The organism is Actinotignum urematis (assembly GCF_051264595.1).
GTDB classification, from domain to species: domain Bacteria; phylum Actinomycetota; class Actinomycetes; order Actinomycetales; family Actinomycetaceae; genus Actinotignum; species Actinotignum timonense_A.
Genome location: NZ_JBOZBG010000011.1, coordinates 1 through 57,671, shown reverse-complemented (window position 1 = coordinate 57,671; position 57,671 = coordinate 1). Strand labels below are relative to the sequence as shown.

The following is a 57,671-nucleotide window of genomic DNA, read 5'->3' as shown; positions in this document are numbered from 1 at the left end:
GCCTCTCAGGGCTAAAACACAGCTCACGCGAAGTGCAGCCGTGCCACATAGCACCTGCCGACATAGTTTGAGGGCGTGGCCGGAGCACTTTTCGTGTCTCCCAGCCACGCCCTCAAGTACAGTTAGCGCGAGCGCTTCAGCGGCTAGCGGGTAGCCGCCTCGTAGAGCTGGCGCAGCGCGGTAGCGACCTCGTGCGGCTTTTCCACCGCGGAGAAGTGGCTGGCACCCTCAAGTTCCACGAACGGTTGGTCCGGGCGTACCTCGTGCAGCTGGGCGAATTCTTCGTGCTTGGCATTCGGATCATCCACCCCGCGCAGCAGCAGGATGGGAACATCCAGCTCCATAACCCCGCGAGTATCCGGGCGGGTCAGCATCATCTGCTGCAACCAGGAGAAAGCCCCGGCATCTACCGTCTTGAAATAGGCGGCAACCTTCTCCTTGAGTTCCGGGCTGGCCGCCGAGCTCAGCATGGTATCCACCCAGCCAGCCAGCACGTCCCAGCTCTGGCCCGAGGCGAGCTTCTCGATGGCCTTTTCTCGCGGGGAGGGCGAGGGTTCCGGCCCCAGAATCGAGCCGTCCAGCAGCGCCAGCCCAGCGATCTGCTGGGGATTGCGCAGCGCATAAGCAGCCGTGACGGTAGCACCCATGGAAATTCCGGCGAGCACGATGGAGTCGTATTCCGCCAAAGTTTCTTCGAGGGCGGTCAGGTAGGAATTGATATGTGGCGTGGTGGCGCCCGCGGCGTCGTCGACCTCAGAACCGGAAGGTGAGTCCCCGAAACCGGGGGCATCAATAGCAATCGTGTGCAGATCCAAAAGCTCAGCGCGCATGCCCTCCCACATCCGGGACGTCATCGGCATAGCGTGGAGCAGAACAAGCGGGGTACCCGCACCTTCGTGAATATGTGTGGCAAGTTTCATACTGCGATTGTAACGCCGTTCCCGGAACTTAACCCGGGTACGGCGGCCCTGGCGTTCCTCGGTGGGCTTCTTTAGTGCTCTTCCTCGAGACCGATCTTGAAATCTTCCAGGGTCATGCGCACACCGTCATCAGTACGCTTGGCATGCTCGTAGGCAGCGATATCCTGAGCCATCTCGAATTCCTCCAAGGCGTGAAGATCGTCCATGGTGACGAGAGCGGCAACAGCTTTACCTTCGTGCGCGATGATGAAGCGCTTTCCATCTCGGGTAGTTTCTTCAAGAATCTGAGAAAGATTTTCGCGTAATTCCCGGGTGCTCACCTGAGTCTCGGTCATGGCCATAAAGCAAATATAAAACTACTTGCGCCGGTCACACAATGGGAATCCGGTTAGGCGCGGCCGCGGTGCTGCCAGCAGCCCGGATGCCAGTGGCGGCGCGCATCCACCCCAGCTTGGGCGCCCCAAATGGTGTCCTCCGTCCACGCCACAATATTGGGTTCACCAATCCGGATAATCCCGCCGCAGCCCGGGCACACGTAGTCCTTCGCGGCGCTGGCGATGCGCCGCACCTTGTAGGTGGCGCCATCGCGGCCGTTCTCATAGCGCAGCCCACCCATCGCCGCGCTGATATTCAGCGGGCGAACGGGACGGGAGTACTTTTTCGACCGGCGCATTCTTCCATGGTAGCCGCTTGGCGCGCGGAGTCCACTAGCACGCCGTGCGACGCCGCGGCCGCCAAGCTACCTATGCACGCGCCGGACTATGCATGCGCACACTGCACTACAGATGCGCACGCCCGCTATGCCACCAGCTTGCCGTCCTGCGCGACCAGCTTCCCAGCGCGGTAGACCCGCCGCGGGCGCAGCTCCTCATCCACCACCAGCAGATCCGCGCGTTTGCCCACTTCGAGCGCCCCGCGATCATCCAAGCCCATCACGCGGGCCGGAGTGGCGCTCGCCATGGTGACGGCGTCGTTCAACTCAACCCCCGCACCGACCACGGTGCGCACAATATCAAGAAGATGCGAGGTACCGCCCGCGAGATTGCCCCCGCGTAGCCGCGCCTGCCCGTCGGTCACGTGCACGCGCAGCCCGCCCAGCTCATAGGTGCCATCCGCCATGCCGGCCGCCGCCATCGCGTCGGTAATGAGCGCGATATTTTCCGGGCCCACGATTTCGACCACGTTGCGCACCAGCTCAGAGCTAATATGAACGCCGTCTCCGATAAGTTCGACGACGCAGCTGCCGCGGCGCGCGGCAGCTAAATACTCGGCCACCGGGCCGGGCGCGCGGTGACGCAATTCGCGCATGGCATTAAACAGGTGGGTGGCCACCGGGATGGCCCCGCCCGCCACCGCCCGTTCCTGAAGCTCACGCGCCGGGCCGGCCTCCGCGTGGGTATGCCCCCAGGTAGGCACCACACCGCGCTCGAGCAGGAGGTCCACCACCTCGCTCGCCCCCGAAAGTTCGGGGGCGAGCGTCATCCCCCAGGCGTGCCCGCGGGCCGCATCGAGGAGCCGGGTGGCGATCTCTACGCTCGGAGCTTCCAGGTAGGCCGGGTTCTGAGCCCCGGCCCGCTCGCTGGAAAGGAAAGGGCCCTCGATAAGGATCGCGGCCAGGGTGCCATCCTCGACCGCGTCGGCCATGAGGCTCGCCCCGGCTTCCATACGCTCCACGCTCAGGGTGGTCAGGGCCGCGGCTACGGAGGTGGTGCCGTGGGCCAGGTGCTCGCCGGCCGCCTGCGCTACCTCCGCGCTATCCTCCGCATCCGGGAAGGAGGCTCCTCCCCCGCCGTGGCAGTGCTCATCGACAAGCCCGGGCAGGATCAACCACCCGTCCGGGAGCTCACCGCCAGGAGCTGCGTCGTCGTTCTTAGTAGTTGTATGTGTTCGCGTTTCGCTGGGCGTTATCCGCGTGAAAACTCCGTTGTCCCACGCGATATCGCATTCGCGCACGCCGCCGGGCAACGCTGCCCGGCCGTATAAGAACCCCATTATCCCGTCCTAAAACAGTCGATCCTCCGGGTGGTCTATGCCACGCATATCGTCGTAGTTCAAGATCATACAGTCAATGCCGCGGTCTTCGGCCAGCACACGGGCCTGCGGTTTGATTTCCTGGGCCGCGAAAATGCCGCGGAGCGGATTGAGGAGGGGGTCGCGGCGCAGCAAATCGAGGTAGCGGGTGAGCTGTTCGACCCCGTCAATTTCCCCGCGGCGTTTAATTTCGACGGCGATATAGCCGCCCTCGCCGTCGCGCACCATGAGGTCCACCGGGCCGATGGCGGTGGGGTACTCGCGGCGCACCAAGCTGGCATGCGGGGCGATACGTTCCACCTGTTCGGCCAGCAGTTTTTGCAGATGCGCTTCCACGCCGTCTTTGACGAGCCCGGGATCTTCCCCGAGATCCTGTTCGTAATCAGAAAAGACCTCGTAAATGCGGATGACCAGGCGGTCGTCGGTTTTCTTGTGCTCCACATTCCAGATAGTGCGCACGCCCGCCTCGCGCTCCGCCGCGCTCGGTTCTTCTTCGGTGAAGAGCGTGGGGCCCATCATCCAGTTGAGGGGCTTATAGGAGCCGGTATCCGCGTGGACTAGCACGGAGCCATCGGCTTTGACCATGAGGAGCCGGGTGGCCGGTTCGAGATGCGCGTCCAGGCGTCCGGAGTAATCCACCGAACAGGTAGCAAAAACAACGCGCATCTAGAACAACACCCAATCTCCCCGGGGCGGGGCCGAATCCGCCCACGCCACCAGCGCGGTATGCGCCTGGCAGCTCATGGCCATATCAATTTCTGTATGAGCATCCCCCACCCGGGCGGCGGCGATATCATCACGCACTTTAACCAGGTTGATGCTCAGGGAACGCCGGTCCAGGCGCAACGCCGGGCGCCAGGATAAGGATGCCACCCGGAACCACTCCAGCGCATCGGTGCGGAAAAACACCACCCCGGTATGCCAGCGATGCTGGCGGCGCACCGCGGCCTGGGAGGAGCCCCACTGGTTGAAGAGGTAGCGGACCCGCGCCAGGAAGTAGATGAGGAGCGCGAGGAGAACCAGCACGACGATCAGTGCTACGCTTTGCCAGCTCATTCGCGCTCTCCGCCTACTGCCCGTTGACCGACTGCTCGCTGACCGAATCGGCCACCACGATGACCTGGTTGGCGGTCACCGTGAGGAAGCCGGAGCCGGACATCGTGAAGCTGCGATCGCGTCCGTCCTCGCAGCCGCGCACCTCGACGTTACCTTCCGTGAGGAGGGCAACGAGCGGGGTGTGGTCCGTGAGGATACCCACCGAGCCTTCGGTGCCGGGCGCGGTCACCGATTCGGCATTCCCGCGCCACGCCAGCTCCCGCTGGGAAACGATCTCAACGTCCAGCATTATTCGCTCCGCAGTTCGTGGTACTTGCGTTCCAGATCCTCGATGCCGCCAATATTGAAGAAGGCCTGCTCGGGGACGTGGTCGTATTCGCCGTCGCAAATACGGCGGAACGCTTCAACGGTTTCCGCAACCGGAACGGTGGAGCCTTCCACGCCGGTGAACTTCACCGCGGTGTACATATTCTGCGAGAGGAACTGCTGGATCCGGCGCGCGCGGGCGACGGTCAGGCGGTCTTCTTCGGAGAGTTCATCCACACCGAGGATGGAGATGATGTCCTGAAGTTCGCGGTTCTTCTGGAGGATCGCCTTGACGCGGGTCGCGACCTCGTAATGCTGCTGGCCCACGATCTGCGGGTCCAGAATACGCGAGGTTGAGGCGAGGGGATCCACGGCCGGGTAAATGCCCATGGAGGCAATATCACGCGAGAGTTCGGTGGTTGCATCCAGATGGGCGAAGGTGGTTGCCGGTGCCGGGTCGGTGTAATCGTCCGCGGGAACGTAAATAGCCTGTAGCGAGGTAATGGAATGCCCGCGCGTGGAGGTAATACGTTCCTGGAGCGCACCCATTTCATCAGCCAGGGTGGGCTGGTAGCCCACCGCGGAAGGCATGCGCCCGAGCAGGGTGGATACTTCCGAACCGGCCTGGGTGAAGCGGAAGATGTTATCGATGAAGAGCAGCACGTCCTGGTTGGCGACATCGCGGAAGTACTCCGCCATCGTCAGGCCGGACAGGGCGATGCGCAGGCGCACCCCCGGCGGCTCGTCCATCTGGCCGAAGACGAGGGCCGTCTTATCAAGCACCCCGGCTTCGTCCATTTCGTGGATGAGGTCGTTACCTTCACGGGTACGTTCGCCCACCCCGGCGAATACGGAAACGCCATCGTGGTCGAGGGCCACGCGCTGGATCATTTCCTGAATGAGCACCGTTTTACCCACGCCCGCGCCGCCGAAGAGGCCGATCTTGCCACCCTGCACGTACGGGGTGAGCAGGTCGATAACCTTGAGGCCGGTCTGGAACATCTGGGTTTCCGGCTCGAGTTCATCGAAGGCGGGAGCCTGGCGGTGAATCGACCAGCGTTCCTTCACGTCGATCTCATCGGGGGAAACGTTGAGCGGTTCGCCCACGACGTTGAAGACGTGCCCGCGGGTAACGTCCCCGACCGGAACGGTGATGGGGGCACCGGTATCGATAACGACGGCGCCGCGCACCAGGCCATCCGTCGGTTTCATCGCGATGGTGCGCACCACGTTATCGCCCAGGTGCTGGGCCACTTCCAGGACCATCTCCTGCTCGATGACGCTTCCGTCACCGGCGGGGAGGGTAGCCGTGGTTTTCAGTGCGTTATTGATATCGGGAAGCGCGTCGGACGGAAATTCGACGTCGACGACGGCGCCAATGACCTGCGTAATCCGGCCGGTTGTGGCCAGGTCCGCGGTCTGCTCCTCTAGTTGTGCAGTCATAGTGTGTTCCTTATCCGTTACGAAGCGCGTTATCCGTTACTTAGGGCATCGGCACCGGAGACGATTTCAGTGATCTCGGTGGTGATCTCAGCCTGGCGCGCGTTATTGGCGAGCCGGGTGTACTTCTCAATAAGTTCAGCAGCGTTATCGGTAGCCGCGTGCATCGCCTGCTGACGCGAGGCGAGTTCGGAAGCCGCCGCCATGAGAAGAATCGAGGAAATACGTTTGCGAACATACATGGGCACAAGCGCTTCGAAAACGTCGTGTGCCGAGGGTTCGAAATCGTAAAGCGGTTCGGTTTCTTCCGTGCCGCCGCCCGAGAATTCCGATCCGGTATCCTCCAAATCGCCTTCCCCGTAGTCAACAATGGCTAGCGGAAGCATATGGCGCACCTGCACCACCTGGCTCACCATCGATTCGAAACGGGTGTAAACCACGTGGACTTCGGCGACGCCGCCTTCGTCCGGCGGAGCGGTGAAAGCCTCGAGGAGGGTGCGCGCGATTTCATCGGATTGCTCCGGATCGGGCTTATCCGAGGTGCCACTCCACTCCCCGGCGATATTCACCCCGCGGAACTTGAAGTACTGCAGGCCGCGCCGCCCGGTCACGTAGAGCACCGGATCCTTACCTTCGGCGCGCAGATTCTCCACGGTGCGTTCCGCTTCGCGCAACACGTTGGCGGAATAAGCTCCCGCCATGCCGCGATCGGAGGTCACCACGAGCACCGCCACCCGATTGGTATCGGTACGCTCGCGCATCAGCGGGTGCTGGGCGTCAAAATCGTGGCGCCCCACCAGCCCGAGCGCGCGGGTTACCGCCCGCGCGTAAGGGTCCAGTTCCTGCGCTTCCCGGCGCGCCGAGCCGATACGCGAGGCCGCAATGAGCTCCATCGCGCGGAACACCTTTTGCAGGGTGCTCGTCGCACGAATTTTGCTCTTGTAAATCCTCTGTTCGCCGGCCATCGATTAACCCTTCGTCGGCCGCGCGAGAGTTTCACGGGCCTGCTCGGCCGGGACATCCTCTTCCCCACCCGCGGGCAGGTTTTCGGCAGTGCGGTAGGACTCCGTGAAGGCACTGACCGTGGCTTCCAGTTCGGCTTCGAGATCCTTATCCATCTCACCGGTCGAGGCAATGGTTTCCAGCACCGAGGAGTTGTGACGCACGTAGTCGAGCATGCGGGCTTCCCAATCGTGTACCTTCTCCACCGGGACATCATCGAGATATCCCTTCGAGCCGGCCCACACCGAGACCACCTGTTCCTCAATGGGGTACGGGGTGTACTGCGGCTGCTTAAGCAGTTCCATGAGGCGCTCACCGCGGGTGAGCTGCTGGCGGGTGGCAGGGTCAAGATCGGAAGCGAACATAGCGAAGGCCGCCTGGGAGCGGTACTGCGCCAGGGTGATCTTCAGGGTACCGGCAACCTTCTTCATGGCCTTGATCTGCGCGTCGCCGCCCACGCGGGACACCGAAATACCCACGTCCACGGCCGGGCGCTGATTGGAGTTGAAGAGGTCAGACTGCAAGAAGATCTGGCCGTCGGTAATGGAAATAACGTTGGTCGGAATATAAGCCGACACGTCGTTCGCCTTGGTTTCCACAATCGGAAGGCCGGTCATAGAACCCCCGCCCAGCTCATCGGAGAGCTTGGCGCAGCGTTCCAGCAGGCGCGAATGCAGGTAGAAAACGTCGCCCGGGTAGGCTTCACGCCCCGGCGGGCGGCGCAGCAGCAGGGACACGGCACGGTAGGCTTCGGCCTGCTTGGACAGGTCGTCAAAGACGATAAGCACGTGCTTGCCTTCGTACATCCAGTGCTGGCCGATGGCCGAACCGGTGTAGGGAGCCAGGTATTTGAAGCCCGCGGGATCGGATGCCGGGGAAGCCACGATGGTGGTGTACTCCAGCGCGCCGTAGCGGGCCAGGGTGCCGCGCACCGAAGCGATGGTGGAACCCTTCTGGCCGATGGCCACGTAAATGCAGCGCACCTGCTTGGAAGGATCCCCGGTTTCCCAGTTCTTGCGCTGGTTGAGGATGGTGTCAATCGCGAGGGCGGTTTTACCTGTCTGGCGGTCTCCAATAATGAGCTGGCGCTGCCCGCGCCCGATCGGGGTCATTGAGTCAATCGCCTTGATACCGGTTTCTAGCGGTTCGTGCACCGACTTACGCATCATTACGCCGGGAGCCTGCAGCTCCAGGGCACGCCGGCCGCTGAGATTTTCAATTTCGCCCAGGCCGTCAATCGGCTTGCCGAGCGGGTCCACCGTGCGGCCGAGGTATCCGTCGCCCACCGGGACGGAGAGCACCTCACCGGTGCGGCGCACTTCCTGGCCTTCTTCAATATTGGAGAAGTCACCGAGAACCACGACGCCGATTTCCCGCTCTTCCAAGTTCATCGCCAGTCCGCGGGTGCCATCCTCGAAAACGAGAAGTTCATTGGCCATCGCACCGGGCAGGCCGGCCACGCGGGCGATGCCGTCCGCCGTCATGGTGACGTGACCAACTTGCTCACTCTCGGACTGCTCCGGCGTGTAGCTACGCACGAAGTTATCGAGCGCTGCCCGAATCTCTTCGGGCTGGATTGTCAGATCAGCCATTCTTTTTCCTTACCTGTTGCTCGCCGGTGCCGCCGGCATGGCCGCGACTTTATCGCGTACATCTTTAATTCTGGACTGCAGCGTCGCGTCAATGACATCCGAACCGTGCTGGATACGCATACCGCCCACCACAGCCGGATCTACCGAGACGTGGATGGAAACTTCGGTTCCGTACATCGCGGTCAGGGCGCGCTGGAGGCGTTCTTCTTGCGTTGCCGTGAGCGGCTGGGCTACCAGCACCGATACTCCGGAAACTTCACCCAACTCAGCTGCCTGGGCCGCGTACTCCATGAGTGACGCGGCCAGGGTCATCTCCCGTACTCGCGCGAGGGCGCGGTGCGCGAGCACCCGGGTTTCCTCCTGGATATTCGGAACCACACGATCAAAGAGCGCGGCGCGTTCCTCCGCGGAGTATTCCTCGCGGGAGAGCGTGATGCGTAGCTCGGGAGTTTCTTTAAGGGTACGCATAAGCTGGTAGAGCTCATCTTCGACGCCGGAGAGCACCCCGGCACCACGCGCCCGCACCAGCACGGCGTGTGCGCCGAGAGTATCCACGGTCGTGACGAGATCAGCGTCCTCCGTCCACGTCCGCCCCGCTACCGCGCGCAGCACCGTAAGAACCGGTGCGCTCACGTGGGCGGCGAAAATGGCACCTGCCAGGCTTTCCCGTGCCGCCCCAGCCCGGGTGGTATCCGCGAGGGCTCCACGCAGGGAGGGAGAGGCATTGATGGCGTCTGCAGCGGCGAAAAGTTCGCGCGCCAAGTCAATTTCCCGGCCGGGATGTTCCTGAAGCAGCGCGTCCCACTCGGCGGTGACCGCGACGGCGGATTGCTTACTCGTGGACCGCATTACGCCCCCGCTCGCACCTGCTCCTCGAGATTATCGAGGAACGAATCGACAACGCCCTGATTTACACTCGGATCGAGGCGAATCTGCTCACCCACGATACGACCGGCCAGCTGCGAAGCCATGGTACCCAGATCCGCGCGGAGAATCCGCGCGGCGGCATCGGTATCAGCCTTAATCTGAACCTGGGCCGCGGCGGAAATGCGCCGCGCTTCTTCACCGGCTTCCCGGCGCGCACGCTCGATAATATCGGAGGCATTGGACTGTGCCTGGGCGCGGATATCCGCGGCTTCGCGCACCGCGGCATCCTTTTCGGACTGGATAGTGGCACGTTCCTGAGCCACTTCCTCGCGGGCACGCTCGGCAGCGAGCAAACCTTCTTCGATTTTCTCCCGCCGCTCATCGAGCATCTTCGTCAACGTAGGCCAGGCGAATTTATACACCGCGATGGCGACGATGAGGAAAGATACCGTGCCCCACAGCAGATCCGGGATGGCCGGAATAATAACACTGTGTTCTTCAGCGAGATACATTGCTTAAGCTCCGAACACGAAGCCCGCGGCGAAGCCGATCAGGCCGAGTGCTTCGGTAAAGGCGATGGACAGGAACATATTGACACGCAGGTAGCCACGGATCTCGGGCTGGCGTGCGGTAGCTTCCTGGTTCTTCGCACCAATGAGGCCGACGCCGATGCCGGGGCCGATGGCCGCGAGACCGTAACCGATGGTCGCGAGAACTGCTGCAGATCCAGTCATGGGATTGTCCTTTTCTTGTTGTTTTAGTGGGCGGAAATAGAAAGTTGGATATACGCGGCGGTGAGCAGGGCGAAGATATACGCCTGCAGGCACGCCACGAAAAGTTCAAAGACGGTGAAGAGGATACCGGCCACCAGAGTAACCGTACCCAGGCCAATGCCGAGGCCCCCGCCCATGGAGAAGTAGAGCGCGTGGGTACCCAGGAAGCAAAGCACGAGCAACATGTGCCCGGAAAGCATATTGGCCAACAGACGAACCGTCAGTGTGACGGGCCGAATGATGAAAGTAGAGAGCAACTCAATGGGCGTCATGATGATGTAAATCGGCCAGGGCACCCCGGGCGGGAAGAGCTGTTCCTTGAAGAAGGTACCCGCCCCGCGTTCTTTCATACCCGCAATAATGAAGGCCACGTACGCCACCACGGCGTAAATGAGCGGCATACCAATAACCGACGTACCCGCGAGCTGCAAGCCCGGGATGACGCCGGTCAGGTTCATAAAGAGAGTACCGAGGAAAATGGTAGCGAGCAGGGGCTGGTACTTCCGTGCCTGCCCTTCAAGAATTTCTTCACCGATCTGCACCCGCGAGAAGTCCAGCAAGGATTCCAACGCGGCCTGCGCGCGGCCCGGAATGAGCTTGGCGCGCTTGGCGTAGATAACGCAGAAAACCAGAAGAACTAAAGCCGCAAGAAGACGAATCACCATCACGCGATTCATCTCAAATGGCGTGCCGGCGAAGAAGATGGGGGCGGGGAAGAATTCCTCAACTCCCGGGGCGTGGAACCCGTCGTTCTCCATCGGCAGGCCGAGCATGCTCAGATTCGCGAACGAACCGACTGCCATGCGCTCACCCTCTCCATCGAATCTTTCCGCGGCGGGAACCCCGCCTGAACGGCACTGCTAACTTATCTTAGCGTGGAAATCACAATTGTCATCACCGCACGGCCTTGAACTTCGCCGCCGTGAACAGTGGTCTACGTTACTCTTGCCGCCTCTGCACAGCTAGGACTTAGCGCCCTGGTCCCGAAAGCGTACGCGCGGCACCGCCCCAGGTGAACCGGACTCACGGTGCGGCTGCGCGCAGATCGGCGCGCAGCACCACCCAGGATTGCAGCGCGAGCACGCAGATAATGAGCCCGGCAAGTGCCAGCGCCGCGGTTCCCACCGGCGCGCTCGTGAGGGCTCGCATTGCCCCGAGTCCCCCGAAGACCACCGCGAGTTTGACCGCGTAGCCGCCCAGGGCCCATCCGGCCCCGCCGGGCAGGTAGCCCGCACTAGCCCAGGTGACCGCCTGGAGTATCAGCGCAATAAGGGTGGCCCAGCCCACGGCGCAGGCGTGCTCGCCCTGGCCGGCAAGCAGGCACCCTGCCACCCCGATTATTCCGACGACGACGCAACCGAGTGTTGCGCTCAGCTGGGCACGGCGCAGCAATCGCCCGGCGCCTCCGCTCGGGGCAGCTCGCCACCCGGATTGGGCTCTCATGATGCCTCCTCCGCTTCCCGCACCGGCTCCACTTCGGAAATGGGCGCATCTCCGGCATTCTCCTCCGGAATGCGCTCCCCGCGCGCTGCCGAGCTGCGCCGTCGCCCGAACATCCCGAAGGTGACCACGCAACCGAGCACCACCCCGGCCGCGCCAATCAGGGCGACGTGCCGGGCGGGTAACACAATAAGCAAAATGCAGGTGAATGAAAAAATGGCCGTCCACAAATAGAGGATGAGCACGGTGCCGGTATGCGAATGCCCCAGGCGCAGCAGGCGGTGGTGAAGGTGACCGGCGTCGGCGTGGAAAGGAGACTGCCCGCGGGCCAGGCGGCGGGTGACGGCCCAGATGAAATCAGAGAGCGGCAGCACCACCACGGCGAGGGCCAGCAGCAGCGGCAGATATGCCGGGAGCGCGTAGCCGAGGGAGGTCGATTGCGGGTCGATCTGCCCGGTGACCTGGATTGCGGAGGCGGCCAGCACCATGCCGAGCATGAGCGCCCCCGAATCACCCATAAAGATACGGGCCGGATGGAAATTATGCGGCAGGATACCCGCGCACATCCCCACCGTGGCCGCCGCGGCCGCGCAGGCCACCGACGTGTAATCTCCCGGGGTGGCATTGCGGGTAAGAATATAGGAATAAATAAAGAAAGCCAGGGATGCAATGCCCACGATCCCGGCGGCCAGCCCGTCCAGGCCGTCCATGAAGTTCACGGCATTCACCGTGATGACCACCATGAGGATGGTAAAGAAAATCGAAAGGCGAGTGGAGCCCACAGTCAGGCCCATAAAGGGCAGCGTGACGAATTGGACGCCCTGCCAGGCCATGACCCCGGCGGCCAGCACCTCGCCGGCCAGTTTCGTCATCCAATCCAGTTCCCAGATATCGTCGATGGCACCCACCAGGCACATGAGCCCGGCGCCCAGCCAGATCGCCCAGGCTTGCGAGGCGGACCCGAGCACCCGATGCAGGTAGGGGATCTGAGAGGCGATAGCGAAAGAAGCCGAAAAGCCCAGGAACATGGCCACTCCGCCCAGCCGCGGGATAGGCACGGTGTGGATATCGCGTTCGCGCACCTGTGTCATGGCACCCACGCGTAGCGCCAGGCGCAGAATCGCGGGGACGAGGAAGTAGGTGATGGCGCAGCTGAGCACCATCATGAGCAAGTAGACGCGCATGCTCTCTCCTTACCTTGACCGCTGCCGTTCAGTCTAGCCGGCCCGGCTCCTGCATCAGTGCGCCGCCGCCGAACCGCTTCAGCCCAAGGGCACCACCGCGGCAATATCCGCATCCGGAATAGCGCCGTGGCGGAGGATATGTGCCCGTTCCCCCGCGAAACTCACGATGGTGGACGGCACCCCGCCCGGTGCGGTGCCTCCGTCCAGGTATACCGCGACTTTCTCTCCCAGCTGCTCGCGAGCCTGCGCGGCGGTGCGGGCCGGGGCGTGCTCGGTGAGATTCGCGGAGGATACGGCCAGCGGACCGGTGCGGCGCAGCAGCTCCAGGGCGAGCGGGTGATCGGGCATGCGCAGCGCCACGGTGCCGTGAGTTTCGCCCAGATCCCAGCCGATGCTGTCATTCGCGGGGAGAATGAGGGTAAGAGCCCCGGGCCAGTACGCCGCCGCGAGCGCGCGGGCGCCGGCCGGGATGCCGGAGGTCAAACGTGCGGCGTCGTCCATCGAGGCAACAAGAACCGGGGAGGGCTTATCGCGCCCGCGCCCCTTCGCGGTGAGGAGCCGGGTCACAGCCGCGCGCGAAAAGGCATCCGCGCCCAGTCCGTAGACGGTATCGGTGGGGAGAACCACGAGCTCGCCGCGCGCGAGGGCGGCTACCGCGGCATCACATGGGTCCATATTCTGCCTCCAAAAAACGTTCCCGCCCGGCCAGGTCCCGGCCGGTTGCCACCCGGGTGAAACCCACGCTACGGGCATAATCGCGCAGGGCCGCGCTCTGCGTCTCCGCGTGTTCGAGAACGAGGATACCCCCGTCCCGCAATAGCTGCGCCGCGCGCGCGACAAAAAGCCTGGGCAGGTCCAGGCCCTCCGCTCCCCCGCCCCACAGGGCGCGCGCCGGATCGGCCCGCACTTCTGCGCTCACGGGCGTATCGGGTGGAATATAGGGAGGATTAGCGACGACGACGCTCGCCGCGTGGTCCAGTTCCGGGAGCGGCTCAGTTACATCGTGGTGCAGGAAAGTGACGGGTGACCCGTAGCGGGCATTATTGGTGGCAGCTAGTTGCAGGGCCCGGAGATCTGTGTCGACGCCGATCACCCGGGCGGCGGGGACTTCAGTCGCAATACTCAGGGCAATGGCTCCGCTGCCGGTGCCCAAATCAAGGACGAGGGGGCCGGCCTGCTGCTCGGCGGCGCAGTTCTGCGCCGCCGCTGCGCCGTCGTTCCCAATGGCGGTAGTGTTCCCGCGGCTCTGCGCGGCCACGCACGCTCGCACGTGCTCGATGGCGCGTTCGGCGACGATCTCAGTTTCCGGGCGCACAATCAGCGCATCGGGCGTGGAAACCAGCTCGAGGTAGCGGAAATACATCCGCCCGGTAATATGCTGCAGCGGCTCGCGCGCGGTGCGACGGGCCAGGTAGCTTGCAAAAAGCTCACGCTGGGCGGGAGGCGGGGTATCGCGCGGATAGGGGCGTTCCCCCGCTGCCGCTTCGGCCAACCAGCGGGCATCGGCGGCCGGCGAATCCACCCCGGCCGCGGTGAGCTGCGCGGTGGCACCTGCCAGCAATTCCGCCCAGGTGGTCATAGCGCTCGGCTACTCTCTACTTTTCTTCCGCGGCTTCCATGCGAGCCGCTTCATCCATAATCCGGGCCGAGTCAATAACGGCATCCAGATCCCCATCGAGGACTGCGTCGAGATTATGGGCCTTGTAGCCAGTGCGATGATCGGAAATACGATTTTCCGGGAAATTATAGGTGCGGATGCGCTCGGAACGGTCCAGGGTACGCACCTGGGAATGACGCAATTCCGCGTTTTCAGCGGCCTGCTGATCCAGCTGGAGCTGGCGCAACCGCGCGCGCAGCACCCGCATCGCAGATTCGCGATTTTGGATCTGCGATTTTTCATCCTGCATGGAAACCACAATCCCGGTGGGAAGGTGGGTGATACGCACCGCCGAATCGGTGGTATTCACAGACTGCCCACCCGGCCCTGAGGACCGGTACACGTCAATGCGCAGGTCATTGGCGGCGATTTCGACTTCACCCGGGTCATCTACCTCCGCGAAAACAAGCACCCCTGCGGTGGAGGTCTGAATGCGCCCCTGGGATTCGGTCACGGGTACGCGCTGCACCCGGTGAACCCCGCCCTCGTACTTGAGGTGGGCCCATACGCCTTCGGAAGGATCCTCGAGCTGCCCGCGGGAACGAATGGCGACCTCGAGGTCCTTGTAGCCACCCAGCTCGGTTTGGTTGGCACCCAGCACTTCCCAAGTCCAGCCCTTGGAGGTGGCGTAACGTTCGTACATGCGGGCCAGATCCCCGGCGAAGAGGGCGGATTCTTCCCCGCCGGCGCCGCCTTTGATTTCCATAATGACATCGCGGGCATCGTCTTCATCGCGGGGGATAAGGACTTCCGTGAGTTCCTGGGAGGCTGCCTCGTAGCGTTCTTCCATTCCGGGAAGTTCGGGGCGGAAGAGTTCAGCATCTTCCCCACCCTGGGAGATAATCTCCCGGGCTTCGGTGAGGTCCTGTTCGGCCTGGAGGAAACGCCGGTACACGCGTACCACCCGCCCGAGTTCGGCGTAGCGCCGCCCGAGTGAACGCAATTTATCCGGGGAGGAGAGAACCTCCGGGCTAGCCATATCCGCTTCGATTTTTTCAAATTCAGCGAGATGGTGCTCGGCAACCTCACGACGTGTATCAGCCATAACGAGGACCTTTCTTCACGCGCACCCCGCGCGTGCCCTACCGCCACGGGACTGTGGCAGCTCTACCGACAATAGTGCAAAAAAAGAAAAGGAGCGCCCTTGCGGTGACGCTCCTTTCCGTGGCGCTTACTTCTTGCGCTTGCCGTAGCGTGCCTCGAAGCGAGCCACACGCCCACCGGTATCCAGGATCTTCTGCTTGCCGGTGTAGAACGGGTGGCAGTTATTGCACACTTCCACGCGCATGTGGTCACCGTTGTAGGTGGAACGGGTGGTGAACTCATTACCGCAGGTGCAGGTCACGGAGACCTCGTGGTAATCGGGATGGATTCCCTGCTTCATTATCTCTCCTTGGTTCGTAGCTGCTCCCGGGTCCGAGCACGGTTCTCCGCATCACGGTGAACCGGGAGCCGACAGAAAATTATGGCACGGGCGGCCCGGCCGAGACAAGGTACCGTGCGCGTATCACATCACTACGTGCTGCGCGCGCTCGGTACCCGACCCCCGGCCGGTTCCTCCCGCCGTGTTTTATTCGGCTTACTCGCCGCGCGATCCTTGCATGGAACGCATAATCGACACGAGGAATTCCGCGTTATTTTCGGTATTCCGCATCCGCTTGAGCACGAAGTCCGCCGCTTCATCCACCCCAAGAGTGCCCAGGGCCCGGCGCAGCTGCCAAATGACCTTGAGTTCTTCGGGCTTGTAAAGCATTTCTTCGCGGCGGGTACCCGAGGCGTTGATATCGATCGCCGGGAAGATACGCCGGTCCGCGAGCTGGCGCGAGAGGCGCAGCTCCATATTGCCGGTGCCCTTGAACTCTTCGAAAATAACTTCGTCCATCTTCGAACCGGTTTCCACCAGCGCGGAGGCGATAATCGTGAGCGAACCGCCATTTTCGATATTGCGCGCCGCACCGAAGAACTTCTTGGGCGGGTAGAGCGCCGCGGCATCCACACCACCGGAGAGGATGCGCCCCGATGCCGGGGCCGCGAGGTTGTAGGCACGCGAAAGGCGAGTGAGGGAATCGAGGAGCACCACCACATCCTGACCGAGTTCCACCAGGCGCTTGGCGCGCTCGATAGCGAGTTCGGAGACGATGGTGTGATCCGAAGCCGGGCGGTCGAAGGTGGAAGCAATCACTTCACCCTTGACGATGCGGCGCATATCCGTCACTTCTTCGGGGCGTTCATCCACGAGGACCACCATGATATGAACCTCGGGATCATTAGCGGCAATCGCCTTGGCGATCTGCTGCATAATCATGGTTTTCCCGGCCTTCGGCGGGGAAACAATGAGGCCGCGCTGGCCCTTGCCAATGGGGGCAACCAAATCGATGGCGCGAGTAGACAGGCCCTTACGTTCGGTTTCCAGGCGCAAAATCTCATCCGGGTAGACCGGGGTGAGCTTATTAAAGTCCGGGCGGCGCGCTGCTTCAGCTGCGGGCAGGGAGTTAATAGTATCCACCTGGACGAGCTGGTTACCGGACCGGTTATTGTTTTGATTATTGTAACGACGGCGCGGATTACGCTTGTTATTGCGGTTATTATGCGAGGAATTATCCTCATCGTGCTGGCGAATAGCACCCACCACGGCATCCCCGCGGCGCAGACCGTACTGGCGCACCAGCGCGGTGGAAATCTGCGCATCATTGGGGCCGGGCAGGTAGCCGCCGGTGCGCAGCACCATCTGGTTACCCTGGGTATCCACAATGCCGGCAACGGGAACGAGGGTATCCTCCGCCTGGCGCTTACCGGCCGGAATCTCCTGGCGTTCCTCACGTTCGGGCTTAGAAGCCGGCGCGGAATCCTCCGCCTCGTGATCCGCGCGATCAGTACGTTCAGCGCGTTCCGAGGTGCGGCGGGAGCGGCGGGCTTCTTCATGTTCCTCACCGCGCCGGTTGCGCTTGCGGCGGCGGCGCTCCGAGGTGGTGTCATGGTGGTCACCGGCGCGGCGTTCCGCGGCATCGCCAATGGCATCCAGGGCCGCGAGGGTGTTTTCGTCACTGAGGGAATCGGAACGGCGGGCAGTCGAGGCAGCTTCCTGCTTCGGTTCGGGCAGATCGATATGCACCGGTTCGCGGTGATCCCGGCGCACTCGGCGCCGCACTTTACGTTCCTCACGTTCATCGCGGCCGGCGGCGGTACTGGGCGCCGCCACGGGTGCGGCATCAGCACTGGCGGCACTTACCGCGTGGGGGCGGGTGGCTGCTTCCGCAGCGGTCGACACCGAGGCGGCTTCATCCGCGCTTTCCTTCTTCGCTGCGGGCTTTGCCGTGGTGGCAGCAGCGGGCTTTTCGCGCGTTTTCTTGATATTGGCGAGGCTATCTTCCTTGCGGGGCCGCCCGCGCCGCGCGGGGCGAACTTCGCGAATGGCCGCGAGCAGGTCCGCCTTCTTAGCTTTCGGGTCAATGTCCAGGCCGAGTTCTTCGGCGAGCGCGCGCAGCTGCGGCACCCGCATCGTTGAGATTGCGCCTGATGTTGGGGTTTCCGTCACGAGGTTCCTTCCTCGGAATTCAGGGGTTGTTAACGCACTTATGACAATTTCAAGTACGTGGGAAATAACCGGTATAAGAACGTCGGTTAGACCTTAGTCTACACCAGATAGGCGCCCCGTGTGGACATTCCAGCGGTATTCACCGTAAATCCACGCCGCTGCATCATAGAAACTGTGTCAGCGTCAAGGCGTGAAAATACTAGCACGGATGGGCCCGCACCGGAAATAACGGCCGGGAACCCGGCCGCGCGCAGTGCCCGCACCGCGTCCGCGGAGGCCGGCATCGCCCCGGCGCGATAGTCCTGGTGGAGGCGATCCTCGGTGGCCTGCCACAGCAAATCGGGGTAGTGCTCCAGGGCAAGGGCGAGCATGGCGGTGCGCGACGCATTAAAAGCGGCATCTGCGTGCGGAACGGTATCCGGCAACGCGGCCCGCGCCTTTTCGGTCAGGAGCTGTTCCCCGGGAATAAGGAGGGTGGTGTCCACCGCGGTGGGGATACGCGCCGCCCGGGCCTGCGTTCCTTCCATCCACGTGACGACGGCGCCCCCGAAAATCGCCGGTGCGGCATTATCGGGGTGCCCTTCAAATTCGGTGGCGAGGGAGAGGAGCACGCCGTCGTCGAATATATCGGGGCGATCTACCAGGCCGCGCACTAACAGTAAGCCGGCCACCACAGCCGCCGCGGAAGAACCGAGGCCGCGCCCCTGCGGAATTGCGTTAACGCAGTGCAGTTCAAAACCGACGCCGGGCAGGGCCGCCGCCTCAAAACCGCGGCGCAGAGCCCGCACGATGAGGTGATCTTCACCGGTGGGAAGAACATCCGCGCCTTCCCCTTCGATACTCACCCGGGTAGCGCCGGTGGTCAGGCGCACGCTCACTTCGTCCCAGAGGTTATGCGCCATGCCCATGCAGTCGAAGCCGGGACCGAGATTGCCGGAGGTTGCCGGGACCCGCACCCGCGCTTCGGAGGTGGCGATACGCATTAGGCCACCTCCACCCGCACGAAGCTCGCGGTGCGTACGGTCGCCAGGCCCGCGGCGGCGGAAAGATCCGCAATGGTTGCTTCCACATCGGCTTGGAGGGCTTCGTGGGTAGTAACCGTGAGGCGGCACAGGTGATCCGCGGTGGGCGATTCTTGGCTCACCCCGCTAATGGAAACATTATGGCGGGCAAAAGTCCCGGTAACCTCGCTGAGAACACCCACGTGATCGGCCACGTCCATGCTCAGCTGGAAGCGCGAGCGCGCCTGGGAGGGGGGCAGAATCGGCAGCTCGCCGTACGCCAGTTCGCGCGGAGCCAGCCCACCGTGCACGCGGTGATGCGCGGCGGCCACCAGATCGGAAAGCACCGCGGTGGCGGTGGGGTTCCCGCCGGCACCCGGCCCGTAGAACATGAGCCGATCCGCGGCTTCGCCCTCCACCACAATGGCGTTATAGGCGCCGTGCACGGTAGCGAGCGGATGCTGGGCGGGAATGAGCGTGGGGCCCACGTACAATTCAATGCCGTCCGCGCGCCGCTTGGCGGAGGCCACCAGCTTGACCACGTAGCCGCCACGCCCGGCCGAGGCAATCATCTCCGGGGTGATATCGCGGATTCCGTGGGTGTGCACATCCGAAAGCTGGACGCGGGTGTGGAAAGCGAGAGAGGCCAGGATGGCGCATTTTGCCGCGGCGTCGTACCCGTCCACATCGGCGCTCGGATCAGCTTCGGCGTAGCCGAGCTCCTGCGCCTTCTTCACCGCGGCATCGAAACTTTCCCCGTTGGTGGTCATTTCGTCAAGGATGTAATTGGTGGTGCCGTTGACGATTCCGAGGATATGGGTGACGCGGTCTCCGGCGAGGGATTCGCGCAGCCCGTAAACCACCGGGACGGCCCCGCCCACCGCGGCTTCGTAATAGAGGTCGACGCCGGCACGCGCCGCGGCGTCGTACAATTCTGGACCGTGTTCGGCCAGCAGCGCCTTATTTCCGGTGACCACCGAGGCGCCGGCGGCAAAAGCGGCCAAAATATATTCGCGCGCCGGTTCAATGCCGCCCATAAGTTCAATAACAATATCCGCCTGGGCGATAATGGCGTGGGCATCGGTGGTGAGCAGCGCGCGGTCAATCGCGGGATCGCGCGGGGCCTCCAGGTTGCGCACCGCGATACCGATAACGCGCAGGCGCGCCCCGGCTCGCAGGTTAAATTCTTCCGCATTGGCTTGCAGCAGGCGGACGACGGCGCTTCCCACCGTTCCCGCCCCCAGCAGGGCAACCTTGACTTCCTTCACGCCTACTCCTTATCTTGACGAACGCGCCGGCCTCTCTGTCCTCGCGTGTCCTAGCCTAGCGAAGGTAGGGCCGGGGCGCGCCACCGGCCCGCCCGCCACGAGCGTATGGGCTTGGTATGCGGCGAAAACTGGGTGTGGCGCCCGCCACGCGGATGGGTACAATATCCCCATGGAAAATGCATCGACCGATGCACGAAGAGAAAGCGAGGTGCGCGATGCCCACTGTGAAAATCAAGGACGTCACCTTCGGCTCCGGGCCGACGAAAATCCTCGTGTCCATTACGCCCGCCAATGGTGACGAGCTGCGGACGCAGGTAGCGAAGCTTCCTGAACAGGACATTGACGTTCTGGAATGGCGAGTGGATTTCCTCGAGGATCTTGCCACCCTCACCGAGGTGGGAACCCTTTTGCGTAAGTCCACGAACCTACCGATTCTGGGCACGTTCCGTTCCGCGGCGGAGGGCGGCCAGAAAGCGATTATGCCCGATGATTACGGACCGTTGGTGATCCGGCTCATCCAATCCGGGCTGGTGGATGCGGTGGATGCGGAGCTGTTCCGCACCGGGGCGTGGACCGAACGCATTATTCAAGAAGCGGCCCGGGCCCAGATTCCGGTGATCGGTTCTTACCATGATTTCCGTTCCACCCCGCCCGAAGATGAGATCGTGAATCGCCTGCGGCTCTTGCAGGTGCACGGGGCGTCTATCGCGAAAATTGCGGTCACTCCCGCGCATCCGGGTGATGTGGTAACGGTGCTCAACGCGACCTATCGGGCCAGCCAGGAGCTGCACGTTCCGCTCATCACCATCGCCATGGGGGCGCTGGGCACCATGAGCCGGATTACTTCCGCTATTTTCGGCTCCGCAGGTACCTGGGGTCAGGCCGGGCAGGCCACCGCGGCCGGGCAGATCGCGGTAGCCGAGCTGCGCCCGGTGGTGGACGCGATTTCGGCGTGGAGCAGCGCCCCGGATACCTGGGAAAAGCCCGCTCAGGTGAGCGAGGCCGTGCTGCCGGAGGATTAGGTGCCGCCCGCGCCGGCGCTCAGCTGTTAGTGCACCGGCGCGCGGGCAGCTCTAGTTTTCGGCTGCGGCGGCCGGGCGATTACTCGGCTGCCGGGCGATTACTCGGCTGCCGGGGAATCGGTTGCCGGGTAGTCCGCGTCTAGCGCGAGGAGGTCCGCCACGGTTTCCCCGCGAATAAGCCAGCGGGCCCGGCCGCCGCTCACCGCAATAACTCCCGGGCTGGGCAGCATATTGTAATGCGAGGCCATGACTCGCCCGTAGGCGCCGGTGGTCGGCGTGACAAGCAGGTCACCGGCGTGAATATCCTCCGGGAGGGCGACGGCGCGCACCACAATATCGCCCGATTCGCAATGCTTACCGACAACTCGGCAGACGCGCACACCTCCGGGATTCCCCTGGGTGGCCGCCGCACCGGCAGCGGGATCCGCCGCGCTTGCCGCGGCGGCGTCGTCGGCCTCAACATTGGTGCCCGTGCTGGTGCCCGTGCTGGTGCTGGTCGGCACGCGGTCCACGAGGGCCGCGGTGTAATCGGCGCCGTAGAGGGCGGGGCGGATATTATCGGACATTCCCCCGTCCACCGAAACGTAGGTGCGGCTGCGGGTGGCATCCACGTGGACGTTCTTGACGGTTCCCACGGTGTAGAGCGTCATACCGGCCGGGGCAATAATGGAGCGGCCCGGTTCCACGGAGATCCGCGGGGCGGGAATGCCGCTCTCGGCGCTGTGCCGGGCCACTTCCGCGGCGAGCACGGTGGCGAAGTCGCGCGGCGTGGGCGGAATCGGATCCGCGCCGGTATAACGCACCCCGTAACCACCACCCAGGTCAATTTCGGGAATCACGGTTCCCAGCTCGCGGGCCACCCGGGCCCGCAGGTCCAGGATGGCGCGTGCCGCGGCCACGAAAGCTTCCGTCGCCACAATTTGGGAGCCGATATGCGAATGCAATCCCACCAGGCGTAGCCACGGATTGGCCTCGATGCGCTTAATCGCCTCCCAGGCCGCGCCGCTGGCGAGCGAAAGACCGAATTTTTGGTCCTCGTGGGCCGTGGCAATGAAATCGTGGCCGCCCGCGTGAATACCGGAAGTCACCCGCACCACAACGGCGGCAACCTGCCCGCGCTGCGCGGCCGCGGCCGCCACCAGCTCCACTTCGGCCAGGGAATCAACCACCAGGTGGGCGACCTGGTGTTCCAGGGCCAGCTCGATTTCCGCCGCGGATTTATTATTGCCGTGCAAGCCAAGCTGGTGCCCGCGCGCTCCGGCCGCCAGGGCGATGCGCAGCTCCCCTTCGGAGCAGGTATCCAGGTGGAGACCTTCCTCTAGCATCCACCTGGCCACGCCCACGCTGGCAAAAGCCTTGCAGGCGTAGTAAACATCCGCTCCCGCCAACTCGGCAAAAGCCTCCCGCATCGCGCTCACCCAGGCGGCGGCCCGGGAGCGGGCATCGGCTTCATCCAGAATGTAGAGCGGGGTGCCGAAACGTTCCGCCAGGGCGCGCACTGAACAGCCGCCCACCTCCAGGTCACCGGGAAGGCGGCGTACCGTGGTGGACCACACCCCGCTAGGCGAACCCTCGGGAAGGGGCGCGGGCAGCTGCTCGAGATTAGTTACCGGGGTGTTCACCGAGTCGCTCACATTTTCTCCGGGGCGCTTACCCCGAGCAGGTGCAAGCCATTGGCGAGGACCTGGCGAGTGGCGTCGTTCACCCAGAGGCGGGTGCGGTGCAGATCGCTGACTTCTTCATCCGCGCGCGGGGTGACCCGGGCCTTGCCGTACCAGGTGTGGTAGGCGCCGGCCAGTTCTTCCAGGTAGCGGGCCACCCGGTGCGGTTCGCGATTGGCCGCGGCCAGGGAAATCACTTCGGGGAAGCGGGCGAGCTGCCCGATGAGATCGGAATCGGCTTGCTCAAGCAGTTCCGGGGTGAAGGCATCCGCGCGCTGCACCCCGTGTTCAGCCGCATTGCGGGCCACATTCGCGGTGCGGGCGTGCGCGTATTGCACGTAGTAGACCGGGTTGTCATTGGTGTGCGAAGCCAGCACATTGAGGTCCAGCTCCAGGGTGGTATCCACCGAGGCGCGCACCAGCGAGTAGCGTGCCGCATCCACGCCCACGGCTTCCACCAGGTCCTCCAGGGTGACCACGGTGCCCGCGCGCTTGGACATGCGCACCGGAACACCATCGCGCTTGAGATTGACCAGCTGGCCGATGAGGATTTCCATATTGCCGCCCTTGCCGGCGGTATCCCCGAATGCGCGGGCCATGGCGTACATGCGCCCGATATAGCCGTGGTGATCCGCGCCGAGCATATAGACGGCGTGATCGGCACCGCGGTGGCGCTTATCGAGGTAGTAGGCGATGTCACCGGCGAAGTAGGCGGTTTCCCCGTCCGATTTCACGATGACGCGGTCTTTATCATCACCGAAATCGGTGGAGCGCAGCCATACCGCGTTATCTTCTTCGTAAATAACACCGCGTTCGCGCAGCTTTTCAATGGCGGCGGCAACCGCTCCGGAATCGTGGAGGGATTGTTCGTGGAAGAACACATCAAATTCGGCCCGGAAATCAGCCAGGGAACTCTTGATCTCCGCGAACATGAGCTCTACCCCGCCGGCGCGGAATACTTCCTGAGCTTCGGCTTCCGGGAGGGTGCGCGGATCAGGGCGCCCGGCGGCTAGCTCCTGGGCGATAACCTGATCGGCAATATCGGAAATATATGTTCCGCCGTAGCCATCTTCCGGAGTTTCGCGGCCCAGCGCGGCGGCCAGCAGGCTTTCCGAGAAATGGTTGATCTGGTTGCCGTGATCATTGAAATAGTATTCGCGCACCACGTTCGCGCCGGTGAAGCTGAGAATCCGGGCGAGGGTATCCCCCACCGCGGCCCAGCGCGCTCCCCCGATATGGATGGGGCCGGTGGGATTCGCGGAAACATATTCCAAATTGACGGTGGTTCCGGCACCCGCCTGGGAGGAACCGTAGCGCTCCCCCTGTTCCACGATGCTGCGAGCCAGTTCCCCGGCCGCGCCCGCGGAGAGGCGAATATTAATAAAACCGGGGCCGGCAACCTCCACCTGAGCGATACCGGACACACCTTCGAGGCGCCCGGCCAGCAGGGTGGCCAGGTCACGCGGGGGCATCCCCGCGCGCTTGGCGAGTTGCATAGCCACATTCGTGGCCCAATCCCCGTGCTCGCGCGAACGCGGGCGCTCGATTTTCACCGTGGGAATATCACCATCGAGGTGGAGCTGACCTTCATTACGTGCGGCGCTGATTTCCGCCGCGATACATGCACTGAGTTCTTCCGGAGTCACGCATCTAAGTGTACGTGCTATCTACGACAGAATTACACCGCCGCCCGGGGCCTTTCACGATGCCGCACAAGAAGCAGCACCCGGGGCCGGCAAAGATGCGGGCACAAGATGCCGCACTCCGGTTGAGAATCCAGGTATTTTTCCCGGCGCCCGCCAACGTGGTAAAGTAGCGCAGTGCGCCCCGATAGCTCAGGGGATAGAGCGTTCGCCTCCGGAGCGAAAGGCCGCAGGTTCGAATCCTGTTCGGGGCACAAATCGCACGAAGATGGGCCCGCGTATCGAAAGATATGCGGGCCCATCGCTGCACTGGTGGCCCCAGCTGCGCCGTCGTACTAAAACGCGCGCCGCGGGAACGCTACCGGCGTTTAGTACTCAACTACCAGGCGCCCCACGACCTCGTGATTCTTGAGCTTCTCGATACCTTCGGGAATTTCCTCGAAGGGGATGGTGGTAACCTGCGGGGTGAGTTTCCCGGTGGCCATGAACTCGTAAATCCCGGCAATATCTTCCTTGGTGCCGCCGTTGGAGCCGATGAGGCGGCACTGGTTGAGGATGAGGCTCTTCGTGGAAATAAGCGATTCCAGTTTGCCCATGCCCACAACCACCACGGTGCCATCGCGGCGGATAATATCCACGGCGTCCGCGGTGGTGGTGCCGAAACCGGCGAAGTCCACGATGAGGTCGAAAGTAATATCAGAGAAGTCCTTAATATCCTTCTTCACGCCCTTGGCACCGATCTTTTCGGCCAGCGGCCACACCTTTTCATTAATTTCAGCCACGTACACATCCGCGCCGGCGAGCACCGCCACCCGCGCACCGATCTGCCCGAGCCCGCCCAGGCCAATAATCCCCACGGTTTGGCCCTTCTGCAAGCCGCCCTGGGTCACGACCGCCGCGTGGGAGGTCATCCCGGCATCGGTTGCGGCCGCGCCCAAAATAAAATCAACGCCGTCCGGAAGCGGAACGAGCGCTTCGGCCGGAACCGCCATCTTCGGCGCGAAACCGCCATCAAAACTGTAACCGGGCGCACCGGCCGCGGTGGTGGGGCACACGCCCACGCGATCCCCGACCTTGTACTCCGTGACGCCTTCGCCCACTTCGGCCACCACGCCCGAATTTTCGTGCCCGATGGTGATGGGGCGCTTGGCGAGCATGGACAGCCAGCCCTCATCCGTGAGTAGACCAACATCCGAATGGCAAATACCGGCCGCCTTCATCTCCAGAACAACCTCGCCCGGGCCGGCCGTGGGATCAGGAACCTCATTGAGAACAAGCGGTTCATTGGTATTCGTAAATTGCCAGGCCTTCATCACAACTCCTTCTGTGTGGCGGTGCGGCGCATCTATGCGCTGCAAGGGACTTTAAGCCTAGCATTTTTTGTTTGTTTCATCACGATTTGCGCGGAAGTTGCGCTGAGAGCGTGGCGCGCCGGCGTGGTCCAGAATGTGGTACGACGACGCCGCTCCCGGCCGCGCTCCCCTCCCGCTACCGGAGTTTAGATCCGCACCGAGTACTGCGAGTTATCGAAATAGCTGCGCATCGCGCTGGGTTCGTCGGTAATAATGCCATCAACGCCCAGGTCGAGCAGACCTTCCGCTTCCACGGCGGAATTAATCGTCCAGGCGTGCACCGCCAGCCCTTGCGCGTGGGCGAGCTGCACAAAACGCGCGGTGAGAACGGGAACCGGGTGGCCGAGCGTGCCACCGCCAGCCTCATCCTCGGTCCGGCGCGAGCGACTTGAGCGCGAAAGCGGCCACGGGCGAGGCAGCGAGCGAAGACCGGGTAACGAGCGAAGGCCGGGTAGCGAACGCGGGCGCGGCAGCGCGATATCTACCGGCACCTGAACGGCCTGGAAGCCGCGTTGCGAACCGGGGAATTTGGCGATGCGCACTCCCTGCACACCGGGCAGGTGGGAGAGCGCCATGAGCCAGGCCACCGCCGAGCGGCCCAGCGAAAATGTAGCTCCCGGCAGCCGGCTGCGCATACGTTCCACCCGAGCCTGGGAGAAACTGGCCAGGCACACCCGCCCCGCGGCCCCGGTACGCCGCACCGCCGCCACCAGCGGTTCTACGGCCGCATCGGATTTCGCGTCCAGGTTAAAAACAGCATCCGGGAAGGCGTCGAGGACTTCATCCAGACGCGGCGGACGCTCCCCGGCCTCGTTGCGAACCTGCGCTACTTCCGCCCAGGTGTGCGCGCTGATCGGGCCAACCCCGTCCGTGGTGCGATCCAGGAGCGGATCGTGGAGGATCACCGCCACACCATCCGCGGTGGCGTGCACATCCGATTCGATATGCCGAAATCCCGCGCGGTAAAGAGACTCAAAAGCGCGCAGGGAGTTTTCCGGGTATTCGTTACCGCCGCCGCGGTGGGCGATGATGAGCGCGGGCCCATCAATATCGTAGAGTCGCCCCATTACTTGCAATCCGCCTCGAGGGGCTGGGCTTGGCGTTCTTCCAGGAAGGCGAGCGGGTCGAGGAGTTCGTCGTTGGCGGCGTGGATCTCCAGGTGGAGATGCGGGCCGGTGGAGTAGCCATTCGAGCCCACCGCTCCGATCACGTCACCGGCTTTGACTTTGTCACCGGCCTTGACGAAAACTCCGTCGTCGTACATGTGGATGTACCAGGAGCTGAACTTTTCCCCGTTAATGGTGTGCTCGATAATAATGAGATTATTTGAGCGGCCCTGGATACCTTCACCGGCGTGCTTGACCACGCCGTCGGCGATGGCGTGGATCGGGGTGCCGGCCGGGGCGCCGAAATCCTGCCCGGCGTGGGAGGAAACTTCCCCGGAGATCGGGTCCACGCGGGTGCCGAAAGGCGAGGTGAGGCGGTAGCTTCCCTCGGGTAGCGGCTTGACGATGAGGCGATCCGTGGGGATATCAAAAGCGGCGCGAGTACCGGAGGCTCCGGCGGAAGTGGGGCAGGCGCGGCGCGGATTTTCCGCCGCGGTGCGGGCCTGGGCGCGCTGAATCGCGCCGACTTCCCCGGTGAGCTGGGCCGGGGTGGTGAATTCTTCCGCCATGGGCGCCACGAAAGCCGGGTTCGCGGCCTGCGCCGCATTGCCCTGCAAGGTGGACATAACGGGAAGCACCATGCCCAAGCAGGCCACCGCGCCAATAAGAATATTGCGATAGGGAGAAACGGAACGCGCCACCACCCAGTGCGCGGCAGCCCCGGCCAGAATCCGGTCTGAACGCTCCCGGTTCTGCGCGCGCCCACGGGCTTCACCCGCGCGCACCGCCGCGTCAATATCCGATTCGGAGAGGACTTCGGTGCCCTCGGTATCGGTGGTGATTCCCACGGCGCCGATTCCACCGGTGGGCGCGGCCTCGCAGGCGGCAATGGTCAGAGAAGAAGGAAGAACGACGCCGAAAGCGGCCCCGCGCCCCGCGTTCACCTGCGGTTTCAGTTCCCGGGTGGGAAGCGCAGTAGGTTCTGGCAGGTCGCTGACCGGACGCTCACTTACCGGTGTGGCTTCCGGCTGCGGGCTAGCTGCCGGCGCTGCGGTCACCGCTTCGATGCTTGCAGGCGCGGCGGTGCGGGCCCGTTTACCGCGCGCGGGAAGTTCACTCACCGTTGCGAGCGGTGCGACGGCGGCGGCGCGGCGCCCGCGCCGCGTTGGCGGCGTAATTTCAGACTGGTCGCGGGTGGAGGCGACGGCATGCAGCGGAACCTCAGTAACCGCAGCCCGTTTGCCTGCCGCCCGGCTGGCAGCCCGGCGCGCTGCTGAGCTGGGCGCCGCGTGCGAAACAGGCACCGAGTGTGAATCGGACGCGGCGTGCGACACCGCCGCCCGGGAACCCGCAGGCCGAGACGCCACCGAGCGCGAGCCCTCCACGCTCACATCAGCAGCGGCGCGCGCGGCGCGTTTCCCAACGCGCTCCTGCGGAGCCTCATGCGCCCGGGCCGCTCTGCGCCCGCCGCGAGAGGTGTGGTGTACCGCGCTCACTGCTCTCCTCATTTTCCCTGCCAGATGGCCGGCTCATCCACCGGCCCGTCACTATTACAAAATGATAACGGTCAGCGCCGGAAAGGCAAAGAGTTTTCACCACATGAGCCGTATCGCATCGCGGCCTACCGGCCCCACCCCGAACCGTCCCGCTCCCTCCCCACCTCACTCACACCCCGCGCAATCCGCGCTATCTCGCGGTTTCAGGAACGGCGCTGCATGGAATCACGCACGTCCCCGACGAGGTCTTCAATAACGTCTTCGAGGAAGATCACACCCGTTACCTTTCCGTTATCTTCCACGATGGCCATATGCGTCCCCGAGGTTTGCATAGTTCGCAGCGCGTCCTCCACGCTGGTTCCGGCAGCAAGGCTGCGGACCGGCCGCACCAAGCGGGCGGAAATAGGCAGTTCGCGCTGGGCGGCGTCGAGAATATCCTTCACGTGAATGTACCCGACGATATTCCCGCCGCTCACGAGTGGGAACCGCGAATACCCGTGGTCGGCCACCAGCCGTTCCACCTGCGCGGGCGTGGCGGTGCGCGGGCAAGTGACCACCTTATCGAGGGGCAGCATGGTGTCCCCCACCTGGTGTTCGGAAAATTCCAGCGCCCCGGTGATAAGCCCCTGGGTATCTTGGAGCACCCCGGCCGCCTGGGAGGCGTGCACAATCGCCGCGACCTCGGAAGCGGTAAACGCGGAGATGACCTCGTCTTTCGGTTTCATCCCCATCCAGGAAACGATATGCACCGCGAGCCAGTTGAGCGATCCGGTGATCGGGCGGAAGACCCGGTCAAAAACCAGCAGCGAAGGCACAAACAGCATGCCGAGGCGTTCCGGGTGGGTGACCGCCAGGTTCTTCGGCACCATTTCACCCAGAATCACGTGCAGTGCGGTTACCAAGAGCAGGGCCAGCACAAAAGCAATGGTGTGGGCAAGGACCGCCCCGGCACCCACCGCGGCCAGCGGCACCAGCAGCAGCGCCGCGAGCGCCGGTTCCGCGAGCGCCCCGAGGGCCACCGAGCACAGGGTCACGCCGAGCTGGCAGGCGGCCAGCATTTCATTGAGGTTGCGGGAAGCCGCCAGGGTTTTCGCGGCGCGCGGGTTGCTTTCCGCCAGGGGTTCCAGGCGGGAGGGCCGCGAGGCGGTGAGTGCGAATTCGCAGGCCACGAAATAGGCGTTTCCGGCGAGCAACAGCACGGTGAGGATGAGGGCGAGGGTATTACTCATGGATTTTCACCTCCACCGTTTCGACGCGTCGCTCGTCCATAGCACGCACTGTCAGCTGGGCGTCGTCGACCTCCACCGTATCCCCCACCGCGGGAATGCGGCCAAGTTCAGCCATAATCAGCCCGCCGAGGGTTTCGTAGGGGCCGTCTTCGGGCAGGCGCACCCCGCAGATGCGGAAGGCTTCGTCCGGGCGCAGCAATCCGGGCACCACCCAGGTTCCCGGGGCGGTGCGGCGCGCGCCGGTGCCGCGGCGATCATGTTCGTCCGCGATATTGCCGACGATTTCTTCCACGGCGTCCTCGAGCGTCACGATTCCGGAGGTTCCGCCGTATTCATCGACGACGACGGCCGTTTGGCCACCGATATCTCGCAACACCACGAGGAGCTCGGGCAATTCCATCGTTTCGGGTACCGCAAATGCTTCGCGCATCACCGAGGAGGAGGTGACGGGCACGTCCGCGCGGCGCTCGGCGGGAATGGCCACGGCGGGGCGCAGGTGCGCGAATCCGCGGATATCATCGAGGCCGCCCTCGCCCACCACGGGGAAACGTGAGAAGCCGGTGGTGCGCGCCGCGGTAATCACATCCGCGGCGGAGGCGGTTTCTTCCAGGTATTCCACCCGGCCGCGGTCGGTCATAATATCGATGGCCGTGAGCCCGCCCGCGCCGATGGAAGCGGTGAGCAGGCGCGCGGTGGAGGGCTCCAGGGTGCCGGCCGCCGCGGATTGGCGCACCAGGGCACCCAGTTCCGGGCCCGAGCGCGCCCCGGAGATTTCATCGGCCGGTTCCACGCCCATGCGGCGCAGCAGCCAGTTCGCGGTGGCGTTGAAGGAGACGATCACGGGTTTGAACACCACGCTGAAGGCGTGCAGCGGGCCGCCCACCCGGGCGGCGGTACGCAGGGGTTCGGCCAGCGCCATATTCTTGGGGACCAATTCCCCGAAGAGCATGGAGAAGAGGTTGACGAGGAGGAAGGCCGCGGCGGCGGCAATAGCAACCGCGGCGGCCCGCGCCACCCCGGCCGCACCCAGCCAGCCCGTCAATATTTCCGTCAGGGGTTGCTGGGCCACGTAGCCGAGCAGGATCGTGGTGATGGTAATGCCCACCTGGCAGGCGGATAGGAAGAGCGAAAGGTGGTGGAGGCGGCCGGCCACGCTGGCGGCGGCCGGGTCCTCAGCGGCGCGCGATTCCACCGCGGCCGGGTCCAGGGCCACCAGGGAGAATTCCGCGGCCACGAAAAGCGCGGTTCCCAGCGTGAGGAGAATGCCAAGAAGTAAAAGAAGAGCGTTGGTCACATAAACTCCAGGGTAGGTGCTTCTTGCAGTCTAGCGATTCGCGCGGGTGACGCGCGCGGTCGCCGGAGTACGCGAGCCGCACGCACCACACGCGCCGCCGCACGCACACGCAACCGGTCTGCGCGCGCCACTCGATGCGGGCGAGCACGCTAGGATTTACCTAGTAGCAAGGGAGGCAGCCGTGGATTCTTTACGTGTCATCTTTATAGGCGATGAGCTGGTGGCCGGGTACGGCGATGCGCGGGCGCTCGGGTGGACGGGCCGCGTGATGGCCCGTACCCTCACCGATCCTCCGCTCCTCCCCCTCACTTTGGCTGTTCCCGGGGAAACAATTTCGGAGATGGCGGAGCGCTGGGAGCGGGAAGTTGCCTTGCGCACCGGCCCGGATATTGAGTCCCGCCTGGTTATCGGCCTGGGTAGTCACGATCTGGAGCGCGGCGGCACCATGGCGCGGGCGCGCCTGCACCTGGCGAATCTGCTGGATTCCGCGGACCGGATGCGCATGCGCCCCTTCGTGGTGGGCCCGCCCCCGCGCCCGGATCTGCCCCGCGATGTGCAGCTCAATTTATCCAATGCCTACCGGGATGTGACCGAGCGGCGGCGTTTCCCCTTCGTGGATACTTTCAGCCCGCTGGTGGACCACGAGCAGTGGAATACCGATATGGACCTGAGCGGGGGTTATGCGCCGCGCCAGGCCGGTTACGGGCTTATGGCCTGGCTGGTGCTCCACCACGGGTGGAACCAGTGGCTCGGGATTCGCGCGGCGGCCAACTAGCAACCAACCACATAGCCCCAGCACTACAACGCGGCGGCCGACCACCAGATCGACCGCCGCGCAGCTCACTACTCGCAAGCAAAGCTTTTTAGCGACTCAGTAGTACGCCCCCTGCCGGAAATCCCAGCTGAGGAAGGATTCGGAAAGCAGCTGGAGAATCCGATCCAGGTACACGCCCTTGCGGATGAGCACCGGCGCGGGGGTGACCATGCGCTGCCCGTTCTGTTCGGGCACCAGTTTCCCGGATTCGTCCACGAAGGACACCATCACGCCCTGCTCCCAGCGCGTGGCTTCGGACGCATCGGGCTGGATGGACGTCACGTAATCATCGGCTTCGATCACCAGGTCCGCTTCGGTGGCAATATCGGTGCCGATTCCTTCCACCTTGCCGCGGTTCCCGCGCCCGGAGGGGTTCGCCGAGGAAGCGAAGACCAGCTTCCTATCCTTCTCCCACAGTTCCGCGGCGATCTGCTCGGCGGCCTTGCCGTAGCGGATCACGAAGCAGGAGGTTCCGCGCCCGTCGCGCACCAGGTTGCGCGCTTCGCCTTCTTCCGGAATGTATTGTTCGGCAGCCTCGGCACGCCAGGGCAGGATGCAGCCCATGAGGATATCTTCGTCCCAGTTCTTCTGGTAAAAATCGCGAATTTCCGGGGTGAGTTGCGCCAGGGTTTCCAGTTCTTCCATGGAGCCGCACAGCACCACGGCGGGCTTATTGCGTTTGCGGTTCTTCACGGCAAATTTGCGTTCCAGCCCGGCCGAATCGGTGGTGGCGATAATATAGCCGACCTTGGTGGGCACCACGCACATGGCGCCGCCCGCGCGAAGCAGCTGGGTGGCTTCCGTATTCAGTTCGCCATTCCAGTGCACATATCCTTCAGCCACGCGGGCCTCCTTCTCTTCTACCGTGGGTGGTTACGTTCCCTCGCGAAACGTACGCGCGGTGGTCGTTTCTAGTACGACGCCGCCCGGCGCGTGCCGCGCCGGGGAACCGCGCACTCTGGAGACTAATGCAAATTCCAGATTCTGAGACGAATTGTTCACATATTGGACACGCGCGCATCGTTCCGCGGACTAAAATACCCGCCTGTCCGGGGGAGATACGGAGTAACATATCGGGTGGATTGTCGAAAATATCGCCGATTGCCAATGAGGACACGGCAAGGCACACACCTACGGAAGGGCACCAGCGGGAATGAGCGGAGTGGGATCTGAGGGAATCGACGTTCTTGTTGTGGAATCCGGAATCCTCCGCGTTGAGATCTCCTATGCAGGGAAAACCGGCTGGGCACTTGCCCATAACCAGGTTCCCGTTATCAAAAATATTCTCGCTACCAATACGTCGGATAGTGAAGCGAGCGAACAGGCACATCTGGAACTGAGCGCTCGCATTGGCGCGGATGCACTTTTCGACCTCACGGTTCCCCTTCCTGAACTCCGGCCCGGAAAGGCCGCCCCGGTAGCCCCGCGTTTCCTCGCGCACACCCGCCTCGACCCGAGCAATCCCCTCTTACAGGCCACCGAATCTCAACCCGGAACCCTGGAAGCACATCTGCGCACCGAGGGGAGTTCCGCTTCCGGGTATGCCCGAGCCGATATACGTATCCTCGCTCCGAATGAGTGGTTCCACGCTCCGGCATATTTTGAGTCCCTGGCGGCTTTTGCGCAGCCCAACGCCCCGCAAATTCCCGCGCTGGTGCGCAAGGTGTCCGATTTACTCAAGGAAGCCACCGGCGATGCCTCGGTGCAGGGCTACCAGGCCGGTATCGAACGGGTGCTTCAAATCATGTCGGCTGCCTACGCGGTTTTAGCCGCCGAAGATATCCGTTACGTCACCCCACCCGCGTCCTTCGAAAATACCGGCCAGCGCATCCGCACCACGGAGGAAGTTCTCACCGCAAAAGCCGGCACCTGCATCGACCTGGTCCTGACCTATGCAGCCTTGGCACAGTCCTGCGGGCTGCTCCCCGTGATTATTTTGGTTCCGGGGCATGCCCTCGTCGGCATTGCGAGCACGGAGGATGGCCTGCGCGAACCGGTTATTACCGAACCGGCCTCCATCAATAATTATTTACGTTCCGGTGCGGTTCTTGCCTTGGATGCTGCTTTTTACGACGCCGCGCTCAGCTTCCCAGATAACCTCAATCGCACCAAGGCGAAGCTGACAGACGGTACTGTTCTTGCCCTCATCGGACTGGCGGAATCGCATAGAGATGGACTGCGCCCGCTTCCCACTCAAGCCCCTCCGGCTGCCGCCCTACCGGATGCCGCGGCCTCAGCTACATCCGAGGCCGCCGGGTCCGCGCCTCACGCTAACTCCCCCGCGGCGGCTATTCGAGCGGCCGGGAAACTGGCGCGGCAGTTGGCCGGAGAGGATTCCGCGGACTATCTCACTTTGGATACCAGCGATGCGGCCCCTGCCCGGGTGCAGCGCTGGAAGCGTGAGCTCCTCGACCTCACCTTGCGCAACCGCCTCCTCAATATCAAACCGGCCAAGGAAGTCCTGGAATTCGAAGTTCGAGCCGGAATGCTGGCGGATATTGATGATCGCATTTCCCGCGGGGATCGCATTACGATGCGCGCTCAGGATGACCTTTCCGATAATCGTTTCCTGCGCGGAACCACGGACGTGAGTGATTTATCCGATGCTGAGGTGAGCGATGAACTGAGCGAGCGCGGCATCCTGTTCGGGCACGTAACGGAGTACCGCTACGCCGAATTCTTTAAGAACTTGGCTCGCACCACGAAAACGCTGGCGGAGGAAACCGGATCAGCCAATCTTTATCTCATGCTCGGAACGATGCGCTACACCAGCAAAAACGGCAAAGATGCCAGCGCACCGCTTTTCCTCCTCCCGGTACGGCTAGGTGGTGGTTCGGGCCGTTCCCGTTTCACAATCCAAGCCGATAACAGCGCTGAGGCCACCCCCAACCACTCTCTGGTGGAATGGCTCCACCAGGAACACGGCGTGCATATCACCGCGCTTTCCGAACCGAAGCTTGATGCTTCCGGTCTCGATATTGACTACGCGCTTCGTGAGATTTCCGCCGCGCTGGTGCGCGAGAATCTTCCCTTTACGGTGACCCGGGATGTCTACCTGGGTATCGCCAAGTTCTCCACGTTCGGAATGTGGCGTGATCTGCGCGATCACTGGGATATTTTCATGGAATCTCCAGTATTCGAACACCTGACGCTACGCCCCGGGGAAAGCTTTGTGGAGCCGAGTAACCTCCCGCCGATTGAGCAGATTACCCCGAATGAGGCAGAGCTCAATCTCCCTATTCCCGCCGATGGGGCGCAGATGCGAGTGGTATCCGCGGCCGGTCAGGGGTATAGCTTCGTGGTGGAGGGGCCTCCGGGAACCGGGAAATCCCAAACCATCACGAATATCCTCGCCCACCTCCTGGAACAGGGGAAACGAGTACTCTTCGTAGCTGAGAAGCAGGCCGCGCTCGACGTCGTCAAAACACGCATGGAACGCATTGGCCTGGCACCTTTTATTCTCGATTTACACGGCGGGGAGCAACGCCCCCAGGCGATTCGGGATCAATTGCGCGGCGCGATTGACGCGAGTGTTCATTACGATATGCACCGCTGGGATAATGCGCGGGCACTGCTGCGTTCCCGCCTCGAACCCCTCGCGGCCTACCCGGCGCTCGTGCACGGAATGAATGCGGCCGGCCATTCGCTCTGGTCGGCCGTCACCGCGTCCCTCGATCTTGGCGAGGGAGCGGTCGCGGTAGTTCCGCAACGATTCGTCACCGATCCGAATGCGCGCGCAACAATCGCCGCTATTGATGAAGCACTGCCCAATATTGCGGTGCGAGCACGCAGTACCGATCTGGCCGCTATGTCCGCCTGGCAGCTGGTGGGCCCGTATCACGCCCCACTCCCCGAACTCATCCATGCTTTCGACGGGCTCGCAGCTATGGCCGCGCAATGCGAGAAATATCCGGAGCTAGCCGATACCCTGGAAAGCGTTCCACTTTCGGATGTACGCAAAGCACTCGATGGAACCTCACCGCTACTAGATCCGGAGGAAGCCCGGCAGCTGGCATCCTCCACCTGGAAAATCGCGACGGTTGCCGATAAGCTTGCCCGGCTGGCTCCCGAACTGGAGTTTTTCACCGATCTTTTCTCTCCCACGTTCTTCGCATACGGCGATACCGCCGCGCTCAGCCGCGCGCTCGATGAGCTCGCGGAGGGCGGCTTCTTCGGGAAGAAGAAGCGCTTAGCGGCCTACCGTTCGGCCCTTATTCCGGCGCTGCCCGCCGGGCGGGAACCGGATATTGAGGGCGAGCACTCCCCTGATACAGTCCGGGCCGCCCTCGGCCGGCTGAGCTATATGCGCCGCGCCCTAGCTGATCTGGAAACCGAATTAGAAAACATCCCGGGAGCACGCCAGCGCGTGAGTGTGGCCCTCAGCGACCCGAGCGCTCCGGCAGCGCTCGCGGAGGCCGCGGATTCTCTCCAGCGTTCTTTGGAGCTTTCTACCCGCTTCCCCGCCCTGGTGGAGCTCACCCGCCGCGCCGGCAGCCTGGATGATGCTCGCGCTGCGCTCGACATCATCAGCTCCACCTGGGATGCCTGGGTGAGCGCCGCCGATCTACAACTCCCTTCGGAAAACCGGTGGATGAGCGTTTTCCGTGAATGGTATCCGCGCTGGTCAGCAGCCGGGCGTGATTCCCTGGCTGCCGCGGTCGAATGGCACCGCGCCACCGCGATTTTGCGTAAGAACGGCCTGGAAGAATTCCAGCGCCAAATCGAAATGGGTGAGGTGCCCGACCGTGATATTTCGTTGGCCTTCCGCCGCGGGGTGGCCTCCACCAGCGCGGAAGAACGCATGCGGGCTTTCAGCGGTCATATTTCCCTCTCGGAACAAAATAGTTCGGATCTCACCCGCCTCCAGGAAGCTTTCGCCACGATCCAGGGCGAGGCCACCCAGGCGCTACCGGCCACCCTCATGGCGCGGCGTTCCTTCCGCCCCGGGGAGCTCCACGGAAAAGTGGGAACCCTGCGGCGCAACCTGGATCGCAAACGCGGGGCACGCAGTTTCCGCTCCTTGCTGGAAGAATTCACCGAGGAGATCCTGGAAGCCACACCCTGTTTCTTCGCTAGCCCGGCATCGCTTGCCACATTCGTAGATCCCACTGCCGTAGTTTTCGACGTCGTCATTTTTGACGAGGCGAGCCAGATTACCGTTGATCAGGCGATGGGTGCCATCGGCCGCGCCAAAGCGGTGATCATTTCCGGGGATAGCCGGCAGATGCCGCCTACGCGGTTCGGGAAAACTGGCCCGTTCAGCGGTGATGATGAGGATCTTGACGATCCGGATCGCCCGCTCGTGGAGACGGTGGTCAGCGATCTGGAGTCGATTCTTTCCGAGGCGGTCGAATCGGGCCTGCCGCGCCTGTGGCTCTCCTGGCACTACCGTTCCCGGGATGAATCCCTCATTGCCTTCTCCAACGAAGCCTATTACGAAGGTAAACTCTCCAGTTTCCCCTCGCCGGGTAACGCGGCGCTTTTCGGCGGTGCGGGCGTGAGTATGCGGCGCGTTTCCGGAACGTTCGACCGCAGCCGCGGGGCCACCTTCCGCACGAATCGGGTGGAAGCCGAAGAAATCGTGCGCGATATTCACCGGCGCCTTAATTCGCCGGCATTAGCGCACCAATCAATCGGTGTTGTCACCTTCAATATCCAGCAGCGCAACCTCATCCTTGACCTGCTGGAAGACTCGCGCGATCCCCTCATCCGCGCCGCGATGGAACAGGAAAAGGATCCGCTTTTCGTCAAGAATCTCGAAAACGTCCAGGGTGACGAACGCGATGTCATTATTTTCTCCACCGCATTTTCACCGCGCGAACCCGGTGGCCCCCTTCCCCTCAATTTCGGGCCGCTCAGCCGCGAGGGCGGTGAACGCCGCTTCAACGTCGCTATTACCCGCGCCCGCAGCGAGGTGCTGGTGGTCACCTCCTTCGATCCGGAGGACATCGACCTCAATCGCACCCGCTCGCGCGGAATGCAGGACTTACGTGAATATATGTTGCGGGCCCGCGCGCGTACTCAGAACGACGGCGCAGCTCCCGCACCGGCCGATTCGGCTGCGGAAGCCAGTTCTGCACTTCCCCGCGCCCTGAGCATTAATGACAACCCGGTGCGTGACCGACTCATGCGTGAGCTGCGCGAGCGTGGCTGGGAAGTGCAGGGCGATTACGGCCTCTCTAGTTACACCCTCGATATCGTGGTGCGCGAGCCGGGTAGCAAGGTGTGGCTTCTGGCTGTCATGTTCGACGACGAAAAATGGAGTTCGCTCCCCACCGTGACTGATCGTGATATCACTCCGCAGCTGCTGACCTCCATGATGGGGTGGCTCGCGGTGGAACGCGTGTGGCTTCCGGAGCTGCGGCGCGATCCGGCTGGGGTCATTGACCGCATTGATGCTTCGGCACGGGCAGCCAAGGAACGGTACGCGGCAGAGGAACGGAAGGCAGAAAAACGCCAGGAGCGGGCCGCGAAAAAACTGGCCGGCCGCAAAGCCAAACTCGCTCGCCGCGAACCAGAAAGCACCCATCAGGACCCGGATGCCGAATCAGCTCTCACCTGGCGTGAAGTCCCCTCGGCGCATCGCAACACGCACACGAAAGCAAAACGTGCGGCTGAGCCAGCGCAACACGGCACCCCGGAGAATCCGCAACCAACCCCGCAATCTGCTCCGCAACCGAAGCGAAGTACAATTCGGGTCGCGCTCAAGCCAGCCACCCCGGAAAATCCCACTGATACTTCTGAGGAACGCTGGCGTTTTGGGGAAGCCTGGGAAAAACACGGCACGAAACCCGGAGAATCCGTCCGTCACATAAGCGAGAGCGTTGATGACTGGGGTACCGATATTCCGCCATGCCCAGCACCGTTAACTCTCCCGGACACGTCGCCCTTGGGGAGCCGCGAGGAGCTGGAGTTCCCCATGTCTACCGCGCGAACAGCCGAAGTTCGCGAAGCCGTGCGGGAGATGATCGAAGAGAGTGCACCGCTTCCTTTGCAGTCCTTGCGGGTAGCGATTGTTAAGAGGTTTGGACGGCAACGGACCTCCGAAAAGGTCAACAAAATCCTCGATACGTTCATCCCTCAGGAGCAGATTTTCGTTGATGATTCCGATGGCCAAGAATTTGTATGGCCTGAGGATGTTTACCCGGAGAATTGGCATTATTACCGGCCCTATCCCGGCCGAGGCATCAACGAGATTCCGTTGCGCGAAATCTATAATATGGCGCGCGTATTGGTTGACAAGTATCCGGAAGAATACCAGTGGGGCGAATACCCTGATGAGGATTTCGTGCGCCGTATTCTCAAAGAATTCAGCCTCTTGCGGCTCAGCCCGGATTCCCAAGCTCGGGTGAGCGAAGCGGTGCTTTTGTACGGTAACGAGCACCGGGACTAGCCGGCAGCAAAGCGGCTCCCGCACCGAACGAAATGCGGGAGCCGCTTATTTTCTACCACTCAAGCGGATCGCTTGTGCCGCCCTCGTGGCGGGCCGCCTTGACAGATTCGGCGAAGCCGGGAGTGCTCACTAAGCGCAGAGTTTCGTGGAGAGCCAGCCAGTCATCCTCGCTCACCAGCACGGCATTGGCCCCTTGACCCGCGATAGTGACCGGCGCGCTGCGTTCATTCACGGCCTCGATGAGCTCCGGCAAATGTTCCTGCGCTGCGGTGGCGGAGATAACGTCCATACCGCGAGTCTACGCAAAGGAATAAGCCGGGGCGAGGGCAGTGGCCGATTCGCACCACCGAGCTCACCCCGGCCGCGCCAACTTACCCGAGCGGGCGGCGCTGGTAGAGGCGCAGTGCGAGCCAGAGGAGCGCGCAGGCAGCGAGCGCCGTCGTCGTTACTATCCACCACAGGCCCGGAACTGCGGCACCACTCGCCACGGCGCCCACCGCATCATTCAAACCGAGCGGAGTGTAGCGCGCGCCCGCCTCCCACATGCCGCCGAAAGCCAGCACGAGGTAAGCGACGAAACCGATACCGGCGCTGGCCAGCATATTTCCCGTTGCCACCGCGGCCAGAACCACCACGGAAAGCAGGAAAATAATCGCGAGCAGCCAGAGTGCCGCGGCTCCCAGGAGCGCGAGCACGGCGCCGTCGTCGAAAAGAATGCGGGTGAGGAGGCCGGCCACCGCGCTGCCGCCGAAAGCCACCGCTGCCACCAGGAGCACCGTGCTCAGCATTTTCCCGGCGAAAACGGCCGCGCGGCTCACCGAGCGCGTCACGATCAACACCACCGGGCCGCCGAGTATCCCCGTGACGATCTGGTAGGCGCCGAGCATCACGAAAAGCACCCCGAAAATCTGGTGGAGGTTTTTCACCCATTGCGCGTGCGCCTGGATCCAGGTGGGCTCGGGCATGGCCGCGCCGAGCGCCGCGGCGGTATCCGGCCCGGCCAACGCGGCAATAATATCGGGGGCGTAGAGCGCCGTGAGCGGGGAGACCACCGCGAGCAGCAGTGCCAGGCCGAGCACCACCCAGGTGCTGGGCACGCGCAGCAGGCGGCGCAGGTCGTAGCGCAGCATCGCGCGGTTGCCGGTGCGGATGTGCGTAGCGTGAGTGCGCGCGGCGGGGCGATCCGCAACGCGAGTATCAGTTGCGCGAGTATCAGCAGAAATCATTGGCTTACCTTTCCGCGCGAGAGGTATTCGTATACATGCTGGAGCGAGGGCGGGGCGACATCGAGCTGCGCGTCCACGCCCGCGGCCCCGCATGCCGCCGCGATGGCGGTGCGCGCCGCTTCGGTATCTGCGCGCGCCACGCTGACCTGCACCGTTGCCCGTTCGGGCCGGTAGAGCGCGAGCACCTCATCGAGGGGGCCTTCGGCGAGGAGCGTGCCCTCGTGCAGCATCCCCACGTGATCGCATACCTGCTGCACATCCGCGAGCAGATGCGAGGTGAGAAGCACCGTGGTACGCCCGGCCAACTCGCGAATAATATTCAGCACATCCGCGCGGCCGAGCGGGTCGAGCGCGCTCGTCGGTTCATCCAGCACCAGGAGTCGCGGGGCACCCACCAGCGCCAGAGCAATTCCCAGGCGCTGCGTCATGCCGCGGGAAAACCCGCCAATATTCCCCGGGGCGCGGGTCAGGCCCACCAGCTCGAGCAGATTTGCGGCCCGGCGGCGAGCCACCGCGCGCTGCACCCCGGATACCTCACCGAAAAATTCGAGGGCCTGCGGCGCGCTCATCCACCCCGGCAGGCTGGGCACATCCGGCAGGTAGGCAACACCGGGCACCGGGGCAGCCGGCAGCGTGCCCCGCTCATACCCGAGCACCCGCGCCGTGCCGGAACTGGCGGCGATAAGCCCCAGCAGAATTTTAATTGTGGTAGTTTTCCCGGCGCCGTTCCCGCCGATCAGCCCGTACACCGAGCCCTCGGGCACGTGCAGATTGACATCTGTAAGGGCGGCGAGCCCCGCGAAATTCTTACTGAGATTTTCGGTGCGAACCGCGTACGTCTTATCCATAGAGCTCACGCACCGTTTCGCTCGCGTTGGCGGCTTGGGTTGTGGGCGCTTGCGCCGCGGCGGCGCGGGTTCCAGGCTCTTGCGTGCCGGCACCGGTTACCCCGGTAGCGCCGCCGGCCCGCCGTTCTTCCCAGGCCCGCCGCTGCGCCAATGCCTTACGCGCCCGCGCGTACATAAAGAGGAACAGCAAAGTCCCCACCAGCGAGCCGAGCAGAACAATCACCACCCACCCCAGACGCGGCACCCCGGCGAGCTGCCGCTCCGGCCACCGCGACAGCAGCACCAGGCTCGTGATGAGCAGGGCGAGTTGAATCAGTGCCACGATTCCCAGGGCGATCTGCGCCGCCGCGGGCAAAGCAAGAAAATCTTCCATGGTTACTCATTTTCTTTCGTATCGGGTGAGGTTGTGGTGCCATGTGCGGCACCGGCGGCGCCTGCGGATGCGGCCGGATTCTCCGAGTGCTTGCGTTTGAGCAAACGGTCCAGATTCTGTAGCGCTCCGCGCGTAGTAGCGACGACGACGCCAGCTGCCACCGCGGGAAGTGCGACCGCGGTACATCCGGCCAGCAGGGCTGCCGAGGCCGGGCGGTGGCTGGCGTAGCGATCCTGTGCCGCAAGCGAGAGGAGGGCCGTGACCTGTAATCCGGCGGCGAGCGCGGTAGCCGGAACATCCACGCGTTCGCGATTACCCGAGGCCGCGAGCGCCGTGCCGGCAGCTCCGAGGAGCGCGGCGGGCGCCACGGCCTGCGCTGCCGGAACTATGCTGCGCGGACGCAGGTTGGCACGGAAACCGGAGGGAAGGAGCCGGTGGCGGCGGGCCACCAGGGCGGCCACTCCCACGGCGAGGGCTCCGCCAAGTGCGGGCGCGATGCTGAGAGCGTGGCGGGTGCGGGGAGGAATATAGTCTTCCAAGTCCGGGAGGGAATCATCCGGGCGGATCATTCCCAGCCGCACCGCGAGCGCGCCCATATTAATATCCCAGCCGATCCCAAAGCTGCGCGGCACAAAAACCCGGGGATTTTCCGGTTCGAACCAGCGCGCGCGAGCTTCGCGGGAGCGCAGGGCTTCCAGGGAAGCGGGGATTCCGAAGATTGTGGGGGTTGTGGGCGAGCTAGGCTCCGGCATTGTTATCACCTCGGTCGGTTGTGAGGGCGGTGAGATGGGATGTGACGACGGCGGCAAGATTGCGCCATTCGCCAGCGAGTAGTTCCCCGTAGCTGCGGCCAGCCGCGGTAATCGTGTAGATCTTGCGCGGGGGCCCGGCCGGGGATTCCTCCCAATGAATGGCCAGGTGGCCGGCCTTTTTGAGACGGTTGAGAAGCGGGTAGAGGGTACCGGCCGATACCGCCATACCTGCATTTTCCAGGCGCTGGAGCAACGCCCCGCCGTAGGCCGGCGCCCTGGAAAGCGAGGCGAGCACGATGAGTTCAAGCACGCCTTTACGAAGCTGGGAATCAGCCACCACTCCCCCCTTTAGTCACCGCGGTGCAGGTGCCGTGCGGGCACGTTTGCACCGCTTGTATGCATCACATAGTAGTAGGGATGGCACAGTAGCGCAGCGAGTTTTCAGGATGTGAGAAATCCAGTTGTTTCTTTGCTATTATTTAGCCAATAGTTCAGCCCGCCCGAGGCCCCTCGGTGTGGGCTGATCCTCTATCCGCGGAGGATTTGGGGTCTAGCCCCCATTGCCGATTCCCTTACTTTTTATCCAGGGAATACGCAATGCTAAAACCCCGAACCTTTCGGAATTCTTGACGCGAGGTAGGGAAGGCGTAGTGGCCACCCTCGAAGTTGTGGTAGATATCGAGGCCGCGGCCCAAGAAGATGAGCCATCCCGTATCGGCACGCAACCAGCGGTCGTGTGCACGCGAATCGAAAATCACGTCGAGGTCAATGCCCTGCTCAGAGGCATTTTTCGTGATCTTATCGAGCATCCGAACCTGAATTTCGTGATGCTCATTCTTCTTCGCCCTGAGTGTGTACAACCGAAAACGGCATCGCTTTTCAGGATTTTTCACCAGAGCCACAACCGCCATAAACTCAACGAGGTTACGCCCCTGATACGAATAGCTGATGAACGGGTCGTGCAATTCAACATCCGTACATCCCCGCAGATAAGAGGCAAATAGCAAATCGAAGGTAACGCCAGTTTGCCCCTCGTCGAAGATGCGGTAGCCCGGAAACGCGACACTGTGCCGGCCAGAACCATATCGATGCAAAGATCCCTGCACGCCGTGGTCGCCACTAGTTTCCAATACACGTTTCCCCATAAGGAAAATATAGATGACCGGCCAGGAGTTCTCGGCAGAGGTGGCTGATCCCACCCCGCAGCCCACAGCTTCCACAAGCAGATCGCCGCGCGAATCGCACCTTCTCCGCCCGCATACTCTCTGCATAGTGACATTTTTGTCACTATGGATTGTCGCTTAGCTCAGGCGCGGAAGCGGCGGCATACCCTGCCAAATCCCATCCCGCCAGCTGGCGGCGTCGTCGTAAAAAATAAAGGGCCCGGAAAACCGGACCCTCTACACATCTCGCAACAGCGAGCGCACCACTTTAGGAATTGGGGCGCTTGCCGTGGTTCGCCTTCTTCTTGCGGCGATCCTTGCGCTTACGACCACGCTGGCTCATGTTCTCTCCTCACGTCACGTTTTCTCAGCTCGTAAACGAGCAACCACATTAGCTTACCAAGGGCGACCGGTCAGGTAAATAAAACCGGCACAATGTGGCGAAACTACCCGAACTTACCCGAAATCGCGAGTGGTACGCCGGTACACCGAAATCTGCTGGGCGATTCGCACCCGCAGCGTCGCCGGCGCGACCTCCCGGCACGAGGCTCGCAAAATATCACGCACGTGGGTTTCCGCTTCCGCCCGTTCCGTACACCGCGAGCACCCCGAAATATGGGCCTGCAAGCGCTCGCTTTGCACCGCGGAAAGCTGGTGATCCAGATACTCGAAAAGATAATCAGTAATATCCCGGCAGGAACACTCCCCCGCGGCGCTATCCAATTCAATCCCGCGGTTCCGGAACGAGTCTTCTACCCCGCGCTGCAACCTATCCTCACCGCTCACTTCTTCTCCTTCTTCCCATAGCCGAGTTCACGTGCGTAATCCGCGAGCAATTCCCGCAGCTGCTTACGCCCGCGATGCAGACGGGACATCACCGTTCCGATCGGCGTTTCCATGATGTCCGCGATCTCCTGGTAGGAGAAGCCTTCAATATCCGCCAGGTAGACAGCCATGCGGCGGTCTTCCGGCAGCGCGCTCAAAGCATCGCGAATTTCCGATTGCGGCAGATTCTCCAGGGCCTCCGCTTCCGCGGACATCATCCCCGAAGAAGCATGCGAAGCCGCCCGATACTCCTGCCAATCCTCCACCTCCGAGGAGTCAGCCTGCTTGGGCTGGCGCTGCGCCTTGCGGTAATTAGAAATAAAGGTGTTATTGAGGATGCGGTAGAGCCACGCCTTCAAATTCGTGCCCGGCCGGTACTGGTGGAAGGCCGAAAAGGCTTTGGCGTAGGCCTCCTGAACCAAATCTTCGGCGTCGGTGGGATTGCGCGTGAGGCGCATCGCGGCCCCGTATAGCTGGTCGAGATACGGAAGAGCATCCCGTTCGAACCGCGCGGCGCGTTCGGCTGCGGTTTCATCGGGGGCGCTTCTCATCAGGTCTGTGCTCATCATGGTCTAGCCTAGTCCGTCTGCAGGACTGACATGGGTATAACGCCCGGAAAACGCGGGTATATTCCCCGATTTAGTGTAAGAATATAGGTATGGGTATGATTCGATTCCTCGCGCGGCCCCTGCTTGCCGCGCCCTTTATTGCACAGGGGTTGTCCGCGGTACGCCACCCCGAGGACCACCAGGAACGGGCTGAGAACATCGCCGGCCTGGCCGGAATGGCCGGGGTTGATCTCGAATCCGTTGATACCACCACTCTCACCCGCGCGTTGGGCGCCGTCCAGCTCATCGGCGGGGCGTTCCTTTCCATCGGCAAATTCCAGCGCTTGTCCGGCGCGGCTCTCGCCCTCACCCAAATCCCGGTGGCCCTGGCCAATCACCCGGTGTGGGCGGCGGAGAAGAGCGAACGGCGCGAGGTGCTGGGCGGGCTGCTCGGTGCGCTCGGACTGGCCGGCGGCGCCGCGCTGGCGTGGACGGATCGCAAAGGCAAGCCCTCCCTGGGGTACCGTGTCTCCGAATGGCGCGATCAGCGCAATGAGCTCGCGGATGTGCGCGCTCACGCACGCGAACAAATCAGAGAGGCGAAGCGTTCCTAAATGACTGACCTGTGGCCAGCACCGTTCCACCCCTCCCCCGTGCGCGGCAGCGTGGCCGTTCCCGGGTCCAAATCACTCATGGCACGCTTCCTCATCACCGCCGCGCTGGGAGGGCCCGGCACCACGGGCCGAATCCTCGCGCCGTTGCGCGCCCGCGATACCGAGCTCATGGCCCGCGCCCTCGCGAGCATGGGTGTGGGGGTCGCCTGGCAGCGCGGCGCCACCGAAGCTGAGGACGTCCTCGATATTTCCCCCGCCCCGCTCCACGGCGCCACCATTGACGCGGGGCTCGCGGGAACGGTGATGCGTTTCGTGCCGCCCGTGGCCGCGTTCGCGCGTGGTGAGGTTGTTATTGATGGCGACGACGCCGCCCGCGTGCGCCCCATGGACCCGGTGGTGCGGGCTCTTCGTGATCTGGGAGTGGAGGTTGATGCCGCCAGCGATAGCGCCGGGCGGGCGGTCCTCCCGGTGCGGGTGCACGGCCAGGGGAACTTGGCCGGAGGAACGGTGGAGATTGATTCTTCCGCCTCCTCGCAATTTATTTCCGCGCTGCTGCTGGCCGGCCCGCGCTGCGAGGGCGGGCTGGTGCTGCGTTCGGTGGGGCCGAAGGTTCCTTCCGCCTTCCACCTGGCCATGACGGTGGACGTGCTGCGCCGCGCCGGTATTCAGGTCGAAGAATTCGCGGCCGGCGGGGCTCCCGCGGATCGCGAACACCCGGCGGTGGAATGGCATGTACATCCGGGCACCCCGCAGCTGGGAACAGTGGTGCTGGAACCGGATCTTTCCAATGCTTCGCCTTTCCTGGCCGCCGCTATGGTCACGGGCGGAACGGTGGAAATTCCGCGCTGGCCGGCACGCACCACCCAGCCCGGCGCGCAGATCGTCGATATTTTCACGGCGATGGGGGCGCGCGCCCAACTGCGCGGCGACGGCGTGCTCGAGCTGACCGGGCCGCGGGATATTGCCCCCCTTGATGCCGATCTCAGCGATGTTGGGGAGCTCACGCCCACGATTGCCGCGGTGGCGGCTTTCGCCACCGGCCCGAGCGCGCTGCGTAATATCGGGCAGTTGCGCGGGCATGAAACCAACCGCCTGGCCGCGATCACCGCAGAGCTGAGCGGCGTGGGGATTCCCGCCCGAGAAGAAGGCGATGACATTATTATCACGCCGCCGGCGGTTTCGGGTGCTGCGGCGGGCGAGGTGGCGGCTCCGGGTACGCCGGGCGCAGCGCCCGCGCCACACAACCCGATTATCCGCAGCTACGAAGACCACCGCATGGCAACCTTCGGGGCAATCCTCGGCCTGCGCATCCCCGGGCTGCGGGTGGAAAATATTGCCACCACCGGGAAAACCATGCCGCGTTTCGCCCAGATGTGGACAGACCTGGTGGGCCGATGAGGGATATCGGCACCGACGATCCCCGCGTGCGAGTGCGGCCCGGAAAGGGCTCGCGGCCGCGCACGAAGATTCGGCCCGATTACTCCGACCGGCCCCTCGGCCAGGTCATCACCATCGACCGCGGGCGCTACACCGTGCTCATGAACGAAGGCACCCGCGTCATTGCGGTCAAAGCGCGGGAATTGGGCCGGGGCGCCGTCGTTGTTGGAGATAAAGTACGCCTGACCGGTGACCTTTCCGGGCGTAAGGACACCCTGGCCCGCATCGTTTTTATCGAGGACCGCAGCTCACAACTCACCCGTTCCACGGACGAAGGCAACGAACGCGAACGCACCATCGTGGCGAACGCGGACCAGATGGCGATTGTGGCGGCGCTCGCGCAACCCGAACCGCGGCGCGGCATGATTGACCGCTGCCTGGTGGCCGCGCGCGACGCCGGTATGGATCCGCTGCTCATCCTCACCAAAGCGGATCTGGCGCGCCCGGACGCCTTGCGTGCGTATTACGAACCGCTCGGGGTTCCGATTCTCGCAACGGCTTTGGGGTACGACGGCGCAGCTCCCGCAGCCAGGGATGCAGCCACGCAAGGGGGTTCTGACACGGTGCCCGCGCCGGGGGAATCTGCCACGCAACCGGACTTGGACGCACTCCCCGCACCTCAGGAAGCGGCCATGCACTCGGGCTTGGACGCAGTGCGCGCGGCGCTGCGCGGGCGCACCACGGTGCTCGTGGGGCATTCCGGGGTGGGCAAATCCACCCTGCTCAATGCGCTGGTGCCGGCCGCGGCGCGCGAAACCGGGCACGTCAACGAGGTGACCGGAAAGGGCCGGCACACCTCCACCTCCGCTATCGCATTTCCGCTGCCCGGCGGCGGGCAACTCATTGATACGCCGGGGGTGCGCAGTTTCGGGCTGGCTCATCTGGACGCCGCCGATATTCTCCGCGGCTTCCCCGACCTGGAAGAAACCGCGCTGGAATGCCCGCGCGGGTGCAGCCACGAGGCAACCGAACCCGAATGTGCCCTCGATAGCCTCACCGATCCACGCCTGCGCGAGCGGGTGAGTTCATTGCGCCGCGTGCTCGCCTCGCGCGGCTTCGAAGAATGGGAGAAATAAATGGATGCTCACACCGGGTCTGACGCGACTACCACGCCCGCCGCGCTCGACGGTCGCGAAACGCTCAATGCCAGCTCCACTATCGCTTTTCTGCACACCGTTGCGGATGCCGTGGACGCCCTCACCCTGGAGCGTTATGAGCGCCGCCGCCTCACCGTGGATACGAAGCCCGATAATTCGCCGGTATCCGATGCGGATCGGGCGGCCGAGCGGCTCATCCGCGAGTACCTGGAACGGGATTTCCCCGGGGATGCCGTGTACGGGGAAGAGGAGGGCGGCAGCCTGGAACACGCCCCGCGCCGCTGGATTATCGACCCGATTGACGGCACCCGCAACTACGTGCGCCACAACCCGGTGTGGGCCACCCTCATCGGCGTGGAAGAAAACGGCCAGATGGTGGCCGGTATGGCGTCCGCGCCCGCGCTCGGGCGGCGCTGGTGGGCGAGCCGCGGCGGCGGGGCGTGGCTGAGTGAAAACGGGGGCGAGCCCCAGCGCCTGCGCGTCTCCGATATTGACCGGATGGACCGGGCCGCTTTCGGTTTTTCTTCCCTCTCAAGCTGGGACGAAACCGGGCGCATGGCCACCCTCATCGCCTTCGCCCGCGCCACCTGGGGCACCCGCGCCTACGGGGCTTTCTGGCCCTATATGCTGCTGGCCGAGGGGGCTTTCGATATCGCCGCGCAGCCGGGGCTTGACGTTTACGATATGGCGGCGCTGGTGCCGATCGTGGAAGAGGCCGGGGGAACCTTCACCTCGCTGGAGGGCAAGCCGGGGCCGTGGTGGGGAAGCGCACTGGTGACCAACGGAAAGTTGCACGCGGCCGCCCAAGCAATTATTAATGAGACACATGTCCAGCCGGGTAGTTGCGAATAGCCGACCGGATAGCGAGGACGAGACTTACCCGCACAGCCGGGAAAATATCCAACCGGGTAGCCGGAACTAATCGAAGGAGGAGCCGTGGGAAGCAGTGATAAGGCCGAGCCGTTGATCGAGAACGAGGGTCTTCCCGGCAGTGCGCCTACCGGCGCCCCCGGTAGTGCGCACGCGAATGTACCCGTGAACGCACCCACGCATGCGCCCGCCAACACGCCCGCGCGCGAGGTCCTCACCTGGGACCGTTTCGGCGAGGTCACCCGCGAACTCGCTCGCGACATCTGGGATTCCGGCTACCGCCCGGAAATTATCGTGAGCGTGGCCCGCGGCGGCCTGCTTCCCGCCGGCGCGATTGCCTACGCTTTAGACCTCAAAAGCATGCTCGTCCTCAACGTAGAGTTTTACACCGGTATCGGGGTCACGCTCAAGGATCCGCGCCTGGTAGAACCGTCCGGTGACGTGCGTGGAATGGCCGGCAAAAAGGTTTTAATTGTCGACGACGTCGCTGACTCAGGGCGGACTTTACGCTTCGTGAAGGAACTCTGCGAAGAGTACGCCACCGAGATTCGCGTGGCGGTTCTCTACGAAAAGTCACGCTCGGTGCTCAAACCCGATTACGCCTATTTGCATACCGACGCATGGATTGCCTTCCCGTGGTCGGATAAGGACCCGGTCAACGGAGGCCAGGCAGAAGCCTAAAGCAGGGTGCGTTGCGCTGGACGTTCGCGGGGCAGTGCGTTCCGCGGGCCGGTGCGTTCCGCGGGCAGGAACTCCATCGGGCCAAAATTTTTGTCGTAGCCCCACAGTAGGCTGAAGCCATGAAGATCTTGCACACCTCCGATTGGCACCTCGGGCGCACCCTGCACCGGGCGGACCTCACTCCCGCCTTTGAGTTGTGGGTGGATCATGTGGTGGATACCGTGCGGGAACGCGGTGTAGATGCCCTCCTTATTAGCGGGGATGTCTATGACCGCAGCGTCCCGCCCGCTCCCATGGTTGAGCTTTTTTCGCGCACCCTGCGCCGGCTCGCGCAGCTCACCACGGTCATTTTGATTTCCGGGAATCATGATTCTCCCCAGCGCCTGGGATTCGGGGCGGAGCTTTTCCAGGAACACATCGTCATTCGCACCGATCCGCTGCGCTGCGCCCAGCCGGTAGAAGTGCGTGATCGGGCCGGTAATCTTGGCGCGCTGGTCTACCCCATCCCCTATTTGGATCCCGATGTGGAACGGCGCCGCCTGGCTGGCGGTGATTCTCGCGCTGATCACGCTGGCGAGGATCATTCGGAAGGTGCGGATAATGCGGATCGTGTCGATCATGTTAATCGCGCTGATCACATTGATCGCATTGATGGCGCAGAGCTGCTGGAGCGTTCACACGCCGCGGTCATGCACGCAGCTCTTGAGCGTATTGCCGCAGATATTCAGCACGGCCCGCACGCTGGCAAGCCGTTGGCACGCATCGCTATGGCACATGCTTTCGTTGCCGGCGGGGCGGCCAGTGAATCCGAACGCGATATTTCGGTGGGCGGGGTGGAAGTTGTTCCCGCCGCACTTTTCGCCCTGGGAGGCGCAGGGGAAAACGCCACGGCGGGCCTGAGCTACGTGGCACTGGGCCACCTGCATTCCCCGCAGCGGGTGGGCGGTGCGCCAGAGCCGGGCACGTGTGAAACTAGCGGGATGCCGCCTATGCGCTACTCGGGTTCGCCCATCGCTTTTTCTTTCTCGGAAACCCGGCCTAAATCTTCTGTTCTTCTCACCTTTGAAGGCGGCGCCCTGGTGGAAGAAGAACTCATTCCGGCTCCGGTATGGCGCCCCATCGTCACCATCGAAGCGCCGCTAGCTGAGGTGCTCAGCCCCGCACACCGTGATGATCGGGATAAATTCGCGCGTATTCTGGTAACCGATCCGGCTCGCCCGGCGGATCTCACCACCCGGGTACGGGCCGCTTTCCCGCACGCTTTGGAAATCCGCCACGTGGTGGATCCAGCCACCACCCGCCACAGCACAGCGGATACCCGCCGCCTTGATGCCCTGAGCGTGCTACGCCAATTCATGACGGAAAGCGGGCATCGGGATCTCACAGAAGAAGAAAACCAGGTCATGGTGGCGGCATGGGAAGCCGTCCGCACCGGGGAGAAGGAGTAGGGCCTCATGCAGCTGCGCCGCTTAGAACTTCAAGGTATCGGCTCCTTCGCGGGGCGGGAAGTCATTGATTTTGACGCCCTGGGAGCTTCCGGGCTTTTCCTGGTGGAAGGGCCCACCGGAGCTGGTAAATCAACCATTATTGACGCCGTCGTTTTCGGGCTTTTCGGTACGGTCGCCGGCGGGAAAGAAAGCTCAACCGAGCGCCTGCGCTCCACGTATGTTGATCCCTCCACCATCAGCTACGCGGACGTTATTTTCACTATCGAAGCGGGTACATTCCGGGTGCGGCGCACCCCGAGCTTCACCAAACCTGGCAATTCCTCCCCCACCGCCGCCACCGCGAAATTATGGAAGCTTTCCGAAACGGCGGTGGACCTCGGGGATATAGATGGCGGTACCCCGATTGCCACCAAAGCCCGCGATGTCGGAGTGTATATCAGCAACCTCCTCGGCCTCAATGCGGAACAGTTCTTGCAAACTATCGTGCTTCCGCAAGGAAAGTTCGCTGAGTTTCTGCGGTTGGAAAGCCAAGAGCGCACCAAGCTTCTCACCCAAATTTTCGATACCCGGGTTTTTGGTTCCGTCACCCAATGGCTCACGGATCACGCCCGGGCAGCACGCGGAGCTATCTCAAATGCCCAGGAAACTTTCGTGCGGGCCGTATCGAACACCGCAACCGCCTTGGAGCTACCCCCTGAGGAAAGTGAGTCCCTCACCGCCGCCGCTCAAGGCGTGGATCTACCAGCTGAAGGCGAAGCTGTGGTCGCTAACCTAGAGCAGGCGCTCGCCGCCACCGCTGGGCGTGCTAGCGATGCACTCGCCCAGGCTGAAAAAACCGAGGCCGCATTAGAGCTGGCTCGGGAAGCTGAAAACGCTCAGCGTGCCCTGGCTGCCCGCATTGAACGCCGCCGGCTTCTGCGCGCCCGGGCCGGCCAGCTCCAGGAACGCGAAGCCGCTATCACAGTGGATCGCGCCCGCCTCGCGGCCCACCGCGCCGCAGCCCCACTCCTGCCACATGTACATGCCCTTGACCGGGCTCGCCAAGAAAGCCGCGACTGTGCCGCCGCCTGCACAGAAGCCCAAGCCCACCTCGTGGCTGTTTTCGCAGAATTCGGCACGGGCACCGGAGGCACACACGGCCCCATTACTGATCTCAGCCCTGCCGGGGTGGAATCCGGGCGCCGTCTGGTCACCGAGCTGAGCGAAGCTAGCGGGCGCTTGACCGAATTGGAGCGCTCAGAACAGGAGGTGGAGCGCAAACAACAGGAAGCTGCCCGCACCACCGAACAGCTCGCCGAGCGCCAGAGCGCGGTGGAAGAGCTGCATGAGGAAGCCACTACCGCGGCCACCGAACGCGAGGAAGTGGAGGGCACGCTCGAAACTGCCCGCGCCACCGCCAGCGGTGAGGCTGCTGCCGGGCAGCGGGTGCGCAGCGCCACGGAGCTCCTTGAGGTATTGGATCGGGTAACCGCCAGTGAAAACGCGGAAGCAGAAGCCCGTGCCAAGCTTGCAGATGCTCTCACCCAGGTCCAGGAAAAGGAAAGCTCCGCCAGGGAAATCACCGATGCGTGGGTGCAGTCCACCGCGGGTGAATTAGCGGGGCAGCTGCATGAGAATGAGCCCTGCCCGGTGTGCGGATCATGTACCCACCCGGAGCCCGCCCCGCCGGAAGCTGTGCGTGCCACTGCGACGCAGGTGAAGGCCGCCCAGGCGGCTGCCAGCACCGCCCGGGAACACTACAGCACCTGCCTAGTTCATGTGGAGAAAATAAAAGCCCAGCTTGCTGAGCAACGGGCCGTGGCCGGGGATGCCACCACGGAAGTGGCCAGCGCGGAATTAGCTGCCGCCCGCGCTGATTTGAGTGCGGCACAGCAGGCAGCTTTGCGCGTTACGGACTTAGAGAATCGGCTCGCGCAACTTGCCGAGGACGCCCGCACGCGGGAAACCGCCCTGGAACAATTGCGCACCGAAGTGGCGCAATTAGAGGCTGAAAACACCTCTCTCGCACGTGAGATCAGTACCCAGCTCACCCGCCTCAGTGCGGAGTACGCCGGCTTTTCTTCTATCGCAGCGCGCCGCACGGCTCTAGATGAACTACGCGAAGCCCAGGATGCCTGGAACACCGCCGCGAGTGGGGTGCTCGCTGCGCGCGAAGATGAACAGGCTCGCGGTGAAGAGCTTGCGGCAGCGCTGGCCGGCACTGAGTTCGCGGATGCCCAGGCGGTGAATGCTGCCGTGCTCAGCAAAGTGGAAGAGGCACAGCTCCAGGATTCCATCACCGCTTTTGATGAGGATTGCCGTGATGTGAAACGCGAGCTTGCCGAACCGGAACTCGCGGAGCTTCCCGAGGATGCTCAGGCGGATGTTGCGGGAGCAGCGGAAGCCAGCGCACTAGCACGCAGCGTCGCTCAAGAAGCGCGGGCACGGGCTACCAGGGCGGAGAACCAGGCCAGCTCCGGCCAGGAACGTTTGCGCACCGCACAGCGGGATCTTCAGGCATGGCGGGAGGTGCGTGAGCATTCCGGAGCGGTTGTGCGTTTAGCTTCCCTGGCTACCGCGGGCCCCGAATCGGTAACGAAGGTTCCCTTGGAAACCTTCGTGCTGCAACACCGTTTCGAGCAGGTTGTTGATGTTGCTAATGAGCAGCTCGCGGATATTTCCCTCGGGCGTTTTGAACTCATCCGGACAGACGAAAAGGAGAAGGGCAGTCACCAGTCGAAAACTGGCCTCGGCCTGGCTGTTATTGACCACGCCGGTCCCGAACCGGTCCAACGTTCCGTTCGCACGCTCTCGGGAGGCGAAACATTCTATGTATCTATCTCGCTAGCGCTCGCTTTAGCGGAAGTAGTGCGCGCGGAAAATGGAGGGATTCACCTCGATACCCTCCTCATTGACGAAGGCTTCGGCTCGCTTTCAGATGGAGCACTCGATCAGGTTATGGGAGTGCTGCATGGTCTCGGGAAAAACGGGCGCACCGTAGGGGTTGTCTCCCACGTCTCGGAAATGAAACAGATGATCAGCGAACGCATCTCCGTTATACCGCGGGACGACGGCACCTCGCATATCCGCGTGACTGCCTAAGTTTTCTGGGTAAATCGGCCGTTTAGAGCCGTCGATTGAGTGGATTTTTACATAGATGAGGGGCTGGCAGACTGTCCTTGTGAAGGTTTGTCTGCCAGCCCCTCTCTTGCGTTACGCGATCAGTTCAGCACTTATGCCTTGCGGCGCCGCGTCATGGCTAGCCCGCCAGCAAGCAGGAGCAGTGCTGCTGTTCCAGCAAGCCCCGCGCTTGTTGCACCAGTGACCTGAAGAGTCTTCTTGACCTTCTTAGTCTTCGGTGCAGGCTTACCCGGATCGTTCGGGTTCAACGGATCGGTACCATTCTTGATCTCGTCACCACCATTGATACCGTCACCATCCGTGTCGGCCTTATTCGGGTTAGTCGGCTTACCACCATTCTTCACGCCCGTCACCTCGTCACCATCAGTGAGACCATCACCATCGGTATCCGGGTTGAGCGGATCAGTATTACCAGGCTTACCGTCCTTATTGAACTTGTCATCCTGGAACGGGTTCTTGGTGCCATTGACCTCATCACCGTCGTTGATGCCGTCACCGTCGGTATCAGGGTTCTTCGGATCGGTCCCGATCACCTTTTCTTCACCATCGGTCAGGCCATCACCATCGGTGTCACCTTTATTCGGGTCGGTACCGTTATTGATTTCGTCGCCATCATTGACGCCGTCACCATCCGTATCGGCCTTATTCGGGTTAGTCGGCTTACCACCATTCTTCGCGCCGGTCACCTCGTCACCATCGGTGAGACCATCACCATCAGTATCAGGGTTGAGCGGGTCAGTGTTACCAGGCTTACCGTCCTTATTGAACTTATCGTCCTGGAACGGATTCTTGGTGCCGTTGACTTCGTCGCCGTCGTTGATGCCATCACCGTCAGTGTCCGGGTTCTTCGGATCAGTACCGATCACCTTTTCTTCACCATCGGTCAGGCCATCACCATCAGTGTCTCCCTTATTCGGGTCGGTACCGTTCTTGATTTCGTCGCCATCATTGACGCCGTCACCATCGGTATCGGCCTTGTTCGGGTTAGTCGGCTTACCACCATTGTTCTTACCCGTCACCTCGTCACCGTCATTCACGCCGTCACCGTCAGTGTCAGGGTTGAGCGGATCGGTGTTACCGGGCTTGCCGTCCTTATTGAACTTATCGTCCTGGAACGGGTTCTTGGTGCCATTGACTTCGTCACCGTCCGTGAGCCCGTCACCGTCGGTGTCCGGGTTCTTCGGATCAGTACCGATCTTCTTTTCCTCACCGTCAGTGAGTCCGTCACCGTCGGTATCCGGGTTCTTCGGGTCGGTCTTGGTGGCCTTGGAGTCATCGACCTTCGGGGTGCCATCCTCGTTACGAGCAGGCTTACCGTTCTCGTCGATATCCGTGCCGGCTTCCTCACCATCGGTCAGGCCATCCCCATCGGTGTCCGGGTTCTTCGGGTCGGTGCCCAGGTCCTTTTCACGGCCATCGGAAATACCATCTCCGTCAGTGTCCGGGTTCTTCGGGTCGGTCCCGTCCTTCTTTTCGTCCCCGTCGTTCACGCCGTCACCGTCGGTGTCAGCATTGTTCGGGTCCGTGCCGTCCTTGATTTCGTCAGCGTCGGTCACGCCATCGCCATCGGTATCGGCCTTGTTCGGGTTGGTCGGCTTGCCATTGTTGTTCTTGCCGGTCACTTCGTCACCGTCATTCACGCCGTCACCGTCAGTGTCAGGGTTGAGCGGGTCAGTGTTACCAGGCTTACCATCCGGATTGGACTTATCGTCCTTGAACGGGTTCTTGGTGCCATTAACCTCGTCGCCGTCATTGATCCCGTCACCGTCGGTATCGGGGTTCTTCGGATCAGTCCCGATCTTCTTCTCGTCCCCGTCGTTGATGCCATCGCCGTCGGTGTCCGGGTTATTCGGATCAGTTCCGTCCTTCTTCTCATCCCCATCCGTCACGCCGTCACCATCAGAGTCGGCCTTGTTCGGATTAGTCGGATTGCCATTGTTGTGCTTACCAGTAACTTCGTCACCGTCATTCACACCATCGCCATCCGAGTCAGGGTTGAGCGGGTCAGTATTACCAGGCTTCCCATTCGGATCAGACTTGTCATCCTGGAACGGATTCTTAGTGCCATTGACCTCATCACCGTCATTGATCCCATCACCATCAGTATCCGGGTTGTTGGGATCAGTGCCGATCTTTTCCTCTTCGGAATCGGTCAGGCCATCGCCGTCAGTATCAGGATCATTGACCGTCACGGTTACGGTATCGAGTTCCTTGCCATCGCGATCCTTGACCGTGACGACAACTTCGTCCTTGTCCTTAGCATCCGGATTCGGGGTAACCGTGATTGAACCATCGGGATTGAGGGTCGCGGTCCCCGGACCGTTCACTTCCACCGTTGTACCGTCGGGTACCGGCCCGCCGGTATTAGGAAGGTCAACTGGAACACCCGGCTTACTGTTTCCGTCGTTCCACACAGGCTTGTCCGGCTCGGTAACCGTCACCTTGGAGGTATCAAGTGTCTTATCGCCGTCCTTAATGGTTACTGTGATTTCAGTGCCAGGGGTCGCGTCACCAGGAACCTTGACGACGACGTTGCCATCCCCGCCAATAGTGCAGGTGGCACCACCGGTTGCTTCGCAGGTGGCCGAGGACGGGATTGGACCATTAGCCGGATCCTTCTCCAGCGTCACATCAGTGCCGGGCTTACCATCACCATCACCCCACGCCGGGCAACCGTTATTGGAAGCCGGCCCAGCGATGGTCGGGCACTGATCCTTGCCGTTGGGGACATCGTCGCCGTCGGTGTCGGGATCAGCAATGGTCACGGTAGCGGAGTCAAGATCCTTACCGTTCGGGTCCTTGACCTTGACGACGATCTGGTCCTTATCCTTGGCGTTCGCGTTCGGAGTAACGGTGATCGAGCCGTCTTCGTTCAGGGTTGCGGTACCCGGACCGGTCACCTCAACCGTGGAGCCTGCCGGGACGGGGCCACCCTCATTAGGCAGCTCGGCCGGTTCGAACGGCTTGGTAGTTGTGTCGTTCCAGATCGGGTTGTTCGCGGGAACAACAGTCACCTTGGAGGTGTCCAGGGGCGTGTCGCCATCCTTAATGGTCACCGGAATTTCAGTACCAGGGACAGAATCTTCCGGAACCTTGACGACGACGTTGCCATCCGGGCCAATGGTGCAGCTAGCACCATTACCGGCTTCGCAGGTCGCGGTGTTCGGGATATCGCCGTTAGCCGGATCCTTCTCCAGCGTCACATCCGCGCCAGGCTTACCATCACCATCACCCCACGCAGGGCAACCATTATTAGAAGCCGGCCCAGCAACATCCGGGCACTTATCCAAAGAATCTGGAACAGTATCGCCATCGGTATCCGGATCCTTGACGGTCACCTTGGAGGTATCAAGAACCTTGTCACCATCCTTGATGGTAACGGTGATCTCGTCCTTATCCTTGGCATTACCAGGGACCGTGACGACGACGTTGCCATCCTCGCCGATAGTGCAGGTAGCACCACCAGTCGCCTCACATGATGCAGTATCCGGAACCTTGCCATTAGCAGGGTCCTTCTCCAGCGTCACATCCGCGCCAGGCTTACCATCACCATCACCCCACGCAGGGCAACCATTATTAGAAGCCGG

52 protein-coding genes and 1 tRNA gene are annotated in these 57,671 nt (G+C 62.9%); 11 read left to right on the top strand and 42 right to left on the bottom strand.

Annotation, left to right across the window (positions count from 1 at the left end):
- Positions 1-143: 143 nt before the first annotated feature.
- The 23 genes from ACRQDJ_RS06230 to ACRQDJ_RS06120 all read right to left on the bottom strand — a co-directional run bounded on the left by ACRQDJ_RS06230 (position 144) and on the right by ACRQDJ_RS06120 (position 20,072).
- On the bottom strand, positions 144-920 hold the full coding sequence (locus ACRQDJ_RS06230) for an alpha/beta fold hydrolase (protein WP_435717886.1): 777 nt from the start codon (positions 918-920) through the stop codon (positions 144-146).
- A gap of 71 nt (positions 921-991) precedes the next feature.
- On the bottom strand, positions 992-1,261 hold the full coding sequence (locus tag ACRQDJ_RS06225) for a type II toxin-antitoxin system Phd/YefM family antitoxin (RefSeq protein ID WP_435713407.1): 270 nt from the start codon (positions 1,259-1,261) through the stop codon (positions 992-994).
- Positions 1,262-1,308: 47 nt separating this feature from the next.
- Positions 1,309-1,593 carry an Rv1322 family protein gene (locus ACRQDJ_RS06220; protein WP_435713408.1) on the bottom strand — a complete coding sequence of 95 codons (285 nt, stop codon included), beginning with the start codon at positions 1,591-1,593 and terminating at the stop codon, positions 1,309-1,311.
- A gap of 125 nt (positions 1,594-1,718) precedes the next feature.
- Positions 1,719-2,912, bottom strand: coding sequence for an N-acetylglucosamine-6-phosphate deacetylase (locus ACRQDJ_RS06215; protein WP_435713409.1), 1,194 nt, complete (start codon positions 2,910-2,912; stop codon positions 1,719-1,721).
- Between the two features lie 9 nt (positions 2,913-2,921).
- On the bottom strand, positions 2,922-3,617 hold the full coding sequence (gene nucS / locus ACRQDJ_RS06210; protein ID WP_435706290.1) for an endonuclease NucS: 696 nt from the start codon (positions 3,615-3,617) through the stop codon (positions 2,922-2,924).
- Complete coding sequence (locus tag ACRQDJ_RS06205; protein ID WP_435717885.1) at positions 3,618-4,007, bottom strand: DUF2550 family protein; 390 nt, start codon at positions 4,005-4,007, stop codon at positions 3,618-3,620.
- Between the two features lie 13 nt (positions 4,008-4,020).
- Positions 4,021-4,296 carry a F0F1 ATP synthase subunit delta/epsilon gene (locus tag ACRQDJ_RS06200; protein ID WP_435706289.1) on the bottom strand — a complete coding sequence of 92 codons (276 nt, stop codon included), beginning with the start codon at positions 4,294-4,296 and terminating at the stop codon, positions 4,021-4,023.
- Entirely contained in the window at positions 4,296-5,756 is a 1,461-nt protein-coding gene (gene atpD, locus ACRQDJ_RS06195; RefSeq protein ID WP_320768637.1) for a F0F1 ATP synthase subunit beta, read from the bottom strand. The genes ACRQDJ_RS06200 and atpD overlap by 1 nt, the downstream gene beginning before the upstream one ends.
- A 29-nt stretch (positions 5,757-5,785) precedes the next feature.
- Complete coding sequence (locus ACRQDJ_RS06190) at positions 5,786-6,718, bottom strand: F0F1 ATP synthase subunit gamma (RefSeq protein WP_320757379.1); 933 nt, start codon at positions 6,716-6,718, stop codon at positions 5,786-5,788.
- Positions 6,719-6,721: 3 nt separating this feature from the next.
- Complete coding sequence (gene atpA / locus ACRQDJ_RS06185) at positions 6,722-8,347, bottom strand: F0F1 ATP synthase subunit alpha (RefSeq protein WP_320757380.1); 1,626 nt, start codon at positions 8,345-8,347, stop codon at positions 6,722-6,724.
- Between the two features lie 9 nt (positions 8,348-8,356).
- Positions 8,357-9,196 (bottom strand): F0F1 ATP synthase subunit delta, encoded by an 840-nt coding sequence (locus ACRQDJ_RS06180; protein WP_320757381.1) that lies wholly within the window; start codon positions 9,194-9,196, stop codon positions 8,357-8,359.
- On the bottom strand, positions 9,196-9,726 hold the full coding sequence (atpF, locus tag ACRQDJ_RS06175; protein ID WP_320757382.1) for a F0F1 ATP synthase subunit B: 531 nt from the start codon (positions 9,724-9,726) through the stop codon (positions 9,196-9,198). Before atpF ends, ACRQDJ_RS06180 begins: the two co-directional genes overlap by 1 nt.
- 3 nt (positions 9,727-9,729) lie before the next feature.
- Entirely contained in the window at positions 9,730-9,948 is a 219-nt protein-coding gene (gene atpE / locus ACRQDJ_RS06170; protein ID WP_016441730.1) for an ATP synthase F0 subunit C, read from the bottom strand.
- A 23-nt stretch (positions 9,949-9,971) separates the two neighbouring features.
- Positions 9,972-10,790 carry a F0F1 ATP synthase subunit A gene (atpB, locus tag ACRQDJ_RS06165; RefSeq protein ID WP_320757383.1) on the bottom strand — a complete coding sequence of 273 codons (819 nt, stop codon included), beginning with the start codon at positions 10,788-10,790 and terminating at the stop codon, positions 9,972-9,974.
- 220 nt (positions 10,791-11,010) lie between these two features.
- Positions 11,011-11,430 carry a hypothetical protein gene (locus ACRQDJ_RS06160; RefSeq protein ID WP_320757384.1) on the bottom strand — a complete coding sequence of 140 codons (420 nt, stop codon included), beginning with the start codon at positions 11,428-11,430 and terminating at the stop codon, positions 11,011-11,013.
- Positions 11,427-12,611: a glycosyltransferase family 4 protein gene (locus ACRQDJ_RS06155; protein ID WP_320757385.1), complete on the bottom strand. Its 1,185-nt coding sequence runs from the start codon at positions 12,609-12,611 to the stop codon at positions 11,427-11,429. The genes ACRQDJ_RS06160 and ACRQDJ_RS06155 overlap by 4 nt, the downstream gene beginning before the upstream one ends.
- A gap of 78 nt (positions 12,612-12,689) precedes the next feature.
- Positions 12,690-13,286 (bottom strand): L-threonylcarbamoyladenylate synthase, encoded by a 597-nt coding sequence (locus ACRQDJ_RS06150; RefSeq protein WP_320757386.1) that lies wholly within the window; start codon positions 13,284-13,286, stop codon positions 12,690-12,692.
- The gene (gene prmC, locus ACRQDJ_RS06145) at positions 13,273-14,190 is read right to left on the bottom strand and encodes a peptide chain release factor N(5)-glutamine methyltransferase (RefSeq protein WP_320757387.1); all 918 of its coding nucleotides are present in this window, start codon (positions 14,188-14,190) and stop codon (positions 13,273-13,275) included. Before prmC ends, ACRQDJ_RS06150 begins: the two co-directional genes overlap by 14 nt.
- 16 nt (positions 14,191-14,206) lie before the next feature.
- Entirely contained in the window at positions 14,207-15,313 is a 1,107-nt protein-coding gene (gene prfA, locus ACRQDJ_RS06140) for a peptide chain release factor 1 (RefSeq protein ID WP_320757388.1), read from the bottom strand.
- 126 nt (positions 15,314-15,439) lie between these two features.
- Positions 15,440-15,652 carry a 50S ribosomal protein L31 gene (gene rpmE / locus ACRQDJ_RS06135; protein ID WP_016441737.1) on the bottom strand — a complete coding sequence of 71 codons (213 nt, stop codon included), beginning with the start codon at positions 15,650-15,652 and terminating at the stop codon, positions 15,440-15,442.
- 195 nt (positions 15,653-15,847) lie between these two features.
- On the bottom strand, positions 15,848-17,803 hold the full coding sequence (gene rho / locus ACRQDJ_RS06130; RefSeq protein WP_126134864.1) for a transcription termination factor Rho: 1,956 nt from the start codon (positions 17,801-17,803) through the stop codon (positions 15,848-15,850).
- A gap of 98 nt (positions 17,804-17,901) precedes the next feature.
- A complete protein-coding gene (gene thrB, locus ACRQDJ_RS06125) occupies positions 17,902-18,786 on the bottom strand; it encodes a homoserine kinase (protein WP_126134863.1) in 885 nt (294 codons plus the stop codon).
- Positions 18,786-20,072, bottom strand: a complete 1,287-nt coding sequence (locus ACRQDJ_RS06120; RefSeq protein ID WP_284896327.1) for a homoserine dehydrogenase — start codon at positions 20,070-20,072, stop codon at positions 18,786-18,788. The genes thrB and ACRQDJ_RS06120 overlap by 1 nt, the downstream gene beginning before the upstream one ends.
- 215 nt (positions 20,073-20,287) lie before the next feature.
- Here ACRQDJ_RS06120 and aroD point away from each other — a divergent pair, with 215 nt between their 5' ends.
- The gene (aroD, locus tag ACRQDJ_RS06115) at positions 20,288-21,094 is read left to right on the top strand and encodes a type I 3-dehydroquinate dehydratase (RefSeq protein WP_284896325.1); all 807 of its coding nucleotides are present in this window, start codon (positions 20,288-20,290) and stop codon (positions 21,092-21,094) included.
- Between the two features lie 98 nt (positions 21,095-21,192).
- On the opposite strand, the gene lysA is transcribed toward aroD, so the two are convergent.
- Together lysA and argS are read right to left on the bottom strand one after the other, a co-directional pair.
- A complete protein-coding gene (gene lysA, locus ACRQDJ_RS06110; RefSeq protein ID WP_284896323.1) occupies positions 21,193-22,728 on the bottom strand; it encodes a diaminopimelate decarboxylase in 1,536 nt (511 codons plus the stop codon).
- Positions 22,725-24,401 carry an arginine--tRNA ligase gene (argS, locus tag ACRQDJ_RS06105; protein ID WP_284896321.1) on the bottom strand — a complete coding sequence of 559 codons (1,677 nt, stop codon included), beginning with the start codon at positions 24,399-24,401 and terminating at the stop codon, positions 22,725-22,727. Before argS ends, lysA begins: the two co-directional genes overlap by 4 nt.
- A 178-nt stretch (positions 24,402-24,579) precedes the next feature.
- Here argS and ACRQDJ_RS06100 point away from each other — a divergent pair.
- A tRNA-Arg gene (locus tag ACRQDJ_RS06100) sits at positions 24,580-24,652 on the top strand.
- 114 nt (positions 24,653-24,766) lie between these two features.
- Here ACRQDJ_RS06100 and ACRQDJ_RS06095 read toward each other — a convergent pair.
- From ACRQDJ_RS06095 to ACRQDJ_RS06075, 5 genes are all read right to left on the bottom strand, one after another.
- On the bottom strand, positions 24,767-25,711 hold the full coding sequence (locus tag ACRQDJ_RS06095) for a zinc-binding dehydrogenase (RefSeq protein ID WP_026429095.1): 945 nt from the start codon (positions 25,709-25,711) through the stop codon (positions 24,767-24,769).
- A 185-nt stretch (positions 25,712-25,896) separates the two neighbouring features.
- On the bottom strand, positions 25,897-26,817 hold the full coding sequence (locus tag ACRQDJ_RS06090; RefSeq protein WP_284896319.1) for a glycerophosphodiester phosphodiesterase family protein: 921 nt from the start codon (positions 26,815-26,817) through the stop codon (positions 25,897-25,899).
- Positions 26,817-28,160, bottom strand: coding sequence for a peptidoglycan DD-metalloendopeptidase family protein (locus ACRQDJ_RS06085; protein ID WP_284901531.1), 1,344 nt, complete (start codon positions 28,158-28,160; stop codon positions 26,817-26,819). The genes ACRQDJ_RS06090 and ACRQDJ_RS06085 overlap by 1 nt, the downstream gene beginning before the upstream one ends.
- A 395-nt stretch (positions 28,161-28,555) precedes the next feature.
- Positions 28,556-29,581 (bottom strand): hemolysin family protein, encoded by a 1,026-nt coding sequence (locus ACRQDJ_RS06080; protein WP_284896315.1) that lies wholly within the window; start codon positions 29,579-29,581, stop codon positions 28,556-28,558.
- Positions 29,574-30,875, bottom strand: coding sequence for a hemolysin family protein (locus ACRQDJ_RS06075; protein WP_284896313.1), 1,302 nt, complete (start codon positions 30,873-30,875; stop codon positions 29,574-29,576). Before ACRQDJ_RS06075 ends, ACRQDJ_RS06080 begins: the two co-directional genes overlap by 8 nt.
- A gap of 181 nt (positions 30,876-31,056) precedes the next feature.
- Here ACRQDJ_RS06075 and ACRQDJ_RS06070 point away from each other — a divergent pair, with 181 nt between their 5' ends.
- Positions 31,057-31,650 carry a GDSL-type esterase/lipase family protein gene (locus ACRQDJ_RS06070; RefSeq protein WP_087069889.1) on the top strand — a complete coding sequence of 198 codons (594 nt, stop codon included), beginning with the start codon at positions 31,057-31,059 and terminating at the stop codon, positions 31,648-31,650.
- A 96-nt stretch (positions 31,651-31,746) separates the two neighbouring features.
- Here the strand turns inward: ACRQDJ_RS06070 and ACRQDJ_RS06065 are convergent, their stop codons facing one another.
- On the bottom strand, positions 31,747-32,532 hold the full coding sequence (locus tag ACRQDJ_RS06065; RefSeq protein WP_284890295.1) for an L-threonylcarbamoyladenylate synthase: 786 nt from the start codon (positions 32,530-32,532) through the stop codon (positions 31,747-31,749).
- A 319-nt stretch (positions 32,533-32,851) separates the two neighbouring features.
- On the opposite strand from ACRQDJ_RS06065, the gene ACRQDJ_RS06060 reads away from it, so the two are divergent.
- Complete coding sequence (locus ACRQDJ_RS06060) at positions 32,852-39,082, top strand: DUF4011 domain-containing protein (RefSeq protein ID WP_320753676.1); 6,231 nt, start codon at positions 32,852-32,854, stop codon at positions 39,080-39,082.
- A gap of 52 nt (positions 39,083-39,134) precedes the next feature.
- Here ACRQDJ_RS06060 and ACRQDJ_RS06055 read toward each other — a convergent pair whose 3' ends face one another.
- The 10 genes from ACRQDJ_RS06055 to ACRQDJ_RS06010 form a co-directional block, all read right to left on the bottom strand.
- The gene (locus tag ACRQDJ_RS06055; RefSeq protein ID WP_284896310.1) at positions 39,135-39,371 is read right to left on the bottom strand and encodes a type II toxin-antitoxin system Phd/YefM family antitoxin; all 237 of its coding nucleotides are present in this window, start codon (positions 39,369-39,371) and stop codon (positions 39,135-39,137) included.
- Between the two features lie 82 nt (positions 39,372-39,453).
- The gene (locus tag ACRQDJ_RS06050; protein ID WP_284896308.1) at positions 39,454-40,308 is read right to left on the bottom strand and encodes an ABC transporter permease; all 855 of its coding nucleotides are present in this window, start codon (positions 40,306-40,308) and stop codon (positions 39,454-39,456) included.
- On the bottom strand, positions 40,305-41,156 hold the full coding sequence (locus ACRQDJ_RS06045) for an ABC transporter ATP-binding protein (RefSeq protein ID WP_284896306.1): 852 nt from the start codon (positions 41,154-41,156) through the stop codon (positions 40,305-40,307). Before ACRQDJ_RS06045 ends, ACRQDJ_RS06050 begins: the two co-directional genes overlap by 4 nt.
- The gene (locus tag ACRQDJ_RS06040) at positions 41,149-41,529 is read right to left on the bottom strand and encodes a hypothetical protein (RefSeq protein ID WP_284896304.1); all 381 of its coding nucleotides are present in this window, start codon (positions 41,527-41,529) and stop codon (positions 41,149-41,151) included. The genes ACRQDJ_RS06045 and ACRQDJ_RS06040 overlap by 8 nt, the downstream gene beginning before the upstream one ends.
- 2 nt (positions 41,530-41,531) lie before the next feature.
- Complete coding sequence (locus ACRQDJ_RS06035) at positions 41,532-42,281, bottom strand: DUF5808 domain-containing protein (protein ID WP_284896303.1); 750 nt, start codon at positions 42,279-42,281, stop codon at positions 41,532-41,534.
- Complete coding sequence (locus ACRQDJ_RS06030; RefSeq protein WP_284896301.1) at positions 42,268-42,618, bottom strand: PadR family transcriptional regulator; 351 nt, start codon at positions 42,616-42,618, stop codon at positions 42,268-42,270. Before ACRQDJ_RS06030 ends, ACRQDJ_RS06035 begins: the two co-directional genes overlap by 14 nt.
- A gap of 235 nt (positions 42,619-42,853) precedes the next feature.
- Entirely contained in the window at positions 42,854-43,426 is a 573-nt protein-coding gene (locus ACRQDJ_RS06025) for an MIT C-terminal domain-containing protein (RefSeq protein WP_284896299.1), read from the bottom strand.
- 286 nt (positions 43,427-43,712) lie between these two features.
- Positions 43,713-43,787 carry a 50S ribosomal protein bL37 gene (locus ACRQDJ_RS06020; protein WP_096334972.1) on the bottom strand — a complete coding sequence of 25 codons (75 nt, stop codon included), beginning with the start codon at positions 43,785-43,787 and terminating at the stop codon, positions 43,713-43,715.
- Positions 43,788-43,900: 113 nt separating this feature from the next.
- Positions 43,901-44,230 carry a mycothiol system anti-sigma-R factor gene (gene rsrA / locus ACRQDJ_RS06015; RefSeq protein WP_026429087.1) on the bottom strand — a complete coding sequence of 110 codons (330 nt, stop codon included), beginning with the start codon at positions 44,228-44,230 and terminating at the stop codon, positions 43,901-43,903.
- Positions 44,227-44,838: a sigma-70 family RNA polymerase sigma factor gene (locus tag ACRQDJ_RS06010; RefSeq protein ID WP_087069898.1), complete on the bottom strand. Its 612-nt coding sequence runs from the start codon at positions 44,836-44,838 to the stop codon at positions 44,227-44,229. Before ACRQDJ_RS06010 ends, rsrA begins: the two co-directional genes overlap by 4 nt.
- An 89-nt stretch (positions 44,839-44,927) precedes the next feature.
- On the opposite strand from ACRQDJ_RS06010, the gene ACRQDJ_RS06005 reads away from it, so the two are divergent.
- The 7 genes from ACRQDJ_RS06005 to ACRQDJ_RS05975 all read left to right on the top strand — a co-directional run bounded on the left by ACRQDJ_RS06005 (position 44,928) and on the right by ACRQDJ_RS05975 (position 54,045).
- Complete coding sequence (locus ACRQDJ_RS06005; RefSeq protein WP_284896297.1) at positions 44,928-45,431, top strand: DoxX family protein; 504 nt, start codon at positions 44,928-44,930, stop codon at positions 45,429-45,431.
- Positions 45,432-46,829 carry a 3-phosphoshikimate 1-carboxyvinyltransferase gene (gene aroA / locus ACRQDJ_RS06000; protein WP_284896295.1) on the top strand — a complete coding sequence of 466 codons (1,398 nt, stop codon included), beginning with the start codon at positions 45,432-45,434 and terminating at the stop codon, positions 46,827-46,829.
- Positions 46,826-47,944, top strand: coding sequence for a ribosome small subunit-dependent GTPase A (gene rsgA, locus ACRQDJ_RS05995; RefSeq protein ID WP_284896293.1), 1,119 nt, complete (start codon positions 46,826-46,828; stop codon positions 47,942-47,944). Before aroA ends, rsgA begins: the two co-directional genes overlap by 4 nt.
- Positions 47,945-48,817 carry an inositol monophosphatase family protein gene (locus ACRQDJ_RS05990; RefSeq protein ID WP_284896291.1) on the top strand — a complete coding sequence of 291 codons (873 nt, stop codon included), beginning with the start codon at positions 47,945-47,947 and terminating at the stop codon, positions 48,815-48,817. It abuts the gene before it with no gap.
- 84 nt (positions 48,818-48,901) lie between these two features.
- Entirely contained in the window at positions 48,902-49,516 is a 615-nt protein-coding gene (locus ACRQDJ_RS05985; protein ID WP_284896290.1) for a phosphoribosyltransferase, read from the top strand.
- 119 nt (positions 49,517-49,635) lie between these two features.
- A complete protein-coding gene (locus tag ACRQDJ_RS05980) occupies positions 49,636-50,964 on the top strand; it encodes an exonuclease SbcCD subunit D (RefSeq protein ID WP_284896288.1) in 1,329 nt (442 codons plus the stop codon).
- A gap of 6 nt (positions 50,965-50,970) precedes the next feature.
- Positions 50,971-54,045: an AAA family ATPase gene (locus ACRQDJ_RS05975; protein ID WP_284896287.1), complete on the top strand. Its 3,075-nt coding sequence runs from the start codon at positions 50,971-50,973 to the stop codon at positions 54,043-54,045.
- A gap of 131 nt (positions 54,046-54,176) precedes the next feature.
- Here ACRQDJ_RS05975 and ACRQDJ_RS05970 read toward each other — a convergent pair.
- A partial coding sequence (locus ACRQDJ_RS05970) for an Ig-like domain-containing protein (RefSeq protein WP_435717884.1) occupies positions 54,177-57,671 on the bottom strand: 3,495 nt, incomplete at its 5' end.

Bases quoted from the DNA above. Each gene is read 5' to 3' on its own strand.
- ACRQDJ_RS06230 (WP_435717886.1), bottom strand. From the start codon at position 920: ATGAAACTTGCCACACATATTCACGAAGGTGCGGGTACCCCGCTTGTT.
- ACRQDJ_RS06225 (WP_435713407.1), bottom strand. From the start codon at position 1,261: ATGGCCATGACCGAGACTCAGGTGAGCACCCGGGAATTACGCGAAAAT.
- ACRQDJ_RS06220 (WP_435713408.1), bottom strand. From the start codon at position 1,593: ATGCGCCGGTCGAAAAAGTACTCCCGTCCCGTTCGCCCGCTGAATATC.
- ACRQDJ_RS06215 (WP_435713409.1), bottom strand. From the start codon at position 2,912: ATGGGGTTCTTATACGGCCGGGCAGCGTTGCCCGGCGGCGTGCGCGAA.
- nucS (WP_435706290.1), bottom strand. From the start codon at position 3,617: ATGCGCGTTGTTTTTGCTACCTGTTCGGTGGATTACTCCGGACGCCTG.
- ACRQDJ_RS06205 (WP_435717885.1), bottom strand. From the start codon at position 4,007: ATGAGCTGGCAAAGCGTAGCACTGATCGTCGTGCTGGTTCTCCTCGCG.
- ACRQDJ_RS06200 (WP_435706289.1), bottom strand. From the start codon at position 4,296: ATGCTGGACGTTGAGATCGTTTCCCAGCGGGAGCTGGCGTGGCGCGGG.
- atpD (WP_320768637.1), bottom strand. From the start codon at position 5,756: ATGACTGCACAACTAGAGGAGCAGACCGCGGACCTGGCCACAACCGGC.
- ACRQDJ_RS06190 (WP_320757379.1), bottom strand. From the start codon at position 6,718: ATGGCCGGCGAACAGAGGATTTACAAGAGCAAAATTCGTGCGACGAGC.
- atpA (WP_320757380.1), bottom strand. From the start codon at position 8,347: ATGGCTGATCTGACAATCCAGCCCGAAGAGATTCGGGCAGCGCTCGAT.
- ACRQDJ_RS06180 (WP_320757381.1), bottom strand. From the start codon at position 9,196: ATGCGGTCCACGAGTAAGCAATCCGCCGTCGCGGTCACCGCCGAGTGG.
- atpF (WP_320757382.1), bottom strand. From the start codon at position 9,726: ATGTATCTCGCTGAAGAACACAGTGTTATTATTCCGGCCATCCCGGAT.
- atpE (WP_016441730.1), bottom strand. From the start codon at position 9,948: ATGACTGGATCTGCAGCAGTTCTCGCGACCATCGGTTACGGTCTCGCG.
- atpB (WP_320757383.1), bottom strand. From the start codon at position 10,790: ATGGCAGTCGGTTCGTTCGCGAATCTGAGCATGCTCGGCCTGCCGATG.
- ACRQDJ_RS06160 (WP_320757384.1), bottom strand. From the start codon at position 11,430: ATGAGAGCCCAATCCGGGTGGCGAGCTGCCCCGAGCGGAGGCGCCGGG.
- ACRQDJ_RS06155 (WP_320757385.1), bottom strand. From the start codon at position 12,611: ATGCGCGTCTACTTGCTCATGATGGTGCTCAGCTGCGCCATCACCTAC.
- ACRQDJ_RS06150 (WP_320757386.1), bottom strand. From the start codon at position 13,286: ATGGACCCATGTGATGCCGCGGTAGCCGCCCTCGCGCGCGGCGAGCTC.
- prmC (WP_320757387.1), bottom strand. From the start codon at position 14,190: ATGACCACCTGGGCGGAATTGCTGGCAGGTGCCACCGCGCAGCTCACC.
- prfA (WP_320757388.1), bottom strand. From the start codon at position 15,313: ATGGCTGATACACGTCGTGAGGTTGCCGAGCACCATCTCGCTGAATTT.
- rpmE (WP_016441737.1), bottom strand. From the start codon at position 15,652: ATGAAGCAGGGAATCCATCCCGATTACCACGAGGTCTCCGTGACCTGC.
- thrB (WP_126134863.1), bottom strand. From the start codon at position 18,786: ATGCGTATCGCCACCTCCGAAGCGCGGGTGCGGGTCCCGGCAACCTCC.
- aroD (WP_284896325.1), top strand. From the start codon at position 20,288: ATGCCCACTGTGAAAATCAAGGACGTCACCTTCGGCTCCGGGCCGACG.
- ACRQDJ_RS06095 (WP_026429095.1), bottom strand. From the start codon at position 25,711: ATGAAGGCCTGGCAATTTACGAATACCAATGAACCGCTTGTTCTCAAT.
- ACRQDJ_RS06090 (WP_284896319.1), bottom strand. From the start codon at position 26,817: ATGGGGCGACTCTACGATATTGATGGGCCCGCGCTCATCATCGCCCAC.
- ACRQDJ_RS06080 (WP_284896315.1), bottom strand. From the start codon at position 29,581: ATGAGTAATACCCTCGCCCTCATCCTCACCGTGCTGTTGCTCGCCGGA.
- ACRQDJ_RS06055 (WP_284896310.1), bottom strand. From the start codon at position 39,371: ATGGACGTTATCTCCGCCACCGCAGCGCAGGAACATTTGCCGGAGCTC.
- ACRQDJ_RS06050 (WP_284896308.1), bottom strand. From the start codon at position 40,308: ATGATTTCTGCTGATACTCGCGCAACTGATACTCGCGTTGCGGATCGC.
- ACRQDJ_RS06045 (WP_284896306.1), bottom strand. From the start codon at position 41,156: ATGGATAAGACGTACGCGGTTCGCACCGAAAATCTCAGTAAGAATTTC.
- ACRQDJ_RS06040 (WP_284896304.1), bottom strand. From the start codon at position 41,529: ATGGAAGATTTTCTTGCTTTGCCCGCGGCGGCGCAGATCGCCCTGGGA.
- ACRQDJ_RS06035 (WP_284896303.1), bottom strand. From the start codon at position 42,281: ATGCCGGAGCCTAGCTCGCCCACAACCCCCACAATCTTCGGAATCCCC.
- ACRQDJ_RS06025 (WP_284896299.1), bottom strand. From the start codon at position 43,426: ATGGGGAAACGTGTATTGGAAACTAGTGGCGACCACGGCGTGCAGGGA.
- ACRQDJ_RS06010 (WP_087069898.1), bottom strand. From the start codon at position 44,838: ATGATGAGCACAGACCTGATGAGAAGCGCCCCCGATGAAACCGCAGCC.
- ACRQDJ_RS06005 (WP_284896297.1), top strand. From the start codon at position 44,928: ATGGGTATGATTCGATTCCTCGCGCGGCCCCTGCTTGCCGCGCCCTTT.
- aroA (WP_284896295.1), top strand. From the start codon at position 45,432: ATGACTGACCTGTGGCCAGCACCGTTCCACCCCTCCCCCGTGCGCGGC.
- rsgA (WP_284896293.1), top strand. From the start codon at position 46,826: ATGAGGGATATCGGCACCGACGATCCCCGCGTGCGAGTGCGGCCCGGA.
- ACRQDJ_RS05990 (WP_284896291.1), top strand. From the start codon at position 47,945: ATGGATGCTCACACCGGGTCTGACGCGACTACCACGCCCGCCGCGCTC.
- ACRQDJ_RS05980 (WP_284896288.1), top strand. From the start codon at position 49,636: ATGAAGATCTTGCACACCTCCGATTGGCACCTCGGGCGCACCCTGCAC.
- ACRQDJ_RS05975 (WP_284896287.1), top strand. From the start codon at position 50,971: ATGCAGCTGCGCCGCTTAGAACTTCAAGGTATCGGCTCCTTCGCGGGG.